Here is a 56,451-nt window from a genome sequence, read left to right on the forward strand (position 1 = left end):
CGAAGGAGTGGGGGCAACAGCAGCTGCGCTGGTAGACTTATCCACAGTTGCTGGTAACAAAATCAGCAATCCGCCCTGGGTCAAATTTCAATCGGCAGGGTGGGTCAATTTTCCATCAGCGCCAACAAGAACGCATCGGCTTGCACGCTGAGTGATGGCGATATGATTTTTTGTGCGACCGTGTCGGAGCATCGATCGCTGTCATACGTATCGACGTGAATCGGGCTAACTTGAACAAAAAATAGAAAATTGTAAATATTTTTGGTTCATCGCAACTTGCCGGGAAACGCCGCTTTGATCTTGAGGAAGAAGTAGGTGTTATCCCGGTAACCGTACGCCATCCGCTTGATGACCTTGATGCGGTTGTTCATTCCCTCAAGCACGCTGGTGTTGAGCTGGAATTCGGCGCTGGAAACAATGCCTTCAACGTAGGCCTTTAACCGCTTGGCAAAGGCCTGAAGAGGTTGCAGTCCGCTTTCCTGGGCAAGCTTGAACCACTCGCCCCACCGCCGCCGCGCTTCATACTCATTCGGTGCATACCAGAGCTCCTTCAGCTGTGTCTTGAACACGTAAGCCGTCATCAGCGGCGTGTTCGCGGCCAGAAGTTCGTCAAGTTTGAGTGCTTGGGGCTCATCGAGATTGTGCCGGTTACGCAGCAGTAACCAGCGCGAGCGCTTGATCGCCCGTCGACCGGCAGGGTCAGCCTTCAGCCGATTCGCTTGATCGACCCGGATCCGATCGACGACCTCCCTGCCGTACTTGGCTACAACATGGAACAGGTCGTAGACCTCCCGGGCGTTGGGGCAGTGCGCCTGGACCTCCAGATCCATCGCCGTGTTCATGTCCATGGCAACCGCTTCGATCCGAGCGCAGGCTGGCGGCCCCATCCACTCGAAGAAGGGGCGCACAGCCTCGCGGCTACGGCCCTCCGCGACCCACAGTACTTGCTGGGTATCGGCACAGATCGCCACGGTGGCATAGCGATGCCCCTTGTACAGGGAAAACTCATCCATGATCAGGCGGCGAACTCGGCTCAGGTCCGGTGCTGAAATATCCCGGTGGAGACGGCCAAGGTCGATGGCTTTGACCGTGTGCCAATGAAGCCCCACCAGCTCGGCCACATGCTTGATCGGCAGCAGCCGAACCAGATTTTCCACCCAGTTGACCATCGCGCGTGTGAGCGGCTGACGGCCGGCGAGCCAATCGATCCGCTCGCGCCGAGGACCACAAGTGGGGCAGCGAACCCGACGAACAGGAACCTCCAGCCAGACGCGGTATTGCAACAGATCGCGCTCGCGCACCCGGCGAAAACTGGTGTCGTGAGGGAGGAATGTGGACTGCCCACAACCGCTGCAACAAGGCAGCCTTGAGGCATCGGGCTTGAGCCTTATCAGCAGGCAATGGGTACCGAGAGGCTCATAGCTATCCAGCTCGAAGCCTTCCCAGAACAGGGCGAGCAAACTAGCATCCATGGCGACGGCGGTGGTGGGGTGGGAAATGTTTTGGCGAACACCACCTTAGCCCTTCTCGCCGCCGTCTCCCCTCGCTTTCCCGCTAATCCGCGATGAACCATATTTTTGGGGTGGCCTTTCGCTACGCATCCTCATTTAATCTCTGTAGCAAGCTAATCCTGGTTGTCTGGGGTCGAATTCTTCTATCGTGTGCCGATAACCTTGCTGTCATTCCGTTGCGGCAATTGAAGCGCTGCGCTCCGCCAGCACTAATAAAAACAACAGGTATTTCATGGGTGTTAGCCAGATAATCCTTCGCCGCTCGCTTCCTTTGCTGCTCGCCGTGCTCCTGGTTGTATCGTCTGTTATCTCCTATTCCGTTAAGCGAATGACCGATACGCTTGACCGTAACGTGATCGAGCACAGCCATTTCTTGATAGAGAAGGCGTTAAGTCACAGACAGGCCATGCTTCGGCAGGGAATGGCCGCATTCGTCACGCTCAATAACGCCTCAACCGATCCGCAATCGCGAGCTAAGATGGCGGCTCCAGACGTGCTTTTTTACAGCCTCGATTTCGATGCGCTTATGGTGTTTGGCTCCGGCGTCGAAAAAACTCAGGCGCTCACTTCCGAGGCAGTGCGGGACAGCGATCTGCTTCAGCGGCTCGGCGTTGGGTTGGATGGGCTGTTAGAGCAAGCCCGGCGGGGTGGCCCCGATGCGTTGACAGGTGGAATTCTGCGGCTCGATGACACGTTGGTGCTCGCTGCTGCGGCAAATGCTTTGCCTGAGGATCAGGTCGCCCTGAGACGGGCTTCCGGCACCACCTTGGTTCTGATTGATTTGCTGGATCCGGACGAACTGCTGCGGCTCGGCTTCCAATACGGACTGATCGATTTACATTTAATTGGCCAAGGTGAGGGTGGTGCGATATCAGAAGATGGCAGCCTAGCGCTCACCGACCTGGCGGGCGCCTCGGTAATCTTCGGCTGGTCGGCTCCTGAGTTCGGTCATGAGATGCTTGAAGGGCTGCTACCGATAGTCGGCTCCTCTGCGGTATTAATGCTTCTTCTAATAGGGTTGATCGCCCTTGATGCGGTGAGGGCATCGCGACGCCTTGAAGATAGTCACTCGGCGCTTACGGTCAGCCAGGCAAGCCTTGCTAGTAGTGAGAAGCGCTTTCGTGATATCGCCGAGGCTGCATCGGACTGGTTGTGGGAAACCGATGAGCGCTTGAGGTTGATATACCTCTCCGAACGGTTTGAACGCGTCACCGAATTCAAAGCCAGCCAATGGCTGGGACGCCCGCTAGATGAGCTGCTTCAGGCTGATACGCAGGGTATCGCGCTGTGGTTACAGACACAGAGCAGAAAACCCTTGCGTTGCAAGTATTCGGACAGTAACGGTGACGTTCGGATCTGTCGCCTGGCGTCGCGGCCGATCATGGCGGACGGGAAATGTGCCGGTTACAGAGGTACCGCCAGCGACATCACCGAGGAGGTAAAAGCGCAGACGCAGGTAGAGCATCTATCCATGCACGACGCTCTGACTGGCCTGCCCAATCGTAACAACTTGCACAGTTTTCTGGCCGGCAAGCTGGGAGCCAATAGGCCGTTGGCAATGATCAGTCTGGACCTGGATCGATTTAAGCCAGTAAATGACACCCTTGGGCACGCTGCAGGCGATCTGGTGCTCCAGGAAATGTCGCTCCGTTTGCTTAACTGTACGCGCAACGAAGACCTCGTCGCTCGGCTTGGCGGCGACGAATTCATCATGGTACTTGATGGCATAAGCTCCCAGGAAAGTATTGAGGCGCTTTGTGTACGCCTTATCGATCAGATCAAACAACCGATCGTATACGAAGGCCAGAACATCTTCGTCGGCGGAAGCATCGGTATTGCGCTTGCGCCGCAGGACGCGACCGAGGCGAACGAGCTGTTGCGCTGTGCGGACATTGCGCTCTATCAGGCCAAGGAAGATGGACGTGCCACGTGGCGGTTCTACGCCAGCGAAATGAACCAGCGGTTATTACAAAGACGACAGCTTGAGATGGACCTGCGGCAAGCCATGGCTATGGGGGAAATGGCGCTTCAGTATCAGCCGCGCTATCGAACAAATGGTATGCACATCATCGGAGCTGAAGCACTGGTGCGCTGGCAGCACCCACTGAAGGGGTTGCTCGGCCCGGCGCACTTCATTGACCTAGCGGAGGAAACCGGGCTCATCGTTCCGCTCGGACGATGGGTGTTAAATGAGGCCTGCAACGAAGCAGCACGCTGGCCCGAGCATATCTGCGTGTCAGTCAACCTGTCCGTTGTCCAGTTCCGTCAGAGCGACCTCCGACTGGATGTTCAGCGGGCACTGACGGAAGCCGGTCTGGCTGCCTCGCGGCTTGAGCTGGAGGTTGCCGAGAGCATTTTGCTGGATGAGTCCGCAGGTGCGTTAGCAACCCTCAATGCGCTCAAGGAATTAGGCGTACGCCTGACCATGGACCACTTCGGTACGGGCTATTCTTCGCTCAATTACCTACGAAGTTATCCGTTCGACGGGTTGAAGATAGATCGCAGCTTCATTGGCAACGCGCTAAGTTCTGCTAATGACCGTTTGATCATCAAGGCAATCGTTGGGCTCGCCGAGGCCTTGGAGCTCACGGTTACCGCCGAGGGCGTTGAGTCTGGTGAGCAGCTTGAATGGTTGGAAGAAGCAGACTGCGCAGTGGTGCAGGGTTTTCACATATGCCAGCCTCAATTCGCTCAAGAAATGGAGCGACTGGTTCAGGAGATGGGATGATGCGAATGTTAGTGGCTAACAGGCTAGGGAACTGCACACATTCCATGAACAAGTTTTCTAATCATTAAGTTAAGGGCGATTATGTCGACTATTTCAAGCGAGACAGTTATTTAGTCCTTGCAAGCGGATCACCATGCGTCAACAAACTTCAATAAACCCGCCCAACCCCGGATTGTGCGTAAAGGCTCTGGTTTTGCCGCATCCGACGGCATTGGTCAAGGATGCTAAAGACGGCTAAAATTGCCGGCGACCGCTAAGTCTTCACTGTCCGAATAGCTCCATCACCGCGCAATATAGATGCTGGCGGAATGGCGGTAAATGTGACGGTAAAACCTATATCGATTAAATTTGTCCCTTTAACCATGCGGGTTTAGGCGACCTATTGATGATTGAGTGGGCAAGCCGTTCAGCCCGCGCGAATTGCTCGCACGGATCAAGGCACTGCTACGGCGGGTCAGCTTCGCCCAGGAGCGTGGCAGCGATGTGCTGGCCTTCGACGAGTGGCGGCTGGACATGATCAGCCACCGCCTGTTCCACGCCGACGGCGAGGAGGTCTTTCTCTCCGGCGCCGATTTCGCCCTGCTCAAGCTATTTCTCGATCATCCGCAGCAGATCCTCGACCGCGACACCATCGCCAACGCCACCCGTGGTCGCGAGGTGATGCCGCTGGAGCGTATCGTCGACATGGCGGTCAGTCGCCTGCGCCAGCGCCTGCGCGACACCGGCAAGTCGCCGCGGCTGATCCGCACGGTACGTGGCAGCGGTTACTTGTTGGCTACCCAGGTGACGCCGCACCATGAATCTGCGCACTGAGCGGCGGCGTCTGCGGCTGGTGCCACGTTCGCTGCTCGGACGGATGCTGTTGCTGACCCTGTTGGCGGTGTTGCTGGCCCAGGGACTTTCGAGTCTGATCTGGCTGTCCCAGCTGCGAGCCAGCCAGATGGAAGGCTTGCTCACCAGCGCCCGCAGCCTGGCGCAGTCGATGGCGGCCAGCGTCAGCTACTTCCGTTCGCTGCCGCTGGGCTATCGCCCATTGGTGCTCGATCAGTTGCGCAGCATGGGCGGTACACGTTTCTTCGTGTCGCTCAACGACAAGCCGCTGGACATGGAGATCCTCCCGGAAACGCCGCGCAAGCGTGCGGTCCTGCATGAGGTGGAGCAGGTATTGCGCCAGCGACTCGGCGGCGCGGTGGACCTGAACATCGAGTTCGTCAGCCCCGATGACCTGCGCATCTTCAACAGCGGCATCACGCTCGATGAGTTGCCGCGCTCCTGGGCGCACTACGCGCTGGGGCTGGAGCCGCTGTCACCGCCGGTGCTGGTGACGCAGATCCAGATCGCCCCGCAGGAATGGCTCTATCTGGCCTCGCTGATGCCAGCTCCCTACGTCAGCCTGGAGGACGAGGGGCTGCCGGCCCAGCAGTTGTGGTTCATCGTGCTCACCAGCGCCTTTCTGCTGCTGTTCATCGGCCTGCTGGTGCGCTGGCAGAGCCGGCCACTGAAGCGCCTGGCCAAGGCGGCGCGGGAGTTGTCGCTGGGCGCCGAGGTGCAGCCGTTGACCGAGGCTGGCGCCAGCGAGATCGTCGAGGTGAGCCGTGCCTTCAACAACATGCGCCAGCGCATCAGTCGCTACCTGACCGAGCGAGGCCAATTGTTCAGCGCGATTTCCCATGACCTGCGCACGCCCATCACGCGCCTGCGTCTGCGTGTCGAGCTGCTGGAAGATGAAGCCCAGCAGATCAAGTTCACCCGTGACCTCGACGAGCTGGAGCTGCTGGTCAAGGGCGCACTGCAATGCGTGAAGGACACCGACATCCACGAGAACATCGAGGCGGTGGATCTAAATCTGCTGCTCGAGCATATCGTCGAGCCCTATCAGGCCTGCGACCAGACCCGCGTGACTTTGGACGGCCGGGCTTCGGCGCCTTATCCGGGCAAGCCGCTGGCGCTCAAGCGCTGCATCGGCAATCTGCTGGACAATGCCCTGAAGTACGGTGAGCGCGCCCACCTGCATGTCGAGGACGGCAAGGAGGCGCTGGTGCTGCACGTCGATGACGAGGGCCCGGGCGTGCCCGAGCAGCGTCTTGAGCATGTCTTCGAACCCCACGTGCGGCTCTCGGGGCAGCAGCAGGGCTATGGGCTGGGGCTCGGTATCGCACGGAATATCGCCCACGCCCACGGTGGCGAACTGAGCATGCGCAATCTGCAGCAGGGAGGGCTGAGGGTGACGCTGACCTTGCCGCGCTGATCCGGCTCAGTGCACTTCGTTACGATCGCTGCGGCTTTGTAATGGCTCTGTGACCATCGCCCATCCCTTCGTTACCCAGTGTCCATTTCCCTGCGCATAGACTCGGTCCATCGCAAGCAACCATGACTTGCCGGATAAAAACAAGAAGGTGCCTCTACATGAACGCGATCCATCGTCTCGCTCTTTCCGTTTCCCTTGCCCTGCCATTGCTCGCCCATGCCGGCGAGGTCGAAGTTCTGCACTGGTGGACTTCCGGTGGCGAGAAGCGCGCCGCCGACACCCTGCAGAAGCTGGTCGAGCAAAAAGGCCATACCTGGAAGGACTTCGCCGTCGCCGGCGGTGGTGGCGAGGCTGCCATGACCGTACTGAAGACCCGCGCCGTTTCCGGCAACCCGCCGTCCGCCGCACAGATCAAGGGCCTGGACATCCAGGAGTGGGGCGAACTCGGCCTGCTCGCCAATCTCGATGACACCGCCAAGGCCGAACGCTGGGACGAAATGCTGCCCGAGCAGGTGCGCAAGATCATGCAGTACGACGGTTCCTACGTTGCGGTGCCGGTCAACGTGCATCGGGTCAACTGGCTGTGGATCAACCCGGAGGTGTTCGAGAAGGCCGGCGCCACGCCGCCGAAGACCCTCGACGAATTCTTCGCCGCAGCCGACAAGCTCAAGGCTGCCGGCTTCATTCCGGTTGCCCACGGCGGCCAGCCCTGGCAGGACGGCACCGTGTTCGAGGGCTTTGTACTGAGCATTCTCGGCCCGGACGACTATCACAAGGCCTTCGTCGAGCTGGATAACGACACCCTGACCGGCGACAAGATGGTTCAGGCCTTCACCGCACTGAAGAAGTTGCGCGACTACATCGACGCCGACGCGGCCGGGCGCGAATGGAACCGTGCCACCGGCATGGTCATCGACGGCAAGGCCGGCATGCAGATTATGGGCGACTGGGCCAAGAGCGAGTTCACCGCCGCCAACAAGGTGGCTGGCGAGGACTACCAGTGCCTGCCGTTCCCCGGCACCCAAGGCAGCTTCGCCTTCAATATCGATTCGCTGGCCATGTTCAAGCTCAGCAACGATGACAACCGCAAGGCTCAGGAAGACCTGGCGCGCACGGTGCTGGAACCGGAATTCCAGACCTTCTTCAACCAGAACAAGGGCTCGATTCCGGTTCGCCAGGACCAGGACATGAGCGAGTTCGATGCCTGTGCCCAGCAGTCGATGACCGACTTCAAGGAAGCCGCCAAGGGCAGCGGTCTGCAGCCCAGTCTGACTCATGGCATGGCTGCTTCCAGCTACGTGCAGGGCGCGGTGTTCGACGTCGTCACCAACTTCTTCAACGACCCCAAGGCCGACCCGCAAAAGGCGGCCAAGCAACTGGCGGCAGCGATCCAGGCCGTGCAGTAACGCTGAGGGCGGACCGTTCCGCCCGCTTCCCGAAACGTTCGTCCCGGCACAGGCCTCGGTCTGTGCCGCGGACGACGACATCCCCGATTTCCATGAGGGATCACACCCATGAGCTCCATCGCGCTTCAAGCCAGGCCTGCCAAAGCCTCGCCGCTCGACGCCCTGCAGCGCTGGCTGCCCAAGCTGGTTCTGGCGCCGAGCATGCTGATCGTACTGGTCGGCTTCTACGCCTACATCGGCTGGACCTTCCTGCTCTCGTTCACCAACTCACGCTTCATGCCGAGCTACAAGTGGGCCGGCCTGCAGCAGTACGAGCGCCTGTGGGACAACGATCGCTGGTGGGTCGCCAGCCAGAACCTGCTGGTGTTCGGTGGCATGTTCATCGCCATCAGTCTGCTGATCGGCGTGGTGCTCGCCGTACTGCTGGACCAGCGCATTCGCCGCGAGGGGCTGATCCGCACCATCTACCTGTACCCCATGGCGCTGTCGATGATCGTCACCGGCACCGCCTGGCAGTGGCTGCTCAATCCCGGTCTGGGCCTGGACAAGCTGCTGCGTGACTGGGGCTGGGAAGGTTTTCGCTTCGACTGGCTGGTGGACCCCGACCGGGTCATCTACTGCCTGGTGATCGCAGCGGTGTGGCAGGCCTCGGGCTTCGTCATGGCGTTGTTTCTCGCCGGCCTGCGCAGCGTCGATCAGTCGATCATCCGCGCCGCCCAGGTGGACGGCGCCAGCCTGCCCACCATCTACCTGCGCATCGTGCTGCCGAGCCTGCGGCCGGTGTTCTTCAGCGCGCTGATGATCCTCGCGCACATCGCGATCAAGAGCTTTGACCTGGTCGCGGCGATGACCGCCGGTGGGCCGGGCTATTCCAGCGACCTGCCGGCAATGTTCATGTACGCCCACACCTTCACCCGCGGCCAGATGGGCCTGGGTGCGGCGAGCGCCATTCTGATGCTCGGCGCGGTGATGGCGATCATCGTGCCGTACCTGTATTTCGAGCTGAGGAACAAGCGCCATGTCTGACTTCGCGCAACCGCGCCTGACCCTCGGGCGCCTGACCATCCATGCCACCCTGTTGCTGGCCTGCGCCGTCTACCTGGTGCCGCTGATCGTGATGCTGCTGACCAGCTTCAAGACCCCGGAAGACATCCGTACCGGCAATCTGCTGAGCTGGCCGGAAGCGTTCAGCGCCATGGGCTGGCTGACGGCGTGGGACAGTATCGGCGGCTATTTCTGGAATTCGGTGAAGATCGTCCTTCCGGCCGTTTTGATCTCTACCGCGCTGGGTGCGATCAATGGCTATGTGCTGTCGATGTGGCGTTTCCGTGGCTCGCAGCTGTTCTTCGGCCTGCTGCTGTTCGGCTGCTTCCTGCCGTTTCAGGTAATCCTGCTGCCGGCGTCCTTCACCCTCGGCAAGCTCGGCCTGGCCAATACCACTACCGGCCTGGTGCTGGTGCACGTGGTCTACGGCCTGGCCTTCACCACGCTGTTCTTCCGAAACTTCTACGTCAGCGTGCCGGACGCACTGGTGCGGGCGGCACGGCTGGACGGTGCCGGCTTCTTCACCATCTTCGGGCGCATTCTGCTGCCGATGTCGGTGCCGATCATCATGGTCTGCCTGATCTGGCAGTTCACCCAGATCTGGAACGACTTCCTCTTCGGCGTGGTGTTCGCCAGTGGCGATACCCAGCCGGTCACCGTGGCACTGAACAACCTGGTGAACACCAGCACTGGCGCCAAGCAATACAACGTCGACATGGCCGCGGCGATGATCGCCGGCCTGCCCACGCTGGTGGTCTACGTGGTCGCCGGCAAATATTTCCTGCGCGGGCTGACTGCCGGCGCCGTCAAGGGTTGAGGAGAACAACGATGGCTTCCCTGGAACTGCGCAATGTTCAAAAGAGTTATGGCAACAGCCAGATCGCAACGCTGAAGGACATCGCGCTGAAGATCGACGCCGGTGAATTCCTGATCCTGGTCGGGCCTTCGGGCTGCGGAAAATCCACCCTGATGAACTGCATCGCCGGGCTGGAGAACATCACCGGTGGCGAGATTCTCGTCGACGGCGAGGACATCAGCCAGGCGAGCCCGAAGGATCGCGACATCGCCATGGTGTTTCAGTCCTACGCGCTCTACCCGACCATGAGCGTGCGCGACAACATTGCCTTCGGCCTGAAGATGCGCAAGGTGTCGGCGGCGAAGATCGAGGAGGAGGTGGCGCGGGTCGCCAAGCTGCTGCAGATCGAACCGCTGCTCGCGCGCAAGCCGGCGCAGCTCTCCGGCGGCCAGCAGCAGCGCGTGGCCATGGGCCGGGCGCTGGCTCGGCGGCCGAAGATCTACCTGTTCGACGAGCCGCTGTCGAACCTCGATGCCAAGCTGCGGGTGGAGATGCGCACCGAAATCAAGCTGATGCACCAGCGCCTGAAGACCACCACGGTGTACGTCACCCACGATCAGATCGAGGCGATGACCCTTGGCGACAAGGTCGCGGTGATGAAGGACGGCGTGATCCAGCAGTTCGGTACTCCGCATGAGATCTACAACAATCCGGCCAACCTGTTCGTCGCGAGCTTCATCGGCTCGCCGCCGATGAACTTCGTGCCGCTGCGCATTCGCCAGCGTGACGGGCGCTGGGTGGGCGTGCTCAACAGCGAGCAGGGCAGTTGCGAGCTGCCGCTGCCGATCACCAGTGACGAAGGTCTGCGTGATCGCGAACTCATCCTCGGCATTCGCCCTGAACAGATCGGCCTCGCCGGAGTCGGAACAGCTGATTTTTCGCTGGCGGTCGACATCGAAGTGGTCGAACCCACCGGGCCAGACACCCTGGTGGTGTTCACGCTGAATCAGGTCAAGGCCTGTTGCCGGTTGATGCCGGACCAGGCTCCGCGGGTGGGGGAGACGCTCAATCTGCAGTTCGACCCGCGCAAGGCGCTGCTCTTCGACGCGCAGACCGGCGAGCGGCTTGGCGTTGCGCAGCCGGAGCCGGTGCGCGAGAGCAAGGTCACCCGGCTGGTTTCCAACGGAGCGGGCACAGCGCAGTGAACTGCCGCCTGCCTTGCCAGCAGGCGGTCGATGAAAGTGGACGGTTACAGGAATGAACAGAGCCGACTGGCTCGATCCAGCGATCAATAACAACAAAAGCGGAGTGGATATGAAAAAAAAACACTGACAGCCCTGGGCGTTGCCAGCGCCATTGCGGGTCTGAGCCTGCCTCTCGGCGCCCATGCCCTGGAGTTCACCGGTTACATGCGCAGCGGGGTCGGCGAATCGATCAACAGCGATTCGCAGTCGTGCTTCCAGTTGCCCGGTGCGCCGAGCAAGTACCGTCTGGGTAACGAGTGCGAGCAATACGCCGAGCTCGATCTGCGCCAGGACCTCTACACCTTCGCCGATGGCTCGGTACTGAGCCTGGAAGGCATGGCGGCGCTGTACAACCAGTACAACCATACCCCGAAGTTCACCGGTGATCATGGCTGGGCGCGGATGGTGCAGGCCTATGCCGAGTGGAGCAAGGTGCCGGCGCTGAACAATGGTTCGTTCTGGGCTGGCCGGCGCTTCTACAAGCGTAACGACATCCATATCTCAGATTTCTACTACTGGAACCAGAGCGCCACCGGCGCCGGTGTCGAGGACATGGAGATCGGTGGGCTGAAGTACAGCTACGCCTTTTCTCGCAAGGACAGCGTGTTCCAGAAAGACTATGTCAATCGCCACGACTTCAACATCGGCGGCTTCGATAGCAATCCGGGCGGTGAGCTGGAGTTCGGCCTCAGCTACATCGACAAACCCAGCCGAGACGATGCCCACAGTGGCTGGGCGGTGACGGTGCAGCACGTGCAGTCCGACTTTCTCGGTGGCAAGAACACCCTGGCGTTGCAGTATGGCGAAGGGCCCGGTACCGGCCTCGGCTATACCGGCGACGTGACCCTGGACGACAGCGCCAAGAGCTGGCGAGTGGTGGAGTACTTCGACTGGCAGCTGACGCCACGCTTTGGCGGCCAGTTCCAGGTGGTCTATCAGAAGGACAAGCGCGCCGACGGCGGCGACCAGGACTGGTGGTCGGTGGGCGCGCGGCCTGTCTATGCGTTCAGCGAGCAGTTCAAACTCGTCGCCGAAGTAGGGCATGACCAGATCGATGCCACCGACGGCACGCGCAAGCTGAGCAAGTTCACCGTCGCGCCGACCTGGTCACCTTCCGGCCCAGGCTTCTGGGCGCGGCCTGAGTTCCGTCTGTATTACACCTACGCCAGCTGGAACGATGCCGCGCAGCGAGCCGCCAACCTGATGGCCGAGGGCTCGGCGTTGTCCGATACCGGCGCGTTCGGCAGTGCGCAACACGGCTCGAACTTCGGCGTACAGGTGGAGCACTGGTGGTAAAAGTCGCGGATTAGCGCGTCGCCATCCAGATCAGCAGGCCGGCTTGGAACAGCGCCAGCGCGATCAGGCAAACAATGGTGAATCGCAGCGCACCGTCTTCACGGCGGAAGCGGGCGATTCGCTCCTGCAGCTCACGAATCTGGTTCTCCTGTGCCTGCAGGTTGCGGTCGGCCTGTTCCAGCATCGCCGCCGCCTCCTGCAGCTCCACTACCTGCACCTTCTCGCTGTTCCAGTCCGCTCGCAGGGCGCTGACCCGCGGTGCGCCGTAGGTTGGCTTGAGCGGCGTCGCCTGGGGGTAGTCGATATCGAAGCCCTGGGTGCGCAGGCAGTGATCGCGACGCAGGCGCTGGTCTTCGCTCGCCACATCCTTCGGCAATGCGCCGCCCTCGACCAGATAGTGGCTCCAGCGCTTCTGCGCCCATGCCGCACCCTGGGCCAGCAGAAAGCGACCGAGGCCGCGGTTGGCCGGCTCGAGTTGCAACCCGCTATCCGGCCCGAAGCGCAGTTCCTTGCTGCGGTGATCGGCCCACACCTCCAGCACGTTGTTCTTGCGCGCGCGCACCTGGCCGGGGATGTTGATGAACATCCGCAGCAGGCTCTGCTCTGGCGTATGCCGTTCCAGTTGCGCAAGTTCGACGAATCGCAGCGGGCGCGCGCCGCCGTCGCGCTCGGTGGGCAGTGGTGCCAGGCGCAGCAGGCGGAAACGGTCGGGCTTGAGCTCCGTCCACGGATGCTTCGGTGCTGCCGGCTGGTCTTTTTCAGTGCTCTGGGTGGTTTCGCTGTCGGTCATCTGCGCGTTCCTGGGCCTGCGCGGCGGCTCGTTCAGGAGCCAATCGGGCCCTCGTCATGCGGGCTATCGGCAGCGCGGCGCCTAACTGGAGGCTGGCAGGATGCCATTGGCCTGCAGGAAGTGTCGGATACGTTCCTGCAGGCCCCAGGCGAGCGGCAGGTCGGGGTCATCATAGGAGGCCAACTGTTGCGCATTCCCCGGGACGATGCGCAGCACATGGTTCATGCCATCGATCAGCGCCAGTTCGGCGTCGGGCTTGGCACGCTGCAGGGCCTCGGCGTCCTCGATGCCGACCTGGATGTCGTGGCGGCCCTGGACGATCAGCGCGGGTGTCTCGACGGCCGCGAAGGCCTCCGCCGGGTCGTAGGCGAACAGCGAAATCAGGTACGGCTGCACGCTGGGGCGGAACAGCACCTGCAGGGGCGCCGGCACTTCGGCGTGGGTTCGGCCGGCCTTGAGCTCGTCGATCAGAAAATAACTGGTGGCGAGCAGTGCCGGCGGCAGGCGACCCTGCAGTTGCTCGCGCAGCACCTCGTCGATCGGTCGGCCGCTGCCGGCGATGCTGATCAGCGCCGCGGCGCCCGACTTCGGCGCGGCGAGACTGGCGATCAGCGCGCCTTCGCTGTGGCCGATCAGGATCAGTTGGCTGAAACGGGGATCGCCCTTGAGCTTCGCGCTCCAGGCCAGCGCATCGCTGACATAGCCCTCGACGCTCAGCTCGCGCTCGTCCGGTGCGGCCGCCAGGCTGGCGCCGACGCCGCGCTTGTCGTAGCGCAGGCTGGCCACGCCCAGCTTGGCCAGGCCCTGGGCCAGGCGCTTGAGGCTGTCGTTGCGTCCGGCCGGGTTGTTGCCGTTGCGATCGGTCGGGCCGGAACCTGCGATCAGCAGCGCTACCGGTACCGGCTGGCCGCTTTTCGGCAGCAACAGACTGCCCTGCAGTACGCCGCTGCCGGTATCCAGGTTCAGGGTCTGATTGAGCAGGGTCTGCGCCTGCAGGAAAGAAGGGGACATGGTCAGTAGCAGCAGTATCAGCAGGGCACGCATGGAAGGATTTCGTTGGTCACGGAGCAGGTTGGACGCGGCAATCGACGCAAAGGTCAGTATGCGCCGGCAACAGGAGCGATGACACCGTAGCGGCCTCAGGTATACTTCCGGCCCCTGTTTTTCGGTCGATCGCGGAGCGTCCTGCATGTCCGGCAATACCTACGGCAAGCTGTTCACCGTCACCACTGCCGGCGAAAGCCATGGTCCTGCGCTGGTGGCCATCGTCGACGGTTGCCCGCCCGGGCTGGAGCTGTCGCTGGACGATCTGCAGCGCGATCTCGACCGCCGCAAGCCGGGCACCAGCCGGCATACCACTCAGCGCCAGGAAGCCGATGAGGTGGAAATCCTCTCCGGCGTCTTCGAAGGCAGGACAACCGGTTGCCCCATCGGCCTGTTGATCCGCAACACCGACCAGAAGTCCAAGGACTACTCGGCGATCAAGGACCAGTTCCGTCCGGCCCACGCCGACTACACCTATCACCACAAGTACGGCCTGCGCGACTACCGCGGCGGTGGCCGCAGCTCCGCGCGCGAGACCGCCATGCGCGTGGCGGCCGGTGCCATCGCCAAGAAGTATCTGGCGACCCTGGGCATCCAGGTGCGCGGCTACATGAGCCAGCTCGGTCCGATCGAGATCCCGTTCAAGACCTGGGACAGTGTCGAGCAGAATGCCTTCTTCAGTCCGGACCCGGACAAGGTGCCGGAGCTGGAAGCCTATATGGACCAGCTGCGTCGCGATCAGGATTCGGTGGGCGCGAAGATCACCGTGGTCGCCGATGGCGTACCGCCGGGCCTTGGCGAGCCGATCTTCGACCGCCTCGACGCCGAGCTGGCCCACGCGCTGATGAGCATCAACGCGGTCAAGGGCGTGGAAATCGGTGCCGGTTTCGCCTCGGTAGCCCAGCGTGGCACCGAGCACCGTGACGAGCTGACGCCCCAGGGATTCCTCTCCAACAATGCCGGCGGCATTCTCGGTGGCATCTCCTCGGGACAGCCGATCGTCGCCCACCTGGCGCTCAAGGCCACGTCCAGCATCACCACGCCAGGGCAGTCGATCGATGTGAATGGCGCGCCGGTCGAGGTCATCACCAAGGGCCGCCATGACCCCTGCGTCGGCATTCGTGCCACGCCGATCGCCGAGGCCATGATGGCCATCGTTCTGCTCGATCACCTGCTGCGCCACCGTGGGCAGAACGCCGATGTGCAAGTGCTCACCCCGGTGCTGCCGCAACTGTGAATCCGGGCCGTAGACGGCAGACCGACGGCGGCAGCATAAGGCGGCCGTTGTCCGCAGTCGGTAGCTTGTAGCCTATGGCCGCTGCTCTGCCGTACTGGCGTCTGTCCGGTTTCTACTTCTTCTACTTTGGCCTGCTCGGCTCCACGGCGCCGTTTCTCGGCCTGTACTTCGATCATCTGGGTTTCTCGCCGGAGCGGATCGGCGAGCTGATCGCCATTCCCATGCTGATGCGTTGCGTGGCGCCGAATCTCTGGGGCTGGCTGGGTGATGCAACCGGTCGCCGGCTGGAAATCGTCCGTCTCGGCGCGCTGTGCACCTTGCTGTCCTTCGGGCTGATCTTCTTCGACAAGAGCTTTGCCTGGCTGGCGCTGGTGATGGCGTTGCATGCGTTCTTCTGGCACGCCGTGCTGCCGCAGTTCGAAGTCATCACCCTGGCGCATCTGCACGAGCAGACTGAGCGCTACAGCCAGGTCAGGCTGTGGGGCAGCATCGGTTTCATCTTCGCGGTGGTAGGGCTCGGACTGCTGTTCCAGCGGCTGAGCCTCGATCTTTACCCGACCGCGGTGGCCTTCGTGATGGTCGGTATCGTGCTGAGCAGCGCCTGGGTGCCCAACGCTCATCCGCGGCAACGTAGCGAGGCGGCCGGGCAGGGCGGGTTCCTCGCCCAGCTGCGGCGGCCTGGCGTACTGGCCTTCTACGGCTGCGTGGCGTTGATGCAGCTGGCCCATGGTCCGTACTACACCTTCTTCAGTATTCACCTGGAAGCACTGGGCTACAGCCGCAGCTTTATCGGGCTGATGTGGGCGCTGGGCGTGGTCGCAGAAATCCTGCTGTTCCTGGTAATGGCGCGGCTGCTCGAGCGTTTCTCGCTGCGTCAGGTGCTGCTGGCCAGCTTCCTGATCGCTGCGCTGCGCTGGGTGTTGCTCGGGCAGTTCGCCGAGCATCTGGCCGTGCTGCTGGTCGCGCAGCTGATGCACGCGGCGACCTTCGGCAGTTTCCACGCCGCCGCCATTCACTTCGTCCAGCGCAGTTTCGGCCATCGCCAGCAGGGCCAGGGCCAGGCGCTGTATGCCAGCCTGTCCGGCATCGGTGGAGCGCTGGGTGCGCTCTACGCGGGCTACGCCTGGTCCGGTCTGGGACCGGGCTGGTCGTTCGCCATCGCCAGTCTGGCGGCGCTGGCCGCAGCCGCTATCATTGCCTGCCGTTTGCAGGAGGACCGCGCATGACTGCCACCCGCCAGCACCTGAGCCAGGCGATCATCGACGCCGGCCGCTTCCTGTATGGTCGTGGCTGGTCGCCGGCGACCAGTAGCAACTACTCGGCGCGCCTGACCAGCGCCGAGCTGCTGCTGACCGTTTCCGGGAGGCACAAGGGCGAGCTGATTGCCGATGACCTGTTGGCCGTCGACATGCACGGCAACAGCCTAGAAGAGGGCAAGAGGCCTTCGGCGGAGACACTGCTGCATACCCAGCTGTATCGCTGGAAACCGGAGATCGGCGCGGTGCTGCACACCCATTCGGTGAATGCCACGGTTCTGTCCCGCGTCGCCTTGGCCGATTCGCTGGTGTTCGCCGATTACGAGTTGCAAAAGGCCTTCAGCGGCATCTCGAGCCATGAATCGCAGGTGCTGGTGCCGATCTTCGACAACGATCAGGACATCGCCGCCCTGGCCACCAGGGTGCAGCCGTGGCTTGACGAGCATCCCGATTGCGTCGGCTACCTGATTCGCGGCCACGGCCTGTACACCTGGGGCGAGACGATGAGCGATGCGCTGCGACAGATCGAGGCATTCGAATTTCTGTTCGAATGCGAACTGAAGATGCGTGCCCTGCAGCCCAGATAAATTCCAGCCTGCCCGGTAGCGACCGGGCAGACGACCTTTTCGGAGAGCCGAACATGAGTGTCCTCAGCGTCTATCACGAGACCCGACCCGATCAGCCGCTCAAGGTGCTGACCCACCTCGAAGACATCGCCCCGACGCTGGCCAAGGTCGGTGTGCAGCTGGAGCGCTGGGAGGCCAGCGCACCAATCGCCGCCGGGGCCAGCCAGGAAGAGGTGATCGCTGCCTACCGGCCGCAGATCGACAAGCTGATGACCGAGCGTGGCTACGTCACGGTGGATGTGATCAGCCTGACCCGCGATCACCCGCAGAAGGACGAACTGCGTGCGAAGTTCCTTGACGAGCATCGCCATGCCGAGGACGAAGTGCGCTTCTTCGTTGCCGGGCGCGGGCTGTTTACCCTGCATATCGATGACATGGTCTACGCCGTGCTGTGCGAAAAGAACGACCTGATCTCCGTGCCCGCCGGCACGCGTCACTGGTTCGACATGGGTGAAGAGCCACACTTCGTCGCCATCCGCCTGTTCAACAACCCGGAAGGCTGGGTCGCGGAATTCACCGGCGAACGCATCGCCGATCAGTTCCCGCGGCTGGACGACTGAGATGCCGATCAAGGCGATCCTCACCGATATCGAAGGCACCACCAGCGCCGTCAGCTTCGTCTTCGATGTGCTGTTTCCCTATGCGCGCGAGCATTTGCCGGCGTATATCCGCAGCCACGCCGGCGAACCTGCGGTCGCTGCGCAGCTCGAGGCGGTGCGCGGCGAAAGCGGTGAGGCCGATGCGGATATCGAGCGCGTCATCGAGATACTGCTCGGCTGGATCGCCAGCGATCGCAAGGCGACCTCGCTCAAGGCGCTGCAAGGCATGGTCTGGGCCCAGGGCTACCGGGCCGGTCAGCTCAAGGGGCACGTCTATCCGGACGCAGTGGCTGCGCTCCGGGAGTGGAAGGCGCAGGGATATGCGCTGTACGTGTATTCCTCAGGCTCGATCCAGGCACAGCAGCTGATCTTCGGCTGTTCCGAGGCCGGCGACCTGACGCCGCTGTTCTCCGGTTATTTCGATACCACCAGCGGGCACAAGCGCGAGGTGGTCTCCTACCAGCGCATCGCCGAAGCCATTGGCGTGCCAGCCGTCGAGGTGCTGTTCCTTTCCGATGTGGTCGAAGAACTCGATGCCGCGCAGCAGGCCGGCATGCGCGTCTGTGGGCTGGGCCGCGATGGCGGCGCCCTCGGTGAGCACGAGACCGTCGCCAGCTTTGCGCAGATCGACCCGCGGCGCTACTGAGCCACCGGGCGATTACTGAACCCTGCCGCCGCGCTGGCATCCTAGATTAGGTACTCACCCAAACAGGAGCGAACCCATGGGAGATGCCTTCGGCGGTATTTTCGGCCTGCTCATCCTGATACTGGATATCTGGGCGATCATCAGCATCGTTCGCAGCGATAGCACCGGGGGCAAGAAGGTGCTCTGGGTGCTTCTGATCGTTCTGTTGCCAGTGCTCGGCCTGATCATCTGGGGAATCATGGGGCCGCGCGGCAATCGCCCTGACTCGCGCGGGCCGTATCGGTAGCCGTTGATGGAAAGCCTCAGCGGCCCGCTGGCCATCGTGGTTCTCGTGCTCGACGTCCTCGCCATCGCTTATGTGTGGCGCAGCCGCATCGAGGTCGGGCGCAAGGTTGTCTGGTCATGTGTGATCCTGCTGCTGCCCGTGGTCGGTCTGATCATGTGGGCGGTAGCGGCCGGGCCGTTCGGCAAGGCGCGGTTGTGACACATGTGGCGCAGCGGTCTGCTGATCGGTCTGCTGGCACTTGCTGCCGAGCCGCTTCGGGCTGACGACGCGGCGGCCTGGCAGGCATTGCGCGAGGGGCGGGCGATTCTTGTCATGCGTCACGCCAGCGCGCCAGGTCTCGGCGATCCCGAAGGCTTCGTTCTCGAAGACTGCAAAACCCAGCGAAATCTGACTCAGCGCGGCCGGGATGAGGCCCGGCGCTGGGGCGCGCGGCTGCGCGAAGCGGGTCTGCATGAGGTGCGCTTGTTCAGCAGTCGCTGGTGCCGTGCGCTGGAGACCGCCGAGCATATGGCGCTTGGCCGGGTGGAACCACTGCCTGCGCTGGATTCGTTTTTCACGTCGCCCGCAAACGAGCACTGGCATACCGAAGCCTTGCGCGAGGCCGTCGAGCAGTTTCGGCCGGCGAGGTGGCGGTGCTGGTCACTCACCAGGTCAACATCACCGCGCTGACGGGCATCTTCCCGCAGTCGGGCGAGGGATTGATCCTGGAGCGTCCGCTGACGACTCCGCCCAAGGTACTGACGCGCATCGCGCCGCCCTAGCCAACCTTGGCCCCTTTGGAATAGTTGTCCCAGATATGGATGGCCGCATAGGCGCGCCACGGACGCCAGGCTTCGGCGCGTCCGGCCAGCGCCTTGGCGCTGATGCCATCCGCGCCCCACAGTGGCGCTTTCAGCAGTCCGAGATCGGCTGCGGGAAAGGCGTCCGCGACGCCGAAGCCCCGTAGCGCGATGTATTCGGCGGTCCAGGGACCGATCCCCGGCAATTCGCAGAGTCGTTGCACCAGCGCATCGGCACCATCTTCCACATGCAGCTGCAGCGCCCCTTCGGCCACCGCGGCAGCGAGCCGGCGTAGCGCCTGGGCTCGCTTGGATGGCATGCCGATATTGTCCAGCGGGTCATCGGCTATCGCTTGTGCGGTAGGGAAGAGCATCTCCAGCCCCGGTAGCGCGTCCTGCAGCGGCTCGCCAAGGCGTTCCACCAGACGTCGCGTAATGGTCACCGCCGCCTTGACCGTGACCTGCTGGCCGACCACCGCCCGCACCGCCTGTTCGAACGGGTCATAGGCGGCTGGCAGGTGCAGGCCGGGGTTCGCGGCGATCAACGGGCCGAGCACGGGATCGCTAGCGAAATGTGTGGCGATGGCCTGCGGGTCGGCATCCAGATCGAACATCCTGCGAACCTGCCCGACGAGTGGCTGGGTAGCCTCTTGCAGCGAGTCGCTGAGCGTCAGTGCGAGCGCCGGGCGGTCGGCCTGCGCGCGCACGTGGAGCCAACCGCAGGCTTCGCCGAATCGCAGCGTACGCGCGTAGCCGTCAACGTCCAGCCGCTCCACGCCGGGCAGCAGGCGCAGGGCGAAATGGCGGTGGAACTGCTGCCAGTCCCAAGGTTCGAGGTAGGGCAATTGGATGATTTCGTTCATGCTCAGACTCTAGGATCTCCCGATGGCCTTGTCGTCCCGAAGTGTGCTTTTGCTGCCTGCGGTTTCCGCTGTCATCTTGGCCAACGTAGAATGCGCCTCTTTTCGGTGGGCAGGCTGCATCGCCCGTCAAGCCAGATTGCCAACATGCGGCGGAGCGCTGCTTCGTCGCCGGTCAAGGGAGATAACCCATGAGCGACTTTCAGGAAACTCTCTACGAGGGATACGGGCAGCGGTTCCAGGTCGACAAGCTGCTGCACGAGACGCGCACCGAGCATCAGCATCTGGTGATCTTCGAGAACCCGCGCATGGGCCGGGTGATGGCCCTGGACGGCGTGATCCAGACCAGCGAAGCCGACGAATTCATCTATCACGAGATGCTCGCCCACGTGCCGATCCTGGCTCATGGCCTGGCGCGCCGGGTGCTGATCATCGGTGGCGGCGACGGTGGCATCCTCCGTGAAGTGGCACGTCATCGCGATATCGAAAGCATCACCATGGTCGAGATCGACGGCGCCGTAGTGGAGATGTGCAGGGAGTTCCTGCCGAATCATTCCGCCGGCACCTTCGAGGACCCGCGGCTGAATCTGGTGATCGATGACGGCATGCACTTCGTGGCGACCACCGAAGAGAAGTTCGACGTCATCATTTCAGACTCCACCGATCCCATCGGCCCGGGTGAAGTGTTGTTCTCGGAGAACTTCTACCAGGCCTGTCGCCGCTGCCTGAACGAAGGCGGCATTCTCGTTGCGCAGAACGGTACGCCATTCATGCAACTGGGCGAACTGCAGACCACTGCCAAACGCATGCAGGGCCTGTTCGCCGACTGGCATTTCTACCAGGCGGCCGTGCCGACCTACATCGGCGGTGCCATGTCCTTTGCCTGGGGCGCGTGCAGTGCCGAGAGCCGCAAGCTGCCGCTGGAAGCCCTGATGCAGCGCTTCGCCGGCAGCGGCATCGTTACGCGGTATTACAACCCGCATGTGCACATTGGCGCTTTTGCACTGCCGCAATACGTGTTGCATGCGATCGCCAAGCCTAGCAACGACTGATTCCAGATCGTGATAGCGGCGCAGCAACGCGCGCTGTGCTTGATCCACGGCCCGCCCGGCAACGGTGCGGGCCGTTTTTGCATCCAGCGTCCGGGTTGAACTGCCAGGACTTTTCCGGGTTCTACTGGAGCGAGGCCGCGCGCTTGGGCCGGGGGTTAATTAAGCCCTCGCAGTTGGCTCCGCGGCCTGCTAGCTTGTCAGCGTGGACTGCGTCCACCGCGTCACTTCGACTAGCTGTTGCGACTCCCGTTTGCCCGATGTCTTGACGACGGAGCCGATCTCCCGCTGAGCTCGTGGCAACTTCATCCAGGTATGAGAGGAGGTTGATTTATGAGCACCACCTTCCACGAGGATGTCAGCAGCACCGTTCTGCGCCGGATGAAGGAGGGCGGTTTCGATTTCGCCCGAGTCCATCCAATCGAGTTCTATGCGGTATTTTCCGAACAGGACCGCGCTCAGAGGGCCGCGCAGAACTTTCGCGGCGAAACCATCAATACCCAGGTGTTTCCGCGTGAGGACGGAAGCTGGAATCTGCAGGTAAGCAAGGTGATGTATGCTACGTTCGATGGCATCGGCGATTTCGAGCAGGATCTTGAATACCTGGTCGAACCCCTCGGTGGGGTGCTTGATGGCTGGGGCGTCACCCAGGAGATCGAAGGTCAGGGTGCCTGACCGTTCTATCCTCACTCCCTCTTGAAGCCGCTCTGAAGTGCCTGGTCCCAGGGAGGGACCGGGCCGAAGCGGTTTTTCAGAAACTCCAGCAACAGACGGCTCCGCGAGTCGGCCTCGCGTCGCAATCGCAGCGCGTAGATGCCGCTGGCTTCCGGTTGCGGCAATCCCCCTTCGCAGAACAGCGGCAGCAGTTCGCCACGCAGCAGCTGGTCGCTGATCAGCCAGGTTGGCAGGTGGGCGATGCCAAGTCCCGCCAATGCCCCTGCCAGCAGCGCTTCGGCATTGTTCGCCACCATGCGCAGGCGGCCCGGACGCAGCAGTTGCGGTCGCCCGCCGCGCTCGAAGCGCCACGCATGGGGCGGCGCCAGCGCATCCCAGTCCAACCCATCATGGTCGGGCAATTCCTCCGGTTGTAGTGGCACGCCGCGGCGTTCCAGATAGGCGGGGCTGGCGCAGACTACTCGCACCATCGGCGCCAGCGGTGTGGCGACCAGACGGGTGTCGGCCAGCGGGCCGATGCGCAACACCAGATCGACCTCACCCAGGTGCTCGCCGTGCAGGTCGACGAAGCTGTCGATCAGACGCAGCTGGATATCGACTCCCGGATAGGCCTGGAGAAATTCGGCCAGGGCTGGCGCCAGGTGACGGCGCCCGAAGGGGGCCGGTGCGTCGATCCGGATGCGGCCTTCCGGTGCGCTATCCAGCGACGTCGCTTCGGCGCGCGCCAGGTGCAGTTCCTGCACGATGCGCCGGGCGCGCTCGGCGAATGCCAATGCGGCGGGCATCGGGCGAACCGCGTGGGTGCTGCGGTTGAACAGCTGGCAGCCCAGTGCCTGTTCCAGTGCATCGATGCGCCGCGCCACCGCCGAAGGTGTCAGGCCGTGGCGGCGCGCGGCGGCAGAGAAGCTGCCAGCGTCGAGGACATCGATGAACAGGCTGAGCTGGGCGGAAAGGGCGTAGGGCAGCATTCGAATTCCTTGCTTGTGCGATCTGCGCAAAGCCATTGTGCGCGGCTATGCGTACCGGCGCCAGCGGCGGCGGCGTACGATGAGCGCCCCTGTGTATTGGAGCGTCGGAATGCTGCTGGATATCGGATTGAACGTACTGCTCGGATTGGCGCTAGGCACGCTGGGCGGCTTGTTCGGTATCGGCGGCGGGCTGATCGCGATTCCCGTGCTGGGCGTGCTGTTCGGCCTGGACCAGCAACTGGCGCAAGGCACCGCGCTGGTGATGGTCGTGCCCAACGTGCTGCTTGCCATCTGGCGCTATCACCAGCGCAATCGCATCGATTGGCGGCATGCCCTCGCGCTGGGCAGTGCCAGTTTCGTGTTCGCCATCGCCGGTGCAGCCGTTGCCGTGTCGCTGGATGCCGGGCGCATGCGCATGGCGTTCGTCGGCTTCCTGCTGGCCCTGGCTGCCTACACATTGCTACGGGTGTTTCTGCGCCCGGCCGCCGGCGCCGGACAGCTGCGTCATCCCTGGCCATGGCTGGGCCTGCTCGGTGCGGGTGCCGGAGCAATGGGAGGTTTGTTCGGTGTCGGTGGAGCGGTTATCGCCACGCCGATTCTGACCAGCGTATTCGGCACCTCGCAGGTGGTCGCTCAGGGCCTGTCGCTGGCACTGGCCGCGCCGAGCACCGGCGTCACTCTGGTGACCTATGCGCTGCATCATCAGGTTAACTGGTCGCTGGGCCTGCCGCTGGCGGTAGGCGGATTGCTCAGCATCAGCTTGGGCGTGCGGTTGGCGCATGCCTTGCCGGAACGTCTGCTGCGACTGCTGTTCAGCGTTTTTCTGGTGGCAAGCGCCGTGTTGCTGGCGATGGAAAGCTGATCGGCGCGATCCCGCCAGTCGTTTAGCCAGTCAGGCCGATCAGGCCACCACCCACAGCGCCACCGATCACCACCAGCCAGGGCGGTAGTTTCCAGTACATCAGTGCGGCGAGGGCGAGCAGGGCAAGGACGAAATGCTCTGGGGCCTTGATGCCGCTGGTCCATACCGGATCGTACAGCGCAGCCAGCAGCAACCCGACCACCGCCGCGTTGACCGCAGCCAAGGCTGCCTGCGTGCGCCGGTTGCGGCGCAGGCGCTCCCAGAACGGCAGCACGCCGATGACCAGCAGAAACGACGGCGCGAATACCGCAACCAGGCACACCGCCGCTCCCAGCAAGCCGCTGGGCGACTCATTCATCGAGGCGCCGAGAAACGCGGCAAAGGTGAACAGCGGGCCGGGCACTGCCTGGGCCGCGCCATAGCCAGCGAGGAACGTGTCGCGGTCTACCCAGCCTGGCTGCACCACTTCGGCCTGCAGCAGCGGCAGCACTACGTGGCCGCCACCGAACACCAGCGCGCCAGCGCGGTAGAACGCATCGAGCAACGCCAACAACGGGTTGTCCGTGCCGCTAGCGAGTAGCGGCAACAGCATGAGCAGCGCAAAGAACAGCGCCAGTGCTGTGAGCGCGGCCCGACGCTTCACCGCAACGGGCAATGCGACATGTGCTTCCGTGGCGACTGGGCGAAAGACAATCAGCCCGATCAGACCCGCCGCGGCGATGACCGCAACCTGACTCCAGATGAACGGGAGCAGCAGCACGGTGCTCGCCGCCGCCAGCGCAATGGCGATCCGCGGCGCGTCGGTGCACAGCGTTCGTGCCATGCCCCAGACGGCCTGGGCAACCACGGCCACGGCGACGATCTTCAGACCCTGAAGGACGCCGTCAGGCAGCGCGTCGCCCCATGTGGCGATTCCCAGCGCGAACAGCGTCAGCGCGATCGCCGATGGCAGGGTGAAGCCTGCCCAGGCCGCCAGCGAGCCACGGTAACCGCCGCGCAGCAAACCGATCGCCAGGCCTACCTGGCTGCTGGCCGGGCCTGGAAGAAACTGGCAGAGCGCGACCAGATCGGCATAGCTGCGCTCGTCCAGCCAGCGGCGACGCTGGACGAACTCGTCGCGGAAGTAGCCGAGATGCGCGATGGGACCGCCAAAGGAGGTGAGGCCCAGGCGCAGGAACACCAGAAAAATGGTCCAGGCGTCGAGTCGGGAGGGTGTCGAATGATGCTGCGAGTCGGTGGGCATGCGGGTCCGTCGGCTATCGATCTGTAGGGTCGAGTCGGGCAGGCAGTCTAGCTGTTCAAGGTGTCAGGTGGATGACAACGGACGCGCTGCGGCGCCGTTGCAGGGCCAATCATCGGCGACCAGAAACAGCCGTTCCTGCTCCAGCCAGACGCCCGATGCATCCGGTTCGAGCCGCGCCAGCAGCTGAGCCCGCGCCTGTGCCGGATTGGCGGCCTGCCAGTCGGCGAACCGGTTGGCAGTCCACAGTTCGGCTGGCGTGACACGTGCTGGCGCGAGCCAGGCCGAGCGAGCGATAGGTTGCCAGACTGCGTCGGGATTCTCGGCCTGGAATCGCGGCCAGTCAGCCTGGCGCAGCCATCTGCCCTGCAGGTGGTGCGGGTTGGCGCCAAGTGGCGGTGTGCAGCCTTGCGGCCAGGGGCGAAATAGATAGCCGCTGAGCCAGAAGCTGCTTTGCACCGGGCGACCGGTGAGTTCGGCGAGCACCGCCAGCGTTGCTGGCTGGGTACACAGCGGCAGCTGGCGCTGGCACATATGGTCGAGTTTCAGATCGAGTCGATCGTGACTGCCGGGACCAAGCCAATGCGCGTGCCGGCTGCCATCGCCCTGCCCGAGCCCCAGGTAGAACTTCACGGCCAGCTCCAGGTGATGCACGCCCTGGTCATCGCAGAACAACAGGTCCAGCTCGCCGAGGGTGCTGCCGTTCTGCCGGATCGGCAGATTGGCGGCGAGCAGCTGGATATCGGGTGCGTGGGACAGCGCGTATTGCCACAGTCGCTCGTAGTACAGGCCCAGTCGTCGAATGCGGTGCAGCGACAGCCAGGCTTCGAGAATCGATGGCTCGGCATCCTGTTGCCGCAACCAGTTGGCCAGCCGCTCCGGCTCGCTGTTCCAGCAGCTCGCGGACAGCGGGTGACGCTGACACTGCGGTGCCTCGCTCAGCAGCGGCGGCGAGAGGATCGTCCAGGCGAGATCGCGCACCTGCGGATGCTGGAGGCGGTTGGGGAGGGCGGAAAGACTGCACAGGCTCATGAATGCAGCATAGCTGTCGGTTTGCTGATGGTCCGGCGTTTCGCTGATAATCCGCTGCCGCTGAACACCGCGGCGAGCAGGGGCTCTAACGCCTGTGCTGGAATTCAGGCGAATGGCCGATTCGTATCGGCGTCGTCGCCTGCGTGCTGCGTGTTATTTTCGAGCGCTGCGACTGCCCGCAACCATCCGCCCAGCCACACCAGGGAACGTCAATGGAGCAATTCCGCAATATCGGCATCATCGGCCGCCTGGGTAGCTCCCAGGTGCTGGATACCATCCGCCGGCTGAAGCGATTCCTCGTCGAACGCCATCTGCATGTGATTCTTGAAGAGAACATCGCCGAGGTGCTGCCGGGACACGGCATGCAGACCTCGTCGCGGCAGCGGCTGGGCGAATCCTGCGACCTGGTGATCGTGGTCGGCGGCGACGGCAGCCTGCTGGGCGCCGCCCGGGCGATGGCCAAGCACCGGGTGCCGGTACTCGGCATCAACCGTGGCAGCCTCGGATTTCTCACCGACATCCGTCCGGATGAGCTGGAAGAGAAAGTCGCCGAAGTGCTCAACGGCCAGTACACCCTGGAAAATCGCTTTCTGCTGGAGGCCCAGGCGCGACGCTTCGATGAGCCGATCGGCGAGGGCGACGCGCTCAACGATGTGGTGCTGCATCCGGGCAAATCCACGCGCATGATTGAATTCGAGTTGTACATCGACGGCCAGTTCGTCTGCAGCCAGAAGGCCGACGGCCTGATCGTGGCGACCCCCACCGGCTCCACTGCCTATTCACTGTCGGCGGGCGGGCCGATCATGCATCCGCGATTGGACGCCATCGTCGTCGTGCCCATGTACCCGCACACGCTGTCGAGCCGTCCGATTGTGGTCGATGGCAACAGCGAGCTGAAGATCGTGGTGTCGCCGAACATGCAGATCTATCCGCAGGTGTCCTGCGACGGCCAGAACCACTTCACCTGTGCCCCGGGCGATACCGTGACGGTGCGCAAGAAGCCGCAGAAGCTGCACCTGATCCATCCGCTGGACCACAACTACTACGAAGTTTGCCGGACCAAGCTGGGCTGGGGCAGTCGCCTCGGCGGGGGCGATTGATGCAGCTTGATCCCGAACGCGGCTACGACCTTATCGGTGATGTGCATGGCTGCGGTCGTGCACTGGCGCGGCTGCTGGATCAGCTGGGCTACCGCCTGCAGGGCGGGGTCTGGCGCCATTCGCGGCGGCAGGTGATCTTCCTCGGCGACATCATCGACCGCGGCCCGCATATCCGCGAGGCGCTGCATCTGGTCTACGACATGGTCGATCGTGGGCAAGCCTACTGCATCATGGGTAACCACGAGTTCAATGCGCTGGGCTGGTACATGCCGGCACCGCCGGGCAGCGGCCGGGAATTCGTGCGTGACCGCACGCCGCGCTTCGCCCGCCTGCTGCACGAGACGTTCGAGCAGTTCGAACGGTATCCGGACGAGTGGCGAGCGTTCCGCGAATGGTTCTACGAGTTGCCACTGTTCTTGGAATCCGAGCGCTTCCGCGTGGTGCATGCCTGCTGGGACAGCTGGGTGATCGCACGGCTGCGTCCGTTTCTCAACGACGCCTGCCTCAACCCGGCGATCCTGCGCGAAGCCGGCCTGCCGGGTACCTTCATCTGCCAGGCGCTGGATCGGCTGCTGCGCGGCACTGACATGCCGCTGCCCGAGGGCATGACGCTGACCAGTGAGGAAGGTTTCGTGCGTACCTTCTTCCGCACCAAGTTCTGGGAAGAGAACCCACAGACCTACGGTGACGTGGTGTTCCAGCCCGATGGCCTGCCGGATCATGCGGCGCGCATGCCACTGTCTGCGCAACAGAAGAATCGCCTGTTCCTCTACGGTCCGGACGAGCCGCTGCTGTTCGTCGGCCACTATTGGCGTCGCGGCCAGCCGGGGCCGCTGCGCGACAATCTGGCCTGCCTGGACTACAGCGCGGTGAAGAACGGCAAACTGGTGGCCTATCGGCTGGATCAGGAAGTTTGTCTGGACCCGGCGAAGTTCGTCTGGGTCGATGTCTGCGCGGTGTTCCGAACATGAGTGTCGAGGTGAGTGAAGCGCTGCGCCTGCCGCTGTCGGAAGACCTCAGCGGCTTCATCGCCCTGCTGCGCCGTCTGCGGGTGCCGTGCCGGGTGTCGGAGGAGGGCGATCAACAGGTGCTGCGCGTGCCGGTTGAGGTCGTCGAGCAGGTTCGTGATCTGTACTCACGGCATCCCCATGGCGATGACAGCGTCGTCATCGAACAGCCGCGTCGCCGCGGCGGTTTCGTCGCCGCCCTGCGCGCCAGCCCGCTGACCGCGGCGGTATTGGTCATCACCCTGGGTGTCGCGGCTATCACCATGCTTGGTGAGAATTTCGCGACGATCCGCTGGCTGAACTTCGTCGACTTCCGTGTCGACGGTGAATACGCCTACTTCGCCTCGCTGGAGCAGACACTCGCTGCCGGACAATGGTGGAGGCTGATCACGCCGATCTTCGTGCATTTCGGCATTCTGCATCTGGCGATGAACAGCATGTGGTTCTGGGAGCTGGGGCGGCGCATCGAAGCCCTTCAGCGCGCCTGGATGCTGCTGGCGCTGACGCTGCTGTTCGGTCTGGTGTCCAACTTCGCCCAGTACCTGTTCGGTGGCCCGGGTATTTTTGGTGGGCTTTCCGGCGTGCTGTACGGGCTGCTCGGGCACTGCTGGCTATATCAGAAGCTCGCGCCCAACGAGGCCTACCGACTGCCGCCCGGCGTGGTGGTGCTGATGCTGGTGTGGCTGGTGATCTGCCTAACCGGAGTCATCGAGGTGCTCAGTTTCGGCGCGCTGGCCATCGCCAATGCCGCTCATGTCGGCGGGTTGGTCGCCGGCTGCGTGACCGGCGTGATTGGCGGCACCCTGGCGCGCCGTCGGCGCCAGCGCTGAGGCTTTTCCCTAAAGCACGGCTGCCCGGTAGAATGGCCGCTCGTTTCCCTCGGAGCTGGCCATGTCGACCTTTATCCAAACCGCCGAAAACATCACCCCCGAAATCTACCTGAACCTCAAGCAGGCGCTTGAACTCGGCAAATGGGCTGACGGCCGCAAGCTGACCCCCGAGCAGAAGGAAACCTGCATGCAGGCGGTGATCGCCTGGGAGATGAAGAACCTCCCGGAAGAACAGCGCACCGGCTTCATGGGCGGTCAGGAATGTGCTTCCAAGAGCAAGAAGGCTGAGCCGGCCATCGATACCAGCCTGTTCGCTCCCGCTTCGGGAACCCGCCACTGATGCTCGAATTGGGACGCGGTGCGCTGAGCAAGATGTCGATCCAGCTCGGCGCACCGGCGCAATATTCCTTCCGTCTGAACGACGAGCTGGTGCCGGTCAATCCGCTGATCGGCAAGACCCTGCGTCTGGAATACCTCGGCGCCATCAACTGCACCCATTGCGGTCGCAAGACCAACAAGAGCTTCAGCCAGGGCTATTGCTATCCCTGCTTCAAGAAGCTGCCGCAGTGCGATGTCTGCATCATGAGCCCGGAAAAATGTCACCACGATTTCGGCACCTGCCGCGATCCGCAGTGGGGCATGGACTTCTGCATGACCGACCACGTGGTCTACCTCGCCAACTCGTCGGGCATCAAGGTCGGGATCACCCGTGCCACGCAGCTGCCGACGCGCTGGCTCGATCAGGGCGCCAGCCAGGCGCTGCCGATCATGCGCGTCGCCACGCGCCAGCAGTCCGGAATGGTCGAAGACCTGCTGCGCAGCCAGGTGGCGGATCGCACCAATTGGCGCGCGCTGCTCAAGGGCGATGCCGAGCCCATCGACCTGATCGAAATGCGCGAGCAGATCTTCGATGCCTGTGCCGATGGGTTGCGCGAGTTGCAACAGCGCTACGGGCTGCAGGCGATCCAGCCGGTGGCGGACGCCGAGGTGCTGGAGATTCGCTATCCGGTCGACGCCTATCCGACCAAGGTGGTCAGTCTCGATCTGGAGAAGACGCCCGTAGTCGAAGGTACGCTCAGGGGCATCAAGGGCCAGTACCTGATTCTCGATACCGGCGTGATCAACATTCGCAAGTTCACCGCTTATCAGGTCGCCGCCAGCGCTACCGCGTAGGGTGGATAACGCTTCGCTTATCCACCGCTTACGGCCGGCGGGTTCAAGGATGAGCGGCCTGGAACAACCCTGTGGAAAAGGCTTCTCCGTTTCCACCCTACAAGTCCGTCGCGACAGACGCTAAGCTCGAACTCATCCGCAGCCCGGTTTCCGGGCTGGCAGTCCATCGCCAAATTCCTGCTTGAAGCTAGTTGCTTGAAGCTCAGCCGACGAGGTTTCCATGCGCACCGAACAACCGAAAGTCATTCATCTGAAGGATTACCAGGCGCCTGAATACCTGATCGATGAAACCCACCTGACCTTCGAACTGTACGAGGACCGCACCCTGGTGCACGCCCAGCTGGTGATGCGCCGCAATCCCGAGCGCCCGGCTGGCAAGCTGCCGCCGCTGGAGCTGCACGGCCAGGAGCTCGAGCTGCAGACCATCGCGCTGAACGACCGCGAGCTTGGCCTGGGCGACTACCAGATCAACGAAGACTGTCTGACCCTGCAGCCGGACAGCGAAAGCTTTGTCATCGACACTTCGGTGGTGATCCATCCGGAAACCAACACCGCGCTGGAAGGGCTGTACAAGTCCGGCAGCATGTTCTGCACCCAGTGCGAAGCCGAGGGCTTCCGCAAGATCACTTATTACCTCGACCGCCCGGACGTGATGAGCAAGTTCACCACCACCGTGAGCGCCGAACAAAAGGCCTATCCGGTGCTGCTCTCCAACGGCAACCCGATTGCCAGCGGCAGCGAGGACGACGGCCGCCACTGGGCGACCTGGGAAGACCCGTTCAAGAAGCCGGCCTACCTGTTCGCCCTAGTGGCGGGTGACCTCTGGGCCATCGAGGACAGCTTCACCACCATGAGCGGGCGCGACGTGGCGCTGCGCATCTATGTCGAGCCGGAGAACGTCGACAAGTGCCAGCACGCCATGGACAGCCTGAAGAAGTCGATGAAGTGGGATGAAGAGGCCTACGGTCGCGAGTACGACCTGGACATCTTCATGATCGTCGCGGTGAACGACTTCAACATGGGCGCCATGGAGAACAAGGGCCTCAACATCTTCAACTCCAGCGCAGTGCTGGCCCGCGCCGAAACCGCTACCGATGCCGCGCACCAGCGCGTCGAGGCCATCGTCGCCCACGAATATTTCCACAACTGGTCGGGCAATCGCGTGACCTGCCGCGACTGGTTCCAGCTGTCGCTCAAGGAAGGCTTCACCGTCTTCCGCGATTCGCAGTTCAGCGCCGACATGAACTCGGCGACGGTCAAGCGCATCGAGGATGTCGCCTACCTGCGGACCCATCAGTTCGCCGAGGATGCCGGCCCCATGGCGCACTCGGTGCGCCCGGAATCCTTTATCGAGATTTCCAACTTCTACACCCTGACCGTCTACGAGAAGGGTGCCGAAGTGGTGCGCATGATCCAGACGCTGCTGGGTGAAGAAGGCTTCCGCAAGGGCAGCGACCTCTATTTCGAACGCCATGACGGCCAGGCAGTGACGGTCGACGATTTCGTCAAAGCCATGGAAGACGCCAACGGTGCCGATCTGACCCAGTTCAAGCGCTGGTACAGCCAGTCCGGCACGCCGCGCCTGGCCGTCAGCGAGCAATACGACGAGGCAGCGAAGACCTACCGCCTGACCTTCCGCCAAAGCTGTCCGCCGACACCTGGCCAGCCGACCAAGGAGCCGTTCGTGATTCCGGTGGCGCTGGGTCTGCTCGCCGCCGATGGTTCGGACATGCCGCTGCGCCTGGAAGGCGAGCCGCAAGCTGCGGGCACCAGTCGCGTGCTGGCGGTGACCGAAGCCGAACAGAGCTTCACCTTCGTCGACGTCGCCGAGCGTCCGCAGCCATCGCTGCTGCGCGGCTTCTCCGCGCCGGTAAAGCTGGATTACCCGTACGACCGCGACCAGCTGATGTTCCTGATGCAGCACGATTCCGACGGCTTCAATCGCTGGGAAGCGGGTCAGCAGCTGTCGGTGCAGGTGCTGCAGGAGCTGATCGGTCAGCATCAGCGTGGGGAAGCGTTGGTGATGGATGAGCGCCTGGTCGAGGCGCTACGCAGCCTGTTGCAAAACGAGACGCTCGATGCAGCGATGGTCGCCGAGATGCTCTCGCTGCCGGGCGAGGCCTATCTGACCGAAATCAGCGAAGTGGCGGACGTGGATGCCATCCATACGGCACGCGAGTTCGCCCGCAAGCGCATCGCCGACGCGTTGTTCGAGCCGCTGTGGCAGCGCTACCAGGCCAATCGCGAAACCTCGCGCAGCACGCCCTATGTCGCCTCGGCCGAACATTTCGCCCGTCGCGCCCTGCAAAACATCGCATTGTCGTATCTGATGCTGAGCGACAAAGCCGAAGTCGTGGAAGCCTGTCTGGAACAGTTCGAGCAGGCCGACAACATGACCGAGCGCTTGACCGCACTGGCCGTGCTGGTCAACTCGCCGTTCGAGGCCGAGCGCGACAAGGCGCTGCAGGCCTTCGCCGAGCACTTCAAGGACAACCCGCTGGTGATGGATCAGTGGTTCAGCGTCCAGGCCGGCAACCCTTTGCCCGGCGGGTTGGAACGGGTGCAGACGCTGATGCAGCACCCGGCATTCACCCTGAAGAATCCGAACAAGGTGCGTGCGTTGATCGGCGCCTTCGCCAACCAGAACCTGGTCAACTTCCACCGCGCCGATGGCGCCGGCTACCACTTCCTCGCCGATCAGGTGATCACCCTCAACTCCCTGAACCCGCAGATCGCCTCGCGCCTGCTGGCGCCGCTGACCCGCTGGCGCAAGTACGACAGCGCCCGGCAGGCGCTGATGAGGGCCGAGCTGGAGCGCATCCTTGCGTCCGGAGAGCTGTCCAGCGATGTCTACGAAGTGGTGAGCAAGAGCCTCGCCTGACTCGACAAGGCCGATCGTGCAATGCGATCGGCCTTTCTTTTACGAGGGCCCGTTCCAGGCACTATCCACGGCAAACAACCTTCCTGCGTATCGTGACCATCCTCTGGCGCCTCGCGTCGGATCGTCACTGCGGGATCGAAAGGGGCGGTCGGCACATACTGGCCACTGGCCCAATCAGCCTGAGTGATCACGCGTCAATCATTGCGTGAGAGTTAACAATTCATAACGTCCGGCCAATTGTGCCTGTCTGTGGAAGCTGGCTAGGATGGCCGAGCCTGCATTACAGGCCTTACCTAATAAGAATAAAGGGGGTATGTATGAGTGAGCCCGTTCAGCGGCGCACACTATCCGGCCGCGCCGTGGTTCCATGCCAGGCGAGGGCGTCGCGTCTTCACTCATCGGTTGCCGGCATGCTTTCGCTGTGCGGCGCCTTCTCACTCCTGCTGCTCGCAGCATCGGCACCCGCCCAGGCCGCTACCGATGGCCAGGCCCGCTACTCGATCGAGTCGGCCAAGGCGGTATCCAATCTTCTGCTCGATATCACCCAGGCCGGCGAACGCCTCGTTGCGTCAGGCGATAGGGGCCACATTCTCTATTCCGACGATGGTGGCGCCAGCTGGATGCAGGCCAAGGTGCCGACGCGTCAGCTGCTGACGGCCATCGACTTCGTCGATGACAAGCACGGCTGGGCGGTCGGCCATGACGCGTTGATCCTGGCTACAGCCGACGGCGGTGAGAGCTGGACGGCTCAGTATGAGGATCGCGAACGCGAGGCCCCCTTGCTGGACGTCTGGTTCGAAGACACCCAGCACGGCATCGCGGTTGGCGCCTACGGTGCGCTGCTCGAAACCATCGATGGCGGTCAGAGCTGGGAGGACATCAGTGAGCACCTCGACAACGAGGACGGTTATCACCTGAACGCCATCACCCATATCCAGGGCTCGGGCCTGTTCGTCGTAGGCGAACTGGGCGGAATGTTCCGTTCTGCCGATATGGGCGAAACCTGGGAGCGCGTCGAGTCGCCGTATCAGGGGTCGTTCTTCGGGGTAGTCGGCGGTTCGGAACCGGGGGTCGTGGTTGCCTTTGGGCTGCGCGGCCACCTGTTCCGCTCCATCGACTTCGGCGACAGCTGGGAAGGCATCGAGCTCGTCAACGGCAACGGCAATGTACTGGAGTCCGGGCTGGCCGACGGCAACCTGCTGCGCGATGGGCGCATCGTGGTGGTCGGTCACGGCGGCGCGGTACTCACCAGCGACGATCAGGGCCGTAGCTTCAAGCTGTTCAATCGCCCCGACCGCCGTTCGCTGTCGGGTGTCACCTCCGATTCCCAAGGCAACCTGATCCTGGTAGGGCAGGGTGGTGTTCGCATCGCCTCGCCATCGGGCGCGGATCTGGCCACACAACAATAAAGCCGGGAGAGTCTGCATGACCAAGCACCACCAGAAGCCGGCGTCGTTCCTCGAGCGCCTGATCTTCAACAACCGGCCGGCAGTCGTCGTACTCTGCCTGCTGATCAGCGCATTTCTCTTCTATCAGGCGGCCCAGGTTCGGCCGCAGACCAGCTTCGAGAAGATGATTCCGCTGGGGCATCCGTATATCCAGAAGATGCTCGAGCACCAGAATGATCTGGCCAACCTCGGCAACACGGTGCGGATCTCCGTGGCAGCAAAAGATGGTGACATCTTCGCCAAGGACTACATGGAAACGCTGCGGCAGATTCATGACGAAGTGTTCTATATCCAAGGTGTCGATCGCTCCAACATGAAGTCGCTTTGGAGTCCCAGCGTTCGCTGGACCGAGGTGACAGAGCAAGGCTTCGCCGGCGGTGAGGTCATTCCGCAGACCTATGACGGGTCGCCGGAAAGTCTCGATGACCTTCGCAGCAACATTCTCAAGTCCGGTCAGGTCGGGCGTCTGGTCGCCAATGACTTCAAGTCCAGCATCATCGACGTGCCGCTGATGGAGTCCTACTCGGATCCGGAAGATCGCAGCAAGCAGATCAAGCTGGACTACCAGAAGTTCTCCCACGAGCTGGAAGAGAAGATTCGCGACAAGTACGAGGCGCAGAACCCGAATGTGGAGATTCACATCATCGGCTTCGCCAAGAAGGTCGGTGACCTGATCGACGGGCTGGTCGGTGTTGCGCTCTTCTTCATCGTAGCCATCGGCATCACCTTTGCCCTGCTGCTGTGGTTTACCCGTTGTCTGAAGAGCACCATCGCGGTGTTGATCACCACGCTGATCGCCGTGACCTGGCAGCTCGGCCTGTTGCACACCCTGGGCTTCGGGCTCGATCCGTACTCGATGCTGGTGCCATTCCTGGTGTTTGCCATTGGTATCTCCCACGGCGTACAGAAGATCAACGGCATCGCCATGGCCTCCGGCTATACCGAAGACCCGGTGACGGCGGCGCGCATGGCATTCCGTCAGCTGTTCATCCCCGGCATGGTGGCGTTGCTATCGGATGCGGTGGGTTTCGTTACCCTGCTGCTGATCGATATCGGCGTGATCCGCGAGCTGGCCATCGGTGCTTCGCTGGGCGTGGCGGTGATCATCCTGACCAACCTGATCCTGCTGCCGGTGGCGATTTCCTACATGGGCATCAGTCAGCGGGCGATCAAGCAGGCCCGCGAAGAAGCCTCGCGCGATCATCCGTTCTGGCGCGCGCTGTCGAATTTCGCCAGCCCGAAGGTGGCACCGATCTCCATCACTATCGCCGTGGTCGCGCTGGCGGGTGGCCTCTGGTACGGCCAGAACCTGAAGATCGGCGACCTTGATCAGGGCGCGCCGGAGCTGCATCCGGATTCGCGCTACAACCTGGACAATGACTTCGTCATCCGCAACTACTCGACCAGTTCCGACGTGCTGGTAGTGATGGTCAAGACCGCGCCGGAAGGCTGTTCGCACTACGACACGCTCGCCGCCATGGACGAGCTGATGTGGAAGATGCAGAACACCGAGGGCGTGCAGTCGGCGGTGTCGATGGTGTCGGTGGCGCGCCAGGGCATCAAGGGCATGAACGAGGGCAGCCTGAAATGGGAAACGCTTTCGCGTAACCAGCATGTGCTGAACAACTCCATCGCCCGTGCCGAAGGTATGTACAACAGCGACTGCTCGCTGGCACCGGTACTGGTGTTCCTCAACGACCATAAGGCCGAGACGCTGGAACACGTGGTCGCCGCGGCGAAGGAGTTTGCCGAGGAGAACAACCGCGAAGGACTGGAGTTCGTACTGGCGGCAGGTAACGCCGGTATCGAAGCGGCCACCAATGAGGTCATCGCGGCGTCGGAAACCACCATGCTGATCGCCGTCTACCTGGCCGTGAGTATCATGTGCCTGCTGACCTTCCGTTCGCTGGCGGCCACGCTCTGCGTGATCCTGCCGCTGGTGCTGACATCGATCCTCGGTAACGCGCTGATGGCCTTCATGGGCATCGGGGTGAAGGTGGCGACGCTGCCGGTGATCGCACTGGGTGTAGGTATCGGTGTGGACTACGGCATCTACATCTACAGCCGTCTGGAGTCGTTCCTGCGCCAGGGCATGACCCTGCAGGAAGCCTACTACCAGACGCTGAAGTCCACCGGCAAGGCGGTGATCTTCACCGGCGTCTGCCTGGCGATTGGTGTGGTGACCTGGGTGTTCTCGGCGATTAAGTTCCAGGCCGACATGGGTCTGATGCTGACCTTCATGTTCCTCTGGAACATGGTCGGCGCGATCTGGCTGCTGCCGGCCCTGGCTCGCTTCCTGATCAAACCGGAGAAGCTGCGTCAGAAAGCGTGATGATCACGCAGTAACGAAAACCGCGGCCCTGGGGCCGCGGTTTTTTTTTACGGGTGTTTTGGTACGGCGGTCAGCTACGGTCAGGCGCTCTGGCTTACCGCCTGGAACGCAGCATGTGCGGCCACTTCGCCGATCACCAGGATCGCCGGGCTCTTCAGCTTGAAGGCCAAGGCATCGCGGCACATGCCGGCGAGGCTCGAACGGCATTCGCGTTGCTGCGGCAGAGAGGCGTTCTCGATCATCGCCACTGGTGTACCGGCGGAAAGTCCGCCCTCCAACAGCCCGGCCTGCACCTGTTCCAGCTTGCTCACACCCATGTACACCACCAGCGTGGTGCCGCTTTTCGCCAGCGCCTGCCATTCCGGACTGCTGTCGTCGAGCGTGTGCGCTGTTACCAGGGTGACGCCGCGGGCTACGCCGCGCTGGGTCAGCGAGATGCCGCATTGCGTGGCGCCGGCCAGGCCGGCGGTGATGCCGTTCACCAGTTCGACCTCGATCCCGCGTGCCGACAGCCATTCGGCTTCTTCGCCACCGCGGCCGAAGATGCACGGATCGCCACCCTTGAGGCGCACCACGCACTTGCCCTGGCGGGCGTAACGCAGCATCAGACGGTGGATGAAGGCTTGCGGTGTGGAGCGGCAGCCGCCGCGCTTGCCCACCGGGATGATGCGAGCGTTCGGGCAGTGTTCGAGCACGGCGGGGTTGACCAGGTCATCGATCATCACCACCTGTGCCTCGCCCAGCGCGCGCACGGCCTTGAGAGTCAGCAGTTCCGGATCGCCAGGGCCGGCGCCTACCAGCCAGACTTTTGCGCTCATGGGGTAATCCTCGTCTTGGTTGGTATCAGAGAAGTGCGCGTTCCGGCTGGCTGGCCAGCAGACGCTTGATTTCGGGTACGCAGGAGCCACAGCTGGTGCCGCAGCCGAGCTCCTGCTTGAGGCCGGTCAGATCGAGACCGTGCTCGATGCCTGCACGGACCTTGCTCTGGCTGACGTTCATGCAGTTGCACAGAATACGGTCGGTGCTGATGGTTGCGCCGCCAGGTGGCGCGCTGAGTGGAGCCAGCAGCCAGCGACGCAGTTCGGCGTCGGCGCTGCCGCTTTCCCAGAGTCCGCGCAGCCACTGCCGGGCGGCGGTCTCGCCGGCCAGGCGCAACGCGACGATACGGCCTTCCTCGATGCGTACGCGCTTGCCGACCGCGCGACGCGGGTCGTCATAGGCCAGCACCGGGCCTTCGTCGAGGCCGAGCAGGCTGTCGATGGTGTCCAGCTCGGCAGCCGTTGGCGCCGCATTCCGGGCGGCGCGGATCAGCAACGCCGAGCGTTCGCGCCCGCCGAGGCTGAAACTGGCGTAGTCGAAGGTTTCGAACAATGGCCGCAGCGCCTCGAAGCGTCGCTGCACATCGCCCTCAACCAGCGCGAAGAACTGCCAGGGCAGTTCGACCTGTTCCACTTCGATGCCGGCATGCTTGAGTTCCGGCTGTTTCGACAGGGAGTCGACGCTGGCCAGGGTCAGCATGTTGCAGCCCAGCCCCTTGAGAAAGCGATCACCCCAGTGCATCGGCAGGAACGCCTGGCCGGCACGCAGGCTGTCGTCCTTCTGTACCGGCAGGATCAGGCTGCCGCGCCGGCTCTTCACCTTCACCAGCTGGCCGTCCAGCAGACGCCGGCGGCGCATGTCATCAGCGTTCATTCCGAGCAACGCTTCTTCGACATGGCCGAACAGCCGCGCCGCGGTGCCAGTGCGGCTCATGCCGTGCCACTGGTCGCGTAGCCGGCCGGTATTGAGCGTGAGCGGATAGCGCGCCTCGCGCTTTTCCTTCGGCGCCTGGTAGTGCTCGGCGATGAAACGGGCGCGGCCATTGGCAGTGGGAAACACACCGTCATCATAAAGCCGCGCGGTGCCTTGTTCGCTGCCTGGCGGAAACGGCCATTGCTGCGGACCGAGGGTATCGATCAGTGCGTAGCTCAGGCCGCTGTAGTCCAGATCGCGGGCGGCGGTGAGCGGCTTGTACTCCTCGAACAGCGCTTCGGCATTCTCGAAAGTGAACAGGCTCGGCTGGCCGGGGCGCAGGTGACGTTCCAGGCGTCGGGCGAAATCGCAGGTGATCGCCCAGTCCGCACGGGCTTCGCCTGGGGCCGGCACGGCGCGGCGCACGTGGCTGATACGACGCTCGGAGTTGGTCACGGTGCCTTCCTTCTCGCCCCAGCTCGCGGCCGGCAGCAGAAGGTCGGCGTGGCGGCAGGTTTCGGTGGTGAAGAAGGCTTCCTGCACCACGACGAAGGGGCAGGCGGCCAAGCCCTCATGGACTTTCTGCTGGTCCGGCAGCGACTGAGCCGGGTTAGTGCAGGCGATCCACAGCGCCTTGATCTTGCCGGCGCGCACCGCCTCGAACAGCTCGATGGCGGACAGGCCAGGCTGTTTTGGCAGCTGCTCGACGCCCCAGTAGTCCGCGACTTCGGCACGGTGTTCGGCGTTGGCCGCTTCGCGGTGACCGGGCAGCAGATTGGACAGGCTGCCGGTCTCACGACCGCCCATGGCGTTCGGTTGGCCGGTGAGCGAGAAAGGCCCGGCGCCCGGCTTGCCGATCTGCCCGGTGGCCAGGTGCAAATTGATCAGCGCGCTGTTCTTGGCGCTGCCGGCAGTGGACTGATTCAGCCCCATGCACCACAGGCTTAGAAAGCTCGGCGCCCCATGACGCGCAGGAGCTGCTGCACTCGGTGCGGCCGCGTTAAAAACCGGCTCGGGATGCTCATTTACTGCATGTAAACTCCGCTCCCTCGCCGTTTTTTGCCTTGCCGCCCCTTCGCTCGCGACGCTCCTGCGCGCCCTGGGTTTTCCAATCAGCCGTGCACAGGTTTGCAGATCATCTACAGAGATGCCGCAGAGGTCGGCGACCATCGCCGGGGTGTAATCGCGCACCAGGCTTTTCAGCGCATCGAAGCCTTCGGTATGGGCGTCGATGAAGCGGCGGTCGATCCAGCCTTCCCACATGAGGATATGCAGCAGCCCGTGGAACAGCGCGACATCGGTGCCCGGCAGGATCGGCAGGTGCAGGTCGGCCAGCTCGCTGGTGTCGGTGCGCCGCGGGTCGACGACGATGATGGTCATCTCCGGTCGCTTCGCCTTGGCTTCCTCCAGACGGCGGAACAGCACCGGATGCGCATAGGCCATGTTGCTGCCGACGATCAGCAGGCAGTCGGCCTGCTCGATGTCCTCGTAGCTGCATGGTGGGGCGTCCGCGCCCAGGCTGCGCTTGTAGCCGACCACCGCCGAGGACATGCACAGCCGCGAGTTGGAATCCAGGTTGTTGGTGCCGACTAGGGCACGGGCCAGTTTGTTGAAGGCGTAGTAGTCCTCGGTCAGCAGCTGGCCGGAGACATAGAAGGCGATGCTGTCCGGGCCGTGCTCGCGGATGGTCTCGGCGAATACCCTGGCCGCGTGCTCCAGGGCACTGTCCCAGTCGGTACGGCTGCGCGCCAGGCCCTTGCCCAGACGCAGCTCGGGGTAGAGCGCGCGAGCGTCCAGATCGCCGGTCAGGTGCAGGGTCGAGCCCTTGCTGCACAGCTTGCCGAAGTTGGCCGGATGGCTGGGGTCGCCGGCCACATCGAGGATGCGCTCGCCGTCGTGCTCGATCAGCACGCCACAGCCGACACCGCAGTAGCAGCAGGTCGAGGCGGTTGTCATACGCATGGCGTCGTCTCCTGGGAAAAGGTGCTGGTCAACTGCGGTGTGTTCAGGCCGCGCATTCCTTGCGCTGGTTAAGCGAAAGCTGCACGCGACCATTCTCGACGCGCGCCTCGTGGCGGTGGGCGCAGCCGACGTCGGGCGCTAGTGCTTCGCCGCTTTGCAGGTCGATCTGCCAGTTATGCAGCGGGCAGGCGACCTGCTTGCCGTAGACGATCCCCTGCGAAAGCGGGCCGCCCTTGTGTGGGCAGCGGTCGTCGAGGGCGAAGACCTGATCGTCCGAGGTGCGGAAGATCGCGATGTCGCCCTTGGGGCCGGCGATGATGCGCGAGCCGAGCGGGTTGATCTCATCCAGTGCGCAGATATCGAGCCAGTTCATGCGGTGTCCCTCCAGATCAAGTTCTCAGGCGTTTTCCAGCTGCTTGACGGCGATGCGGTCGAATTCCTTCTTCAGCTGCGGCTTGGAAAGTTGCTCCTGCCACGGGTCCTGCTCGAAGGAGAGCGAGAACAACAGCCGCTGATGCAGCGCCTTGCGTCGCTCGGCGTCGTCCAGCACGGCCTTCTTGATGTGATCCATGCCGACGCGCTGCATGTAGTGCACGGTGCGCTCGAGGTAGAAGGCTTCCTCGCGGTAGAGCTGGAGGAACGCCAGGCTGTATTCCATGACCTCCTCGGCGCTCTTCACCTTGACAAAGAACTCGCCGGCCTCGGTCTTGATGCCGCCGTTGCCGCCGATGTACAGCTCCCAGCCGGAGTCCACACCGATGATGCCGACGTCCTTGATGCCGGATTCGGCGCAGTTGCGCGGGCAGCCGGAAACGGCCAGCTTGACCTTGTGCGGCGACCACATGTTGAACAGCGCGTGTTCCAGGTCGATGCCCATCTGCGTGCTGTTCTGCGTGCCGAAGCGGCAGAACTCGCTGCCGACGCAGGTTTTCACGGTACGGATGGATTTGCCGTAGGCGTGGCCGGAGGGCATGTCCAGATCCTTCCACACGCCCGGCAGGTCTTCCTTCCTGATGCCCAGCAGGTCGATGCGCTGGCCGCCGGTGACCTTGACCATTGGCACCTGGTACTTGTCCGCCACGTCGGCGATGCGGCGCAGCTCGGAGGCGTTGGTGACGCCGCCCCACATGCGCGGCACGACGGAGTAGGTGCCGTCCTTCTGGATGTTGGCGTGGGCGCGCTCGTTGATGAAGCGCGATTGCGGATCGTCCTTGGCCTCGCCCGGCCAGGTGGAGATCAGGTAGTAGTTCAGCGCCGGACGGCAGGTGGCGCAGCCGTTCGGCGTGCGCCATTCCATGAAGGCCATGGCCGCCGGAATGCTGGTCAAGTGGTGCTCGCGAATGGCCTTGCGCACCTGGCCGTGTTTAAGGTCGCTGCAGCCACAGATGGCCTTCTCGCTCTTCGGCTTGACGTCGGCGGCGCCGCCGACGGTGTTGATCAGGATCTGTTCGACCAGCCCGGCACAGGAGCCGCAAGAGCTGGCGGCCTTGGTGTGCTTTTTCACCTCGTCCACCGAGAACAGCCCGTGTTCCTGGATCGCCTTGACGATGGTGCCCTTGCACACGCCATTGCAGCCGCACACTTCCATATCGTCGGGCATGGACATGGCCTTGCTCTGGCCCTGGTGGCCAGCGTCGCCGATGGCGCCTTCGCCGAACATCAAATGGTCGCGTATCTGGCCCACGTTCTGGCCTTCGCGCACCTGGCGGAAGTACCAGCCGCCGTCGGCGGTGTCGCCATACAGGCAGGCGCCGACCAGTACGTCGTCCTTGATCACCAGCTTCTTGTAGACGCCGCCGATGGGGTCGGAGAGGGTGATGGTCTCGGTGCCATCGCCGCCGATGAAATCGCCGGCCGAGAACAGGTCGATGCCGGTGACCTTGAGCTTGGTCGAAGTCACCGAGCCCAGATAGCGGGAAAAGCCGAGCATGGCCAGGTGGTTGGCGCAGACCTTGGCCTGTTCGAACAGCGGTGCGACCAGGCCATAGGCGGTGCCGCGATGGTTAGCGCATTCGCCGACGGCGTAGATGCGCGGGTCGTAGGTCTGCAGGGTGTCGTTGACCAGAATGCCGCGATTGCACGGGATGCCGGCCTGTTCGGCCAGTTCGCTGTTGGGGCGGATGCCGGCGGCCATCACCACCAAGTCGGCGGGGATCACGTCGCCGTCCTTGAACTTGACCGCGCATACCCGGCCTTCGCCGTTGTCGAGCAGTTCGGCGGTGTGCTTGGGCAGGAGAAACTTCAGGCCACGGCTTTCCAGCGCGCTCTGCAGCAGGGTGCCGGCAGTCTTGTCGAGCTGGCGCTCCATCAGCCAGTCACCGATGTGCACCACGGTGACGTCCATGCCCCGCAGCTTTAGGCCGTTGGCCGCTTCCAGGCCGAGCAGGCCGCCGCCGATGACCACCGCGTGTTTGTGGGTCTTGGCGGTTTCCATCATCACTTGGGTGTCGGCAATGTCGCGGTAGCCGATTACGCCCTGCAGGTCCTTGCCGGGAATCGGCAGGATGAACGGGTTGGAGCCGGTGGCGATGAGCAAGCGGTCGTATTCCGCCTCGCTGCCGTCATCGGCGATCACCCGGCGTTTGACCCGGTCAATCTTCACCACCTTGCGGTTGAGCATGAGGCGGATGCCGTTCTCGGCGTACCAGTTCAGGTCGTTGAGCACGATCTCTTCGAACTGCTGTTCGCCGGCCAGCACCGGGGAGAGCAGGATGCGGTTGTAGTTGGGATGTGGCTCGGCGCCGAACACCGTGATGTCATAGAGCTCGTTGGTGAGCTTGAGCAGTTCCTCAAGGGTCCGCACGCCGGCCATGCCGTTGCCGATCATTACCAGTTTGAGTTTCTTCATGCCCGTTCTCCGTGCCAGCTGCCGTCCGGCCTGCTCGAAATTTTTCAACAACAAAAAAGGCGTCCCACCGGTTACCCAGTGAGGACGCCTTTGTCCGTGTCCCGCTCTGTCGGGAGACCTGCCGCTCCACGTTGAGGGTCAGGTCGTAATGATTCTTCGAGGTTCTGCTTTGCAGAGGTTATGCCAATTTGCAAATACACCAATTTTCAAGGGCTTGAGCGGTTGATGGGGCGTTGGCCGCGGAGCATCGTTGCACTGATATGCAGCGGCTTGCGCCCTGATGGTGCGAATCGCCATCGAAGCGACTCCAAAAACGCCGTTGACAGGCTGCGGCCAGCTTTCTAAAGTTTCGCCCATGCGCCGATTTAGTCAGCTACTTGCGGGGCGCCTGGAGCCGATGGCTTCGAAATACCGCTAAAGCGCTGGTTCCGGTGTCGCCTCCCACCGCTGCCCAGCGGAATCCTCGAGGCGGAAGTTGAATCAATGAACGCAAAGCACGCCCAGTTGCGCCTGGCCCCGATCACCAGCGGCCTACACCCCAGCAATCCGAAAATCCTCCTCGGCGGTACTCACCAGCCATCTCTGTTGCGCTACCTCGAAGGTTGGCCGCGACGTCATCGCAAATCCCGCGCCCTGCTTATCCAGTTCGCCACGGCCGACGAGTCGCTGGCGCGTTTTGCCACCGACAGCTTCGATCTGGCCGTGATTCAGGCACCGACCGCTGAGCGCCTGGAAGAATGCGTGTGCGAGCTGACCCGGGTGGCGCGCCAGGGGCTGATTACCCGTCGCTGAGCGTCAAGCGCCTTTTATCAGCAGCACGACCAGCAGCAGGTTGAGTAGCAGCGACAACAGCGCCATGCCGCGCCATACCTTGAGCGGCTCACGTTCGAGCAGGGGGCGCAGCCGAAGGCTGGCGCTGCGCTGTTCGCCCTGTTCCAGCTCAAGCAGCCATTGCTCGGCGGTTTCGAAACGCTGTCGTGGATCGACCGCTAGCACGCGGGCGAGACTTTCCTCCAGCCAGGTCGGCACGTCCGGGCGATAGCGGCTGGCCGGTGTCGGGTTGCCGAAGCGTGGATGCTGGAAGGCTTCGATCTCGCCGTAGGGGTAGTGCCCGGTCAGCAGGTAATACAGTGTCACGCCGGTCGCATAAAGATCCTGCGCTGCGCTGGGTTCGGCCCCTGTGAATGCCTCCGGGGCAATGAAACTCGGGGTTCCGGGCAGGTGATTGGGCAGGTCGCGAGTCAGCCCGGGGCAGAACGCCAGGCCGAAATCCAGGATACGCAGCTCGCCGTCCTCACCCAGCAGCAGGTTTTCCGGCTTGATGTCACGATGAAGGATGTTGCGCCGATGCAGCATGCCCACCGCGCGGATCAGCCGGGAGGCGACCTGCAGCAAATCGGCCAGTGGCAGCGGGCCGTCTCGTTCGAAGCGTTGCGCCAGGGTCGTCCCGCTGTACTCGCGCTGCACGTAATAGAGGTGTTGGCGTTCTGGCAGCGGATGCAGTTCGGCGAAGTTGCGCCCGGCAACCCGGCGCATGAACCATTCTTCCTGGAGCAACGCCGGTCCTGCGTCTGCCTCGTCCTGCCGGCTGGGTGGCAGCGTCTTCAGCAGCCAGGCCTGGCCCTGAGCATCTTGCACCCGATAGATCAGCGACTGCCGCGACTCGTGCAGCAGTGCATTCACCTGCCAGCCCTCGAACAGCTGGCCGGGGCGCAGCTTCGGCGGCAACGGCCAATGATCGAGCTGGGCGAGGGCGTCGGCCAGCACCGCTTCGGGCAGGGCTTCGACGCGCAGCAGCAAGGCACTGGCGTTGTCCTGACTGCCGCTCTGGTGCGCCAGATTGACCAGCGCCCGTGCCGCGGCGCCTAGGTCGGGTTGATCGTGCAGGATATGCGCGATGTCGCGTTCGGGGACGCAGGACCAGACGCCGTCGCTCAGCAGCAGGTAGCTTTCGCCTTCTTGCAGCTCGCCGTCGAGGTAGTCCATCACCAGGTGCTGATCCAGTCCCAGCGCACGCTTGAGCACATGCTGCATGCCCGACTGCTCCCAGACATGGTCTTCGCTGAGTCGCTCGAGCTGGGAGCCGTTCCAGCGGTAGGCGCGGCAATCGCCAACATGCGCCAGGGTGAAGCGGCGACCGCGCAGCACCAGTGTGGTGAGGGTGGTCAACAGCGGCTGGTTGCCGCCGTTGGCCTGCAGCCAGCGGTTGTGCGCGACCAGCACGCGGTCGAGTGATTGCGCGACGGCCCAGGTCTCCGGCGTCGCGTAATAGTCGAAAGCCAGCGCCTGCAAGGTCGCTCGCGCAGCCAGGCCGCCATCGGCGCACTGGCTGACGCCATCGGCCAGCGCGAACAGATAGCCCTTGCCGGTTGCCAGCCCGGGCGCCGGGGTGACGATGCGTATCGCATCCTGGTTTTCCGGGCGCGGTCCGGCAGCGCTGGCCTCGCCATAGCTCAATCGCAGGGGCATGGTCGTTCTCGAATGACTGCGTACTGCAGCAGAGCAATATTCGCGCCCTGCAGGGTCTGCGTGGGCATCACACCCGCGCCGCGGTTACCGCAGCAGAACCCCAGGTGGTGCGCCAGCGACGCTTGACGCCATAGAGACCGAACCAGGCGAGCACGCCGAGGCTGGCGAATAGCCAGAGGCCGAACTGGTAGTCACCGGTCGATTGTTTGACTGCGCCAAGCCCGGCGGTGAGCAGAAAGCCACCGATACCGCCGGCCATGCCGACCAGTCCGGTCATCACGCCGATTTCCTTGTTGAAACGCTGCGGCACCAGCTGGAACACCGCTCCATTGCCGGCACCGAGGCTGAGCATGGCGACCACGAACAGTGCAAGGGCTGCTGTGGAACTCGGCAGGTTGAAGCCCACCGCAGCGATACAGAATGCCGCGACGGTGTACATCACCAGCAGCGCGCGAATGCCGCCGATGCGGTCGGCAAGAGCGCCGCCAAGGGGTCGCAGCAGGCTGCCGGCGAAGACGCAGGCAGCGGTGTAGTAGCCGGCCTTGACCGGGTCGAAGGCGTACTGGTCGTGGAAATAGCCGGGCAGGGTGCTGGCCAGGCCGAGAAAGCCGCCAAAGGTCACGCTGTAGAAGAACATGAACCACCAGCTGTCGCGGTCGCCCAGCGCCTTCATGTAATCGGCCAGCGACTTCGGCGCCGGGCGGTTGGGCGCATTCTTCGCCACGCTGGCGAAGATGATCAGGGTGAGGACCAGCGGGATCAGCGCCAGGCCGAATACGTTGTTCCAGCCGAAGATGGCCGCCAGGACCGGCGCGAACAGGGCCGCCAGCACAGTGCCGGAGTTACCGGCACCGGCGATGCCCATCGCCTTGCCCTGGTGCTCTGCCGGATACCACTGTGAGGCCAGCGGCAGCGCGACGGCAAAGGATGCGCCGGCCATGCCGAGGAACAGGCCGAGCAGCAAAGCCTGCTCGTAGCTGTGGATGCCATGCAGCCAGGCGACGAACAGCGCGACGATGACGACGCTCTGGCCAAACAGCCCCGCGGTTTTCGGCGATGTGCGATCCGCCAGGATGCCCAGCGCCAGACGTAGTACCGCGCCGGCGAGGATCGGCGTGGCGACCATGAAGGCGCGTTGCTGGGTGGTCAGGCCGAGATCGGCGGCAATCTGCACACCCAGCGGGCCGAGCACGTACCACACCATGAAACTAAGGTCGAAGTAGAGGAAGGAGGCAAACAAGGTCGGCGCGTGGCCGGCTTTCCAGAAACTCGTGCTCATTGGATCGGCTCCAGGGCGTTCGTGACGCGGCGTTGGCCGCTAGGGCTGCTCAGACCGCCCCCTCGTCGAGGCGGAAAACAAAAAGGCGCCGCAGCACGCCTGCCGGAGCAGGTGTGGTGCGACGCCTTTGTCGTGATATTGCAGACCGCCGTTGGCCTGCCTGAAGCGGAACTAGCATCTAGCGTGCCAGCCTGCGGAGGCCGCCAATTCTGTGCGTTCGGCGTGGCTAAGCAGATGCCGCACGACGACAAAGCGCACAGATAGCGCGCAACCGCGCGCCAAATCAGGGCAAGGCATCTCGTAAAACCCAAGGCGCGCTTGCTGTTAGTCTTGAGCGGCTTTTGCCAAGGAGCGAGCGATGCCCCTGATTGCGACCCTGACTCTTAATCCGGCGATGGACCTTTCCGTCAGCACTCCGCGAGTGATCAGTACCGAAAAGCTGCGGTGTTCGCTGCCGCGCCACGACCCGGGTGGCGGCGGGATCAACGTGGCGCGGGTGGTGAAGACGCTCGGGGGCAGGGCGATCGCCATCTATCCGGCTGGAGGGCCCTTTGGCGATCTGCTGCAACGTTCGCTCGACGAGCTGGGTCTGGTGCATCGTCCGGTATCCATTACTGGCGATACCCGCGAGAGCTTCACTGTCGATGAGCTGGGCTCAGGCCTGCAGTACCGTTTCGTGTTGCCCGGTCCGACGCTATCCGCGCAGGAACTTCAGCGTTGCCTCGACAGCCTCGCAGCGCTGCAGCCAGCGCCGGCCTATGTGGTGCTGAGCGGCAGCTTTCCACCCGGCGTCAACCTGGGTTTCTACGACGAGCTGCTGGCATTGACGCGCGGTATCGGTGCGCGGCTGGTCGTCGATCTGTCCGGCGAGCCATTACGCCGCGCCGCCCGGCAGGGCGGTGCATACCTGATGAAGCCGAGCCTCGACGAGCTGTCCAGCCTTGTGGGCTACCCCATCTCCAGCGAGGCCGAACAGGAGGCAGCGCTGCGCCGCCTGATCGCTCAGGGCTGCGCCGAAGTGGTCGTGTTGTCGCTGGGAGCCCAGGGCGCGCTGTACGCCTGTGGCGATGAGCTGCGGCGCCTGCCCTCGGCGGATGTCCCGGTGGTAAGCGCAGTGGGTGCGGGTGACAGCATGCTCGGCGCCATGGTGCTGGCGCTGGCCGAGGCGCGCTCGCTACAGGATGCGGTGTGCCGGGGCATTGCCGCGGGTGCCGCGACGGTAATGCGTCCGGGCACCGAGCTGTGTCATCGCGAGGATGTCCAGCGGTTGCTGCAATCTGTGGCAGACGCCCCTATTCGATCCGGTTGACCCGCGGAAACTTGCCGGCGAACGCCTCGGGCATGGCGACGACGCGGCTTTGGCCATAGTCGTAGAAGACGAAACCGGATTTGGCCATGGCGATCAGTGTGCCGTCGGCAGGGCGGGTGATGCGGAAGATGATATCGCCGCCGTACTTGTTGAAATCCATCACCCCGACCTCGAACAGCAGCGCATCACGGGCATGGGCTTCGGCTTTGTAGGTCGTGGCAAGGTCGGTCACGATGATCCCGGCGCCATCCTGACGGGTCTCGGCTACCCCGTAGGCGAACAGGAAGCGCGCCCGCGCCTCGGAAATCATCGAGATCATCGAATCGTTGGCCAGATGGTTGCCGGCGTTGATGTCGGTGATTCGTACAGTGAGCTGGGTGGAAAAGCAGTACTGGTCTTCCGGGAAATGCAGGGTAAGACGCGCCATGGGTCGCTCGGTAATCGGTAGAAGGCGCGCATTCTAGCGTTGTGTTCTTCGCCGGGGTTAGATGCGCGCTCGTGGCTGCAGTCTTGACCGCGAATGAGCTGGCACCGGGCGGCCCCATTTGCGGCCGAGGCGCTTCTAATGGAAACCCGCGTGTAGCGGATCCTGCACGTAGCCATGCTTTGCCGGCCGCCAATGGAGCGGAGACCGGCCCCGCAACCTCTATCCGTCAGCCCGCCCGATGCAAGCCACGCTGCGCCTGTGCGCCACTGTGCTGCAGACGCTGCCGGATCAACTGCAGGCGCGCGTCGATGAAGGGAGTGACAAGGGCAAAACACTCGGGCGGGCTCAGCCTCGGTTGGGCTGCATGTATCACGCTGCGCTCCAGCTTGCCGACCAGCCGCTTCAGCTCCATATCGGTGTCTGTAACCATGCGCCGACAGAGTGCTTTCAGGCGCTTCTGCAAGGCCGGCGTGCAGCCGCCCTGATTCGAGGCGACGACGCAGAGGCCGCGCAGGCGTGCCACGTCTTCCAGTTCGCGGCAGGCGCGAGCGGCTTCGGCGGGTTCGTTGCTCGACATCGGCGCCCGCTTCTCAAGCGCATCGATAAGGGTTTCGATCAGAGCGCAATGCCCGTCGAAATCGGCAGGGTTGTTGCGCAGAACCAGCCAGCCTTCGGTTATCGAATACGCATCGGGCAGGGCACTGCGCTGTTGCAGACGTTGCGTCAGGCTTGTCGCCAGCGCGCAGCGCAGCGCTACCGCAGTGGGTTCGCTCTGTACGCCCAGACCGCGATGCTGTTGCAGCAGGCGGAGAATCTCCAGATCTTCCTGAACTGCCAGCAGGCGCAACTGCGCTACGCGTCGGGAATGTTGTGCGCTGGCCATGCCGTTCAGATAGTGGCCCAGCATCAGCAGTGCACAGGCGATCGCCAAGGTCGCGGTGATGGTCATTCTGCAAATCCCTGAAGTGAGCGCGCGGCACTGCCGCGCGGGCAACAAAAAAGGCGTCCGGACCGGCATGTCGAAACATGCGGTGCAGGGACGCCTTCGTCTTTGCCGGACGCCTTCGTTGGCTCGGCCAGCCCATCTAGCAAGCTGCTTGCCAGCCTGCCGCTTGCTGCAGGCTTTCGGCTGAACGCCGCGTCGTGGCGGATGGCGGCGTTGCAGCTGTCTCACGGTCCATGCCGAGGGACCGAGAGCACGCTCGCCGATGGTGCGTTTTGTCGAGCGGTTGCACTGCGGGCGGGCAGCTCACTGCCCAAGCAGCTCGTTCATGGCGATGATCTGCTCGGCGACCTGGATCAGCTTCTGCTGGCGACTCATCGCCTGGCGGCGCATCAGGGTGTAGGCCTCTTCCTCCTTGCAGTCGCGCATCTTCATCAGCATGCCCTTGGCCAGCTCGATGCGCTTGCGTTCCGCGAGTTGCTGCTCGCGGGCCTGCAATTGCGCGCGGATCGCCTGGTCGGTCTCGAAACGCGCCATCGCCACATCGAGGATCGGCTTGAGCCGCTGGGCCTGAATGCCCTCGACGATATAGGCGCTGACCCCGGCGCGGATGGCCTGACGCATGGCGTCCGGGTCACTGTCGTCGGTGAACATGACGATGGGTCGTGGTTGGTCGCGGCTGACCAGCACCACCTGTTCCAGCACATCGCGGCCCGGGGAGTCGGTGTCGATCAGCACCACGTCCGGGCGAATTGTCTCGACCCGCTCGGGCAGATCGATGGTCAGGCCGGATTCATCGATGACTTCGAAGCCGGCCTCGATCAGCGCGCTTCGCAGGCGCCCGATCTTGCGTGGGGTGTCGTCGATCAGCAGGATGCGCAACATGCCTGATCTCCTGCTCAAAGTGCAGCCACCATGGCCTGATCGGCCATGGCGTGCAGTGGGAAGCTGCGGGCGTAGGCTGCCGGATCGCTGCCGTCCCAGGTCTTGCCATCCATCAGCGTGGCGCTGCGCATGGGCGACTCCGGCACGGTGATACCCAGCGCTTCCGCAGCCTGTCTGTACAGCTCGATCTGTTGCACCTGGCTTGCAACCAGCTGGTAGTCCGGGTCCTGGCGCAACAGGCCCCAGCGCCGCAGCTGGGTCATGAACCAGAGGCCGTCGGACAGGTAGGGCATGTTCGCCGCGCCATCGGCAAAGAAGCGCAGCGGGTGTTGGTCATTCCAGGCGTTGCCCAGCCCATCCTGATACGAGCCGAGAAAGCGTGATTCGATGGCTGCCAGCGGCGCGTTGACATACTCGCTCCCGGCAATCAGATGTGCGGTGCTGCGGCGGTTTTCCTGGCTCTGGTCGATGAAGCGACTCGCTTCGAGCACCGCCATCACCAGTGCGCGCGCGGTGTTGGGGTACTGCTCGACGAATGCGCGGGTGCAGCCGAGCACCTTTTCCGGATGATCCGGCCATATCGACTGGCTGGTCGCGAGGGTGAAGCCGACCCCCTCGGCGATCGCCTGCGCGCCCCAGGGTTCGCCGGCGCAGAAACCGTCGATGCGCCCGGCCTGCAGGTACGCCACCATCTGCGATGGCGGCAGCACCAGCGTCCGCACATCCTGCAGCGGGTGGATACCATTGGCGGCCAGCCAGTAATAGAGCCACAGCGCGTGGGTGCCGGTGGGGAAGGTATGCGCGAGAGTCAGGCGTGCACCGCTTTGGCGCACGCTGTTGCGCAATGCCTCGGGATCGGTCACGCCGGCAGCCTTGAGCGGGGTCGACAGGTTGATGCTCTGGCCGTTCTGCGCAAGCCCCATGAGCACCGCCATATCCACGGCGCGGCTGCCGCCGATTCCCAGGTGCACGGCATATATCAGTCCGTACAGGCCGTGCGCTGCGTCCAGTTCACCGCCGATCAGCTTGTCGCGCAGGCCCGACCAGGAGTTCTGGCGGTGCAGGTTGAGCGTCAGGCCGAAGGGCTGGGCGAAGCCCTGGGTGGCGGCGACGATCAGCGAGGCGGCATCGGTAAGTGGCAGAAAGCCCAGGTTGAGCGAGCTCTTTTCCGGTGCATCGCTGCCGGCGACCCAGGCCAGTGCATCGTGGCGGGGCGACGTGGAGGGTTCGGTCATGCTGTGGGCCTTTCGATTGCGAAGCGTGCGGCACAGTCAACCGTGCGCGACGGATCAGGAGTGGTCTATGCCAAGCCTGAAGCAAGCGATATGCCAGCGAGAAAGTGGTGCGCCATGCGGTGCCCGTGCACCGCGTTGGTCAGGCGCGTCTGGTGTGAAGCGGTGTGGCGTTGCCGGTCAGCGTGGATACAGTGGTGGCAGGGCGCTGAGGTCCTGCTCGACACTCGGACTGGTCGCTGGAGGGAGCGTCTGAATCGCCTGCCACAGCGCCTCTCCCTGCCAACGCTGGCCGGCTTCGCTGTACAGCGCACCGTTGAGTCCGTCCAGCGCATCGGACAGCGGCACGAAGCGCGCAGCCATGTCGGCCAGCGTCTCCGGCTGTTGCCGCGCCCAGGCATCCAGCGCCTGGCGAGTGGCCTGCGAGTCGTTGGCCTGACAGGCGCGACGCAGGTCGTCGAGCAGGCTGCGTGGGGTCGGGCCAGGCTGCAGTGCGCGCTGCACTGCGGGTTGCCGCCGCGCGTGTAGCCACAGTCCGAAGCCGGCGAGGGTGGACAGGGCGAAGAGCAGGGTACTCAGCTGCCAGGGCCACAGTAGCTGCTGCTCGGCAGGTAGTGGCGTTGCGGCCGGTTGCTCGGCGGGCGTCGGCGCGAGATTCGGATTATCGGCGACATTCAGGGTCCGTTCGTCCAGCGTGGTGCGTTCCAGCCGGTCTTCCACGGTGTTCCACCAGACCACTTCCACCGCGGGTAGCTGCAACGCGCCGCTGCGCGTGGGAATCAGCGCCTCGCGCTGCTCGCGGCTACCGACCAGACCCGCGCCACTGACTTCGTTGGCCAGGATCGGTTGATCCGGGTAGCGGCGCAGGTCGGGGCTATGGGCAGAACCGATGGCGGGCAACTGGGTGCTGGTCAGGCCTTCGGCCTTGAGCAACAGGCTGCGGGTGAGCGATTCGCCGGTCTGTGCCTGATCGGGCTCCGGGCTCCAGGCCTCGACCAGGGTCAGGCTGCGTGCCGGCAGCCAGGGCGCCGCGGCGGGGTAGTCCGCCGGTTTGCGCTTGACCGTCAGCGGGATGCTTGGTGACCTGACCTGCGTCGAGCGGCCCGAACGCGAGCCGAACAGCGGGTTGCTGCCATTGGTCACAGTGGTGGCGCTGAACAGTTGGGCAGGGATGGTCAGCTCGCCGGACTTCTGCGGGAACAGCGCATAGCGCACTTCGATGACGCCGTGGCGAATGCCGTTGATGGTTTTCTCGTATGTGCGTGGCTCACCGAGCCGTTCGACCAGGGCTTCCGGCATCTGCAGCGGCGAGAGGGTGCTGTCGTCGTACAGCGAAACCGAATGATAGATGCGCAGGGTAAGGATCACCTGGGCCTGAACGTAAACGTTTTCCTGATCGACGCTGGCATCGATGAAGATTGGGGCCAGCTGGTCGCTTTCGGTATTTTTCAGCGATTCCTGGACCATCAATGTGATCGGCTCGCTGCGCCAGTCGCCCAGTTGCAGCGGCGGGATGATCACGTAGCCGGTCTGCTTCGGCCGCAGGGTAATCAACCAGCGTGTGATCGCATAGGCTTCGCCGTTGCTGCTGGAAAGCTGGTTGACCTGACGGGTGTCGAACACCTCGAACAATGGCTCCAGCGGCTGCAGGTCGGGCTTGCCGAATACCGTGCTGCCCTGGCTTTCCAGGCTCAGCTCCAGGGTTTCGTCAATGCTCAGCTGGGTGCGGTCAACCCGGGCGAACAGGCCGGCGGCTGCGGCCTGACCAGCAAGGAGGCCGAGCAGAAGAAAAGCCATCAGGCGCATCATCGATTGGTTTCCTGGTGCTTGCGTTGTTCGTAGAGGAATTTTCGTCGCAGCAGCTCGCCGGGATCGTCCGGAATCTGCCGCAACCATTGCTCCATCGCCTGTTGCCGCTCCTGCTCGGGGAGCGCCTCGTGTTGCGCCTGGGCCGCGCTGCCATCAATTTCTTCGGTCTCGGGCGTGGCTTCGGTTGTCGATGGCTGCGAGGCGCCGCTGGCTTCGCTGGACGGCTCGCCTTGGGCATCCTCCGGCGAAGGGGAATGGGCAGAGCCCGCTTCCTGTGATTGCGGCTGCTCGGGTTGCGGCAGTGGTTCTTCGGTTTGCTCGTCCTGCTGATTCTGTTCCTGCTCGGGCTCGGGCTGTTCCTGCTGGCGGCGCAGCAGCTCTTCGATCAGCGCCTTGTTGCGCTGCGCCGCCTGTAGATCAGGCTGCAGGTCCAGCGCCTGGTCATAGGCTTCGATGGCGGCCTCGAAGGCTTCGCTGCGAGCCAGGGCATTGCCGCGGTTATAGTGATCGGCGGCCGTGTTGCCTTCGGCGAACAGTTCTGCCGCGCCGGCATAGTCGCCGGCCTGATAGCGGGCGGTGGCCTGCCAGCGGCGATCGGTGAAGCGCTCGGCGGCCTCGGCCGGCCGCTCCGCGTCCAGCAGGCGTTGGCCCTGCTGATCGCGACGTAGCCAGAGGTCCTCTAGCTCGAAGGCATTGGCAGGCTGCGGCTGCAGCAGCAATAGCGGTAGGCAGAACAACCAGCCGCGGCGACCGGCGAGGGCGGCCAGCAAGAGCAGTGGCAACAGCAGCCAGTGCCCCTGATCCAGCCAGGCTTCCAGCCGCGTGATTTCATCGTCCTGGCGCAACGTGCCAGTTTGATCGAGCAGACCGAGGGCCGTCAGGTCGTCGTCACCCAGCTGCGCGCGCTGATAGCGCCCTCCCAGCTCGTTGGCCAGGCGTTGCAGTCTGGCGTTGTCCAGGCGCGGGATGAGGATTGCGCCTTGGGCATCCTTGACAAAGCTACCGTCCTTGCCGGCGATTGGCGCGCCTTGTGCGGTGCCGACGCCGAGTATCAGCAGTTGCTCGTTTCTGCCCTCCATCAGCGTGACGATGGCGCTGCGTTCGTGCTCGTCCAGGCTGCTGCCGATCAGCAGCAAGCGCCCGCGCCCCAGGCCAGCCTGTTCGAGCAGGGCGAGGCCTTTGGCCACGGCAAGGTCCGCGCGCTGGCCCTGCTCGGGCATCAGCGTCGGGTGCAGGGCGTCGAGCAGGTTGCGTGTGGTCGCCAGGTCATCGGATAGCGGCACCACGGTGTGGGCGCTGCCGGCGAATACCACGACGGCGGTCTGTACGTCCTGCCGGCGCTCGAGCAGATCCAGCAGCTTGCGCTTGGCCTGTTCCAGGCGAGTGGGTGGTGCGTCGCTGGCGAGCATCGATGGCGTGAGTTCCAGCAGCACCACCAGGGGATCGCTGCGCTTGATGCTCGGCTGTTCGAAGCGCTGCCAGCTGGGCCCGAGCAATGCGATGACCGCCAGCAGCCAGGCCAGGCCCAGCACCAGCCAGGGCAGGCGACTGTGGCGCAGTCGGCCACGGGTCAGCAGGGCGGCATGAAAGGCTTCCGGCAGCAGACGCTGCCAGCGACCAACCTGCAGCTGCCGATGCCAGAGCCGCCACAGCAGCCAGATCAGTAGCGGCAGGATGAGCAGCCAGTATGGCCGCAACAGATGGGGTAGCAGCTCGCTCATCGGCGCTGCTCCCGTCGCCAGGCCAGGCGCTGCAACTGTGCGCTCCACAGGCTGGCCGCGACCATCAGCAGGCTGATCAGCAAAGCCGCCGACAGCGGCCAGATGTACAGGGCCTCGGCCACACGGGCCTGGGCTGGTTGCTGCGCTGCCGGCTCGAGACGATCCAGCGTGTCGCCGATCGCCTTCAGCTCTGCGCTCGACGAGGCGCGGAAATACTCGCCGCCGGTTTGCTCGGAAATGGCGCGCAGCGTCGGCTCGTCGAGGTCCAGGCCAGGGTTGAAACCGAAGCGGCTGAGCACGCCACCTTCTTCCGGCACGGCGCCGATGCCGATGGTGTGGACCCGCACGCCTTCTTCGGCGGCTAGCGAGGCCGCCAGCAGCGGCTCGATTTCGCCACCGTTGTTGGCACCGTCGGTGATCAATACCAGCACACGACTGTTCGCCGGTCGCTCCCTGAGGCGTTTAACCGCCAGGCCGACGGCGTCCCCTATCGCAGTGTTGCTGCCGGCGATGCCAACCCGGGCTTCGTCCAGCCAGACTCGCACGGTGTGGCGATCGAAGGTCAGTGGCGCCTGCAGATAGGCCTTGCTGCCGAAGAGAATCAGGCCGACGCGATCGCCACGACGCTCCTCGATGAAGTCGCCGAGCAGTACCTTCACCAGTTCCAGCCGCGTCAGCTCCTCGTCCTGCCACTGCATGTCGGGGTAATCCATCGAGCCGGAGACGTCCACTGCCAGCAGCAGATCGCGGCCGCTGGTGGGCAGCGGCAGTGGTTCACCCAGCCACTGGGGGCGTGCTGCGGCGAACAGCAGCAACAGCCAGATGGTCAGGTAGGGCAGTTGC

47 protein-coding genes and 2 pseudogenes (1 of these 49 only partly in view) are annotated in these 56,451 nt (G+C 63.6%); 29 read left to right on the forward strand and 20 right to left on the reverse strand.

Going from position 1 to position 56,451, the window contains the following annotated elements; translation table 11 throughout:
- Positions 1–266: 266 nt before the first annotated feature.
- The gene (locus IEG05_RS11925; protein WP_191122093.1) at positions 267–1,472 is read right to left on the reverse strand and encodes an ISL3 family transposase; all 1,206 of its coding nucleotides are present in this window, start codon (positions 1,470–1,472) and stop codon (positions 267–269) included.
- A gap of 271 nt (positions 1,473–1,743) precedes the next feature.
- On the opposite strand from IEG05_RS11925, the gene IEG05_RS11930 reads away from it, so the two are divergent.
- The 8 genes and pseudogenes from IEG05_RS11930 (at position 1,744) to IEG05_RS11965 (ending at position 12,273) form a co-directional block, all read left to right on the forward strand.
- Entirely contained in the window at positions 1,744–4,239 is a 2,496-nt protein-coding gene (locus tag IEG05_RS11930; RefSeq protein ID WP_191122094.1) for a putative bifunctional diguanylate cyclase/phosphodiesterase, read from the forward strand.
- 393 nt (positions 4,240–4,632) lie between these two features.
- Positions 4,633–5,052, forward strand: a pseudogene (locus tag IEG05_RS11935) (winged helix-turn-helix domain-containing protein); the annotation flags it as partial.
- A complete protein-coding gene (locus tag IEG05_RS11940) occupies positions 5,036–6,487 on the forward strand; it encodes an ATP-binding protein (RefSeq protein ID WP_090523042.1) in 1,452 nt (483 codons plus the stop codon). The pseudogene IEG05_RS11935 and the gene IEG05_RS11940, both read left to right, overlap by 17 nt.
- Before the next feature lie 158 nt (positions 6,488–6,645).
- A complete protein-coding gene (locus IEG05_RS11945; protein WP_191122095.1) occupies positions 6,646–7,893 on the forward strand; it encodes an ABC transporter substrate-binding protein in 1,248 nt (415 codons plus the stop codon).
- A 108-nt stretch (positions 7,894–8,001) separates the two neighbouring features.
- On the forward strand, positions 8,002–8,919 hold the full coding sequence (locus IEG05_RS11950; protein ID WP_046619693.1) for a carbohydrate ABC transporter permease: 918 nt from the start codon (positions 8,002–8,004) through the stop codon (positions 8,917–8,919).
- The gene (locus IEG05_RS11955) at positions 8,912–9,754 is read left to right on the forward strand and encodes a carbohydrate ABC transporter permease (RefSeq protein ID WP_014820739.1); all 843 of its coding nucleotides are present in this window, start codon (positions 8,912–8,914) and stop codon (positions 9,752–9,754) included. Before IEG05_RS11950 ends, IEG05_RS11955 begins: the two co-directional genes overlap by 8 nt.
- An 11-nt stretch (positions 9,755–9,765) precedes the next feature.
- A complete protein-coding gene (locus tag IEG05_RS11960) occupies positions 9,766–10,938 on the forward strand; it encodes an ABC transporter ATP-binding protein (protein ID WP_191122096.1) in 1,173 nt (390 codons plus the stop codon).
- Between the two features lie 204 nt (positions 10,939–11,142).
- Positions 11,143–12,273 (forward strand): maltoporin, encoded by a 1,131-nt coding sequence (locus tag IEG05_RS11965; protein ID WP_263481103.1) that lies wholly within the window; start codon positions 11,143–11,145, stop codon positions 12,271–12,273.
- Positions 12,274–12,283: 10 nt separating this feature from the next.
- Here the strand turns inward: IEG05_RS11965 and IEG05_RS11970 are convergent, their stop codons facing one another.
- Positions 12,284–13,063, reverse strand: a complete 780-nt coding sequence (locus IEG05_RS11970) for a hypothetical protein (protein ID WP_063540445.1) — start codon at positions 13,061–13,063, stop codon at positions 12,284–12,286.
- A gap of 81 nt (positions 13,064–13,144) precedes the next feature.
- Positions 13,145–14,107 (reverse strand): alpha/beta hydrolase, encoded by a 963-nt coding sequence (locus IEG05_RS11975; RefSeq protein WP_191122097.1) that lies wholly within the window; start codon positions 14,105–14,107, stop codon positions 13,145–13,147.
- A 145-nt stretch (positions 14,108–14,252) separates the two neighbouring features.
- On the opposite strand from IEG05_RS11975, the gene aroC reads away from it, so the two are divergent.
- The 8 genes and pseudogenes from aroC to IEG05_RS12015 all read left to right on the forward strand — a co-directional run bounded on the left by aroC (position 14,253) and on the right by IEG05_RS12015 (position 19,518).
- Complete coding sequence (aroC, locus tag IEG05_RS11980; RefSeq protein ID WP_014820734.1) at positions 14,253–15,344, forward strand: chorismate synthase; 1,092 nt, start codon at positions 14,253–14,255, stop codon at positions 15,342–15,344.
- A 74-nt stretch (positions 15,345–15,418) separates the two neighbouring features.
- Complete coding sequence (locus tag IEG05_RS11985) at positions 15,419–16,570, forward strand: MFS transporter (RefSeq protein WP_023445147.1); 1,152 nt, start codon at positions 15,419–15,421, stop codon at positions 16,568–16,570.
- Positions 16,567–17,187, forward strand: a complete 621-nt coding sequence (locus IEG05_RS11990; protein WP_191122098.1) for a methylthioribulose 1-phosphate dehydratase — start codon at positions 16,567–16,569, stop codon at positions 17,185–17,187. The genes IEG05_RS11985 and IEG05_RS11990 overlap by 4 nt, the downstream gene beginning before the upstream one ends.
- A gap of 53 nt (positions 17,188–17,240) precedes the next feature.
- Positions 17,241–17,786 carry a 1,2-dihydroxy-3-keto-5-methylthiopentene dioxygenase gene (locus IEG05_RS11995; protein WP_102832782.1) on the forward strand — a complete coding sequence of 182 codons (546 nt, stop codon included), beginning with the start codon at positions 17,241–17,243 and terminating at the stop codon, positions 17,784–17,786.
- Between the two features lies 1 nt (position 17,787).
- Entirely contained in the window at positions 17,788–18,471 is a 684-nt protein-coding gene (mtnC, locus tag IEG05_RS12000) for an acireductone synthase (RefSeq protein ID WP_191122099.1), read from the forward strand.
- Between the two features lie 76 nt (positions 18,472–18,547).
- Positions 18,548–18,757 carry a PLDc N-terminal domain-containing protein gene (locus IEG05_RS12005; protein WP_041014350.1) on the forward strand — a complete coding sequence of 70 codons (210 nt, stop codon included), beginning with the start codon at positions 18,548–18,550 and terminating at the stop codon, positions 18,755–18,757.
- 6 nt (positions 18,758–18,763) lie between these two features.
- Positions 18,764–18,955, forward strand: coding sequence for a PLDc N-terminal domain-containing protein (locus IEG05_RS12010; protein ID WP_023445152.1), 192 nt, complete (start codon positions 18,764–18,766; stop codon positions 18,953–18,955).
- 3 nt (positions 18,956–18,958) lie between these two features.
- A pseudogene (locus IEG05_RS12015) lies at positions 18,959–19,518 on the forward strand (histidine phosphatase family protein).
- Here the strand turns inward: IEG05_RS12015 and IEG05_RS12020 are convergent.
- On the reverse strand, positions 19,515–20,399 hold the full coding sequence (locus tag IEG05_RS12020) for a DNA-3-methyladenine glycosylase family protein (RefSeq protein WP_191122100.1): 885 nt from the start codon (positions 20,397–20,399) through the stop codon (positions 19,515–19,517). The pseudogene IEG05_RS12015 and the gene IEG05_RS12020 sit on opposite strands and share 4 nt — an antisense overlap.
- Positions 20,400–20,587: 188 nt before the next feature.
- Here IEG05_RS12020 and speE point away from each other — a divergent pair, with 188 nt between their 5' ends.
- Both speE and IEG05_RS12030 read left to right on the forward strand, forming a co-directional pair.
- Positions 20,588–21,448, forward strand: coding sequence for a polyamine aminopropyltransferase (gene speE, locus IEG05_RS12025; protein WP_191122101.1), 861 nt, complete (start codon positions 20,588–20,590; stop codon positions 21,446–21,448).
- A 330-nt stretch (positions 21,449–21,778) separates the two neighbouring features.
- Entirely contained in the window at positions 21,779–22,120 is a 342-nt protein-coding gene (locus IEG05_RS12030; RefSeq protein ID WP_023445156.1) for a ribonuclease E inhibitor RraB, read from the forward strand.
- A gap of 11 nt (positions 22,121–22,131) precedes the next feature.
- Here IEG05_RS12030 and IEG05_RS12035 read toward each other — a convergent pair whose 3' ends face one another.
- Positions 22,132–23,088, reverse strand: coding sequence for a LysR family transcriptional regulator (locus IEG05_RS12035; protein ID WP_191122102.1), 957 nt, complete (start codon positions 23,086–23,088; stop codon positions 22,132–22,134).
- 109 nt (positions 23,089–23,197) lie between these two features.
- On the opposite strand from IEG05_RS12035, the gene IEG05_RS12040 reads away from it, so the two are divergent.
- Positions 23,198–23,950 (forward strand): sulfite exporter TauE/SafE family protein, encoded by a 753-nt coding sequence (locus tag IEG05_RS12040; protein WP_014820721.1) that lies wholly within the window; start codon positions 23,198–23,200, stop codon positions 23,948–23,950.
- Positions 23,951–23,972: 22 nt separating this feature from the next.
- Here the strand turns inward: IEG05_RS12040 and chrA are convergent, their stop codons facing one another.
- Both chrA and IEG05_RS12050 read right to left on the reverse strand, forming a co-directional pair.
- Positions 23,973–25,193, reverse strand: a complete 1,221-nt coding sequence (gene chrA / locus IEG05_RS12045) for a chromate efflux transporter (RefSeq protein WP_191122103.1) — start codon at positions 25,191–25,193, stop codon at positions 23,973–23,975.
- Positions 25,194–25,256: 63 nt separating this feature from the next.
- Positions 25,257–26,222, reverse strand: a complete 966-nt coding sequence (locus IEG05_RS12050; protein WP_191122104.1) for a DUF1853 family protein — start codon at positions 26,220–26,222, stop codon at positions 25,257–25,259.
- A gap of 212 nt (positions 26,223–26,434) precedes the next feature.
- Here IEG05_RS12050 and IEG05_RS12055 point away from each other — a divergent pair, with 212 nt between their 5' ends.
- The 8 genes from IEG05_RS12055 (at position 26,435) to IEG05_RS12090 (ending at position 36,993) form a co-directional block, all read left to right on the forward strand.
- Positions 26,435–27,322 (forward strand): NAD(+) kinase, encoded by an 888-nt coding sequence (locus IEG05_RS12055; RefSeq protein ID WP_003280695.1) that lies wholly within the window; start codon positions 26,435–26,437, stop codon positions 27,320–27,322.
- The gene (locus tag IEG05_RS12060) at positions 27,322–28,293 is read left to right on the forward strand and encodes a metallophosphoesterase (protein WP_041014341.1); all 972 of its coding nucleotides are present in this window, start codon (positions 27,322–27,324) and stop codon (positions 28,291–28,293) included. Before IEG05_RS12055 ends, IEG05_RS12060 begins: the two co-directional genes overlap by 1 nt.
- Positions 28,290–29,159, forward strand: a complete 870-nt coding sequence (locus IEG05_RS12065) for a rhomboid family intramembrane serine protease (RefSeq protein ID WP_191122105.1) — start codon at positions 28,290–28,292, stop codon at positions 29,157–29,159. Before IEG05_RS12060 ends, IEG05_RS12065 begins: the two co-directional genes overlap by 4 nt.
- A gap of 61 nt (positions 29,160–29,220) precedes the next feature.
- The gene (locus tag IEG05_RS12070; RefSeq protein WP_003298300.1) at positions 29,221–29,499 is read left to right on the forward strand and encodes a YeaC family protein; all 279 of its coding nucleotides are present in this window, start codon (positions 29,221–29,223) and stop codon (positions 29,497–29,499) included.
- A complete protein-coding gene (locus tag IEG05_RS12075) occupies positions 29,499–30,332 on the forward strand; it encodes a DUF2797 domain-containing protein (RefSeq protein WP_014820716.1) in 834 nt (277 codons plus the stop codon). Before IEG05_RS12070 ends, IEG05_RS12075 begins: the two co-directional genes overlap by 1 nt.
- A 220-nt stretch (positions 30,333–30,552) precedes the next feature.
- Complete coding sequence (gene pepN / locus IEG05_RS12080) at positions 30,553–33,213, forward strand: aminopeptidase N (RefSeq protein WP_191122106.1); 2,661 nt, start codon at positions 30,553–30,555, stop codon at positions 33,211–33,213.
- Between the two features lie 410 nt (positions 33,214–33,623).
- Positions 33,624–34,622, forward strand: coding sequence for a WD40/YVTN/BNR-like repeat-containing protein (locus IEG05_RS12085; RefSeq protein ID WP_191122136.1), 999 nt, complete (start codon positions 33,624–33,626; stop codon positions 34,620–34,622).
- A gap of 16 nt (positions 34,623–34,638) precedes the next feature.
- Positions 34,639–36,993 (forward strand): efflux RND transporter permease subunit, encoded by a 2,355-nt coding sequence (locus tag IEG05_RS12090; RefSeq protein WP_191122107.1) that lies wholly within the window; start codon positions 34,639–34,641, stop codon positions 36,991–36,993.
- A gap of 80 nt (positions 36,994–37,073) precedes the next feature.
- Here IEG05_RS12090 and cobA read toward each other — a convergent pair whose 3' ends face one another.
- From cobA to nirB, 4 genes are read right to left on the reverse strand one after another with little or no spacing between them, the layout of a single operon-like run.
- The gene (gene cobA / locus IEG05_RS12095) at positions 37,074–37,811 is read right to left on the reverse strand and encodes a uroporphyrinogen-III C-methyltransferase (protein WP_041014338.1); all 738 of its coding nucleotides are present in this window, start codon (positions 37,809–37,811) and stop codon (positions 37,074–37,076) included.
- A 25-nt stretch (positions 37,812–37,836) separates the two neighbouring features.
- Positions 37,837–40,686 (reverse strand): nitrate reductase, encoded by a 2,850-nt coding sequence (locus tag IEG05_RS12100; protein WP_191122108.1) that lies wholly within the window; start codon positions 40,684–40,686, stop codon positions 37,837–37,839.
- A 43-nt stretch (positions 40,687–40,729) separates the two neighbouring features.
- Entirely contained in the window at positions 40,730–41,059 is a 330-nt protein-coding gene (nirD, locus tag IEG05_RS12105; protein WP_014820710.1) for a nitrite reductase small subunit NirD, read from the reverse strand.
- Positions 41,060–41,083: 24 nt separating this feature from the next.
- Positions 41,084–43,534 carry a nitrite reductase large subunit NirB gene (nirB, locus tag IEG05_RS12110; RefSeq protein WP_191122109.1) on the reverse strand — a complete coding sequence of 817 codons (2,451 nt, stop codon included), beginning with the start codon at positions 43,532–43,534 and terminating at the stop codon, positions 41,084–41,086.
- 483 nt (positions 43,535–44,017) lie between these two features.
- Here nirB and IEG05_RS12115 point away from each other — a divergent pair, with 483 nt between their 5' ends.
- Positions 44,018–44,326: a class I SAM-dependent methyltransferase gene (locus IEG05_RS12115; protein WP_191122110.1), complete on the forward strand. Its 309-nt coding sequence runs from the start codon at positions 44,018–44,020 to the stop codon at positions 44,324–44,326.
- Positions 44,327–44,329: 3 nt separating this feature from the next.
- On the opposite strand, the gene IEG05_RS12120 is transcribed toward IEG05_RS12115, so the two are convergent.
- A complete protein-coding gene (locus tag IEG05_RS12120; protein WP_044315122.1) occupies positions 44,330–46,003 on the reverse strand; it encodes a bifunctional protein-serine/threonine kinase/phosphatase in 1,674 nt (557 codons plus the stop codon).
- 67 nt (positions 46,004–46,070) lie between these two features.
- Positions 46,071–47,282, reverse strand: coding sequence for a nitrate/nitrite transporter (locus IEG05_RS12125; RefSeq protein ID WP_014820706.1), 1,212 nt, complete (start codon positions 47,280–47,282; stop codon positions 46,071–46,073).
- A 358-nt stretch (positions 47,283–47,640) separates the two neighbouring features.
- On the opposite strand from IEG05_RS12125, the gene IEG05_RS12130 reads away from it, so the two are divergent.
- Positions 47,641–48,591 (forward strand): 1-phosphofructokinase family hexose kinase, encoded by a 951-nt coding sequence (locus IEG05_RS12130; RefSeq protein ID WP_191122111.1) that lies wholly within the window; start codon positions 47,641–47,643, stop codon positions 48,589–48,591.
- Here IEG05_RS12130 and IEG05_RS12135 read toward each other — a convergent pair.
- The 7 genes from IEG05_RS12135 to IEG05_RS12165 form a co-directional block, all read right to left on the reverse strand.
- Positions 48,575–49,018 (reverse strand): thioesterase family protein, encoded by a 444-nt coding sequence (locus IEG05_RS12135; protein ID WP_125896455.1) that lies wholly within the window; start codon positions 49,016–49,018, stop codon positions 48,575–48,577. The genes IEG05_RS12130 and IEG05_RS12135 overlap by 17 nt on opposite strands.
- 226 nt (positions 49,019–49,244) lie before the next feature.
- Positions 49,245–49,967: a hypothetical protein gene (locus IEG05_RS12140; protein WP_191122112.1), complete on the reverse strand. Its 723-nt coding sequence runs from the start codon at positions 49,965–49,967 to the stop codon at positions 49,245–49,247.
- A 300-nt stretch (positions 49,968–50,267) separates the two neighbouring features.
- Entirely contained in the window at positions 50,268–50,846 is a 579-nt protein-coding gene (locus IEG05_RS12145) for an ANTAR domain-containing response regulator (RefSeq protein WP_023445173.1), read from the reverse strand.
- A 14-nt stretch (positions 50,847–50,860) separates the two neighbouring features.
- Positions 50,861–52,081 carry a CmpA/NrtA family ABC transporter substrate-binding protein gene (locus tag IEG05_RS12150; RefSeq protein WP_191122113.1) on the reverse strand — a complete coding sequence of 407 codons (1,221 nt, stop codon included), beginning with the start codon at positions 52,079–52,081 and terminating at the stop codon, positions 50,861–50,863.
- A 177-nt stretch (positions 52,082–52,258) separates the two neighbouring features.
- Positions 52,259–53,887: a BatD family protein gene (locus IEG05_RS12155; protein WP_090523248.1), complete on the reverse strand. Its 1,629-nt coding sequence runs from the start codon at positions 53,885–53,887 to the stop codon at positions 52,259–52,261.
- Positions 53,884–55,608, reverse strand: a complete 1,725-nt coding sequence (locus IEG05_RS12160) for a VWA domain-containing protein (RefSeq protein WP_191122114.1) — start codon at positions 55,606–55,608, stop codon at positions 53,884–53,886. The genes IEG05_RS12155 and IEG05_RS12160 overlap by 4 nt, the downstream gene beginning before the upstream one ends.
- Positions 55,605–56,451, reverse strand: the 3' portion of a protein-coding gene (locus IEG05_RS12165) for a vWA domain-containing protein (protein WP_046619603.1). The gene runs 173 nt beyond the window's last position; the window shows 847 of its 1,020 coding nt (coding positions 174–1,020); its start codon lies beyond the right edge, outside the window; its stop codon occupies positions 55,605–55,607. The genes IEG05_RS12160 and IEG05_RS12165 overlap by 4 nt, the downstream gene beginning before the upstream one ends.

Source organism: Stutzerimonas kunmingensis, from assembly GCF_014764705.1.
GTDB lineage: Bacteria > Pseudomonadota > Gammaproteobacteria > Pseudomonadales > Pseudomonadaceae > Stutzerimonas.

Bases quoted from the DNA above. Each gene is read 5' to 3' on its own strand.
- IEG05_RS12055 (WP_003280695.1), top strand. From the start codon at position 26,435: ATGGAGCAATTCCGCAATATCGGCATCATCGGCCGCCTGGGTAGCTCC.
- IEG05_RS11975 (WP_191122097.1), bottom strand. From the start codon at position 14,107: ATGCGTGCCCTGCTGATACTGCTGCTACTGACCATGTCCCCTTCTTTC.
- IEG05_RS12135 (WP_125896455.1), bottom strand. From the start codon at position 49,018: ATGGCGCGTCTTACCCTGCATTTCCCGGAAGACCAGTACTGCTTTTCC.
- IEG05_RS12035 (WP_191122102.1), bottom strand. From the start codon at position 23,088: ATGCTGCCCTACGCCCTTTCCGCCCAGCTCAGCCTGTTCATCGATGTC.
- IEG05_RS12070 (WP_003298300.1), top strand. From the start codon at position 29,221: ATGTCGACCTTTATCCAAACCGCCGAAAACATCACCCCCGAAATCTAC.
- IEG05_RS11965 (WP_263481103.1), top strand. From the start codon at position 11,143: ATGCGCAGCGGGGTCGGCGAATCGATCAACAGCGATTCGCAGTCGTGC.
- IEG05_RS11950 (WP_046619693.1), top strand. From the start codon at position 8,002: ATGAGCTCCATCGCGCTTCAAGCCAGGCCTGCCAAAGCCTCGCCGCTC.
- IEG05_RS12140 (WP_191122112.1), bottom strand. From the start codon at position 49,967: ATGACCATCACCGCGACCTTGGCGATCGCCTGTGCACTGCTGATGCTG.
- pepN (WP_191122106.1), top strand. From the start codon at position 30,553: ATGCGCACCGAACAACCGAAAGTCATTCATCTGAAGGATTACCAGGCG.
- IEG05_RS12040 (WP_014820721.1), top strand. From the start codon at position 23,198: ATGCTGCTGGATATCGGATTGAACGTACTGCTCGGATTGGCGCTAGGC.
- mtnC (WP_191122099.1), top strand. From the start codon at position 17,788: ATGCCGATCAAGGCGATCCTCACCGATATCGAAGGCACCACCAGCGCC.
- IEG05_RS12130 (WP_191122111.1), top strand. From the start codon at position 47,641: ATGCCCCTGATTGCGACCCTGACTCTTAATCCGGCGATGGACCTTTCC.
- IEG05_RS12125 (WP_014820706.1), bottom strand. From the start codon at position 47,282: ATGAGCACGAGTTTCTGGAAAGCCGGCCACGCGCCGACCTTGTTTGCC.
- aroC (WP_014820734.1), top strand. From the start codon at position 14,253: ATGTCCGGCAATACCTACGGCAAGCTGTTCACCGTCACCACTGCCGGC.
- IEG05_RS12090 (WP_191122107.1), top strand. From the start codon at position 34,639: ATGACCAAGCACCACCAGAAGCCGGCGTCGTTCCTCGAGCGCCTGATC.
- IEG05_RS12005 (WP_041014350.1), top strand. From the start codon at position 18,548: ATGGGAGATGCCTTCGGCGGTATTTTCGGCCTGCTCATCCTGATACTG.
- nirD (WP_014820710.1), bottom strand. From the start codon at position 41,059: ATGAACTGGCTCGATATCTGCGCACTGGATGAGATCAACCCGCTCGGC.
- IEG05_RS11930 (WP_191122094.1), top strand. From the start codon at position 1,744: ATGGGTGTTAGCCAGATAATCCTTCGCCGCTCGCTTCCTTTGCTGCTC.
- IEG05_RS12010 (WP_023445152.1), top strand. From the start codon at position 18,764: ATGGAAAGCCTCAGCGGCCCGCTGGCCATCGTGGTTCTCGTGCTCGAC.
- IEG05_RS11925 (WP_191122093.1), bottom strand. From the start codon at position 1,472: ATGGATGCTAGTTTGCTCGCCCTGTTCTGGGAAGGCTTCGAGCTGGAT.
- IEG05_RS11970 (WP_063540445.1), bottom strand. From the start codon at position 13,063: ATGACCGACAGCGAAACCACCCAGAGCACTGAAAAAGACCAGCCGGCA.
- IEG05_RS12085 (WP_191122136.1), top strand. From the start codon at position 33,624: ATGCTTTCGCTGTGCGGCGCCTTCTCACTCCTGCTGCTCGCAGCATCG.
- IEG05_RS12020 (WP_191122100.1), bottom strand. From the start codon at position 20,399: ATGAACGAAATCATCCAATTGCCCTACCTCGAACCTTGGGACTGGCAG.
- IEG05_RS12145 (WP_023445173.1), bottom strand. From the start codon at position 50,846: ATGTTGCGCATCCTGCTGATCGACGACACCCCACGCAAGATCGGGCGC.
- IEG05_RS12160 (WP_191122114.1), bottom strand. From the start codon at position 55,608: ATGAGCGAGCTGCTACCCCATCTGTTGCGGCCATACTGGCTGCTCATC.
- IEG05_RS12155 (WP_090523248.1), bottom strand. From the start codon at position 53,887: ATGATGCGCCTGATGGCTTTTCTTCTGCTCGGCCTCCTTGCTGGTCAG.
- speE (WP_191122101.1), top strand. From the start codon at position 20,588: ATGAGCGACTTTCAGGAAACTCTCTACGAGGGATACGGGCAGCGGTTC.
- IEG05_RS11985 (WP_023445147.1), top strand. From the start codon at position 15,419: ATGGCCGCTGCTCTGCCGTACTGGCGTCTGTCCGGTTTCTACTTCTTC.
- IEG05_RS12115 (WP_191122110.1), top strand. From the start codon at position 44,018: ATGAACGCAAAGCACGCCCAGTTGCGCCTGGCCCCGATCACCAGCGGC.
- IEG05_RS12030 (WP_023445156.1), top strand. From the start codon at position 21,779: ATGAGCACCACCTTCCACGAGGATGTCAGCAGCACCGTTCTGCGCCGG.
- IEG05_RS11940 (WP_090523042.1), top strand. From the start codon at position 5,036: ATGAATCTGCGCACTGAGCGGCGGCGTCTGCGGCTGGTGCCACGTTCG.
- chrA (WP_191122103.1), bottom strand. From the start codon at position 25,193: ATGCCCACCGACTCGCAGCATCATTCGACACCCTCCCGACTCGACGCC.
- IEG05_RS11990 (WP_191122098.1), top strand. From the start codon at position 16,567: ATGACTGCCACCCGCCAGCACCTGAGCCAGGCGATCATCGACGCCGGC.
- IEG05_RS12100 (WP_191122108.1), bottom strand. From the start codon at position 40,686: ATGCGTATGACAACCGCCTCGACCTGCTGCTACTGCGGTGTCGGCTGT.
- IEG05_RS11945 (WP_191122095.1), top strand. From the start codon at position 6,646: ATGAACGCGATCCATCGTCTCGCTCTTTCCGTTTCCCTTGCCCTGCCA.
- IEG05_RS11960 (WP_191122096.1), top strand. From the start codon at position 9,766: ATGGCTTCCCTGGAACTGCGCAATGTTCAAAAGAGTTATGGCAACAGC.
- IEG05_RS12120 (WP_044315122.1), bottom strand. From the start codon at position 46,003: ATGCCCCTGCGATTGAGCTATGGCGAGGCCAGCGCTGCCGGACCGCGC.
- IEG05_RS12150 (WP_191122113.1), bottom strand. From the start codon at position 52,081: ATGACCGAACCCTCCACGTCGCCCCGCCACGATGCACTGGCCTGGGTC.
- IEG05_RS12060 (WP_041014341.1), top strand. From the start codon at position 27,322: ATGCAGCTTGATCCCGAACGCGGCTACGACCTTATCGGTGATGTGCAT.
- nirB (WP_191122109.1), bottom strand. From the start codon at position 43,534: ATGAAGAAACTCAAACTGGTAATGATCGGCAACGGCATGGCCGGCGTG.
- cobA (WP_041014338.1), bottom strand. From the start codon at position 37,811: ATGAGCGCAAAAGTCTGGCTGGTAGGCGCCGGCCCTGGCGATCCGGAA.
- IEG05_RS12065 (WP_191122105.1), top strand. From the start codon at position 28,290: ATGAGTGTCGAGGTGAGTGAAGCGCTGCGCCTGCCGCTGTCGGAAGAC.
- IEG05_RS12050 (WP_191122104.1), bottom strand. From the start codon at position 26,222: ATGAGCCTGTGCAGTCTTTCCGCCCTCCCCAACCGCCTCCAGCATCCG.
- IEG05_RS11955 (WP_014820739.1), top strand. From the start codon at position 8,912: ATGTCTGACTTCGCGCAACCGCGCCTGACCCTCGGGCGCCTGACCATC.
- IEG05_RS11995 (WP_102832782.1), top strand. From the start codon at position 17,241: ATGAGTGTCCTCAGCGTCTATCACGAGACCCGACCCGATCAGCCGCTC.
- IEG05_RS12075 (WP_014820716.1), top strand. From the start codon at position 29,499: ATGCTCGAATTGGGACGCGGTGCGCTGAGCAAGATGTCGATCCAGCTC.